The organism is Guptibacillus spartinae (assembly GCF_028610625.1).
GTDB classification, from domain to species: Bacteria; Bacillota; Bacilli; order Bacillales; family Guptibacillaceae; genus Guptibacillus; species Guptibacillus spartinae.
The window spans coordinates 1-57,671 of sequence record NZ_JAQQWU010000017.1; the positions used below are offsets into that span (position 1 = coordinate 1).

General features: G+C 40.7%; 58 protein-coding genes and 4 tRNA genes (1 of these 62 running past the window's edge). 52 read left to right on the forward strand and 10 right to left on the reverse strand.

Features of this window, described 5'->3' with window-relative positions:
* From PQ511_RS20620 to PQ511_RS20660, 9 genes are all read left to right on the forward strand, one after another.
* Positions 1 to 90 (forward strand): IS3 family transposase (locus tag PQ511_RS20620; protein ID WP_273851146.1); only part of this gene is annotated, 90 nt, incomplete at its 5' end.
* Positions 91 to 385: 295 nt separating this feature from the next.
* Entirely contained in the window at positions 386 to 1,762 is a 1,377-nt protein-coding gene (gene mnmE / locus PQ511_RS20625; RefSeq protein ID WP_273853866.1) for a tRNA uridine-5-carboxymethylaminomethyl(34) synthesis GTPase MnmE, read from the forward strand.
* A gap of 24 nt (positions 1,763 to 1,786) precedes the next feature.
* Complete coding sequence (gene mnmG, locus PQ511_RS20630) at positions 1,787 to 3,670, forward strand: tRNA uridine-5-carboxymethylaminomethyl(34) synthesis enzyme MnmG (RefSeq protein ID WP_273853867.1); 1,884 nt, start codon at positions 1,787 to 1,789, stop codon at positions 3,668 to 3,670.
* 18 nt (positions 3,671 to 3,688) lie between these two features.
* Positions 3,689 to 4,402: a 16S rRNA (guanine(527)-N(7))-methyltransferase RsmG gene (gene rsmG, locus PQ511_RS20635; protein WP_159786973.1), complete on the forward strand. Its 714-nt coding sequence runs from the start codon at positions 3,689 to 3,691 to the stop codon at positions 4,400 to 4,402.
* A 117-nt stretch (positions 4,403 to 4,519) separates the two neighbouring features.
* Positions 4,520 to 5,359, forward strand: coding sequence for a nucleoid occlusion protein (gene noc / locus PQ511_RS20640; protein ID WP_273853868.1), 840 nt, complete (start codon positions 4,520 to 4,522; stop codon positions 5,357 to 5,359).
* Positions 5,360 to 5,498: 139 nt separating this feature from the next.
* On the forward strand, positions 5,499 to 6,260 hold the full coding sequence (locus PQ511_RS20645) for a ParA family protein (RefSeq protein ID WP_273853869.1): 762 nt from the start codon (positions 5,499 to 5,501) through the stop codon (positions 6,258 to 6,260).
* Entirely contained in the window at positions 6,253 to 7,098 is an 846-nt protein-coding gene (locus PQ511_RS20650) for a ParB/RepB/Spo0J family partition protein (protein WP_273853870.1), read from the forward strand. Before PQ511_RS20645 ends, PQ511_RS20650 begins: the two co-directional genes overlap by 8 nt.
* A gap of 54 nt (positions 7,099 to 7,152) precedes the next feature.
* Positions 7,153 to 8,298: an aminotransferase class V-fold PLP-dependent enzyme gene (locus PQ511_RS20655; RefSeq protein ID WP_273853871.1), complete on the forward strand. Its 1,146-nt coding sequence runs from the start codon at positions 7,153 to 7,155 to the stop codon at positions 8,296 to 8,298.
* A 13-nt stretch (positions 8,299 to 8,311) separates the two neighbouring features.
* On the forward strand, positions 8,312 to 9,025 hold the full coding sequence (locus PQ511_RS20660; RefSeq protein ID WP_273853872.1) for a DUF554 domain-containing protein: 714 nt from the start codon (positions 8,312 to 8,314) through the stop codon (positions 9,023 to 9,025).
* A gap of 55 nt (positions 9,026 to 9,080) precedes the next feature.
* Here the strand turns inward: PQ511_RS20660 and yyaC are convergent, their stop codons facing one another.
* Positions 9,081 to 9,710, reverse strand: a complete 630-nt coding sequence (gene yyaC / locus PQ511_RS20665; RefSeq protein WP_273853873.1) for a spore protease YyaC — start codon at positions 9,708 to 9,710, stop codon at positions 9,081 to 9,083.
* 125 nt (positions 9,711 to 9,835) lie between these two features.
* Between yyaC and PQ511_RS20670 the strand changes: the two genes are divergently transcribed.
* From PQ511_RS20670 to yiaA, 28 genes are all read left to right on the forward strand, one after another.
* Positions 9,836 to 10,858 carry a YkvI family membrane protein gene (locus PQ511_RS20670; RefSeq protein ID WP_273853874.1) on the forward strand — a complete coding sequence of 341 codons (1,023 nt, stop codon included), beginning with the start codon at positions 9,836 to 9,838 and terminating at the stop codon, positions 10,856 to 10,858.
* A gap of 25 nt (positions 10,859 to 10,883) precedes the next feature.
* On the forward strand, positions 10,884 to 11,768 hold the full coding sequence (locus PQ511_RS20675; RefSeq protein WP_273853875.1) for a mechanosensitive ion channel family protein: 885 nt from the start codon (positions 10,884 to 10,886) through the stop codon (positions 11,766 to 11,768).
* A 12-nt stretch (positions 11,769 to 11,780) separates the two neighbouring features.
* A complete protein-coding gene (locus tag PQ511_RS20680) occupies positions 11,781 to 11,978 on the forward strand; it encodes a DUF951 domain-containing protein (protein WP_273853876.1) in 198 nt (65 codons plus the stop codon).
* Between the two features lie 188 nt (positions 11,979 to 12,166).
* Positions 12,167 to 13,267, forward strand: coding sequence for a redox-regulated ATPase YchF (gene ychF / locus PQ511_RS20685; protein WP_224591210.1), 1,101 nt, complete (start codon positions 12,167 to 12,169; stop codon positions 13,265 to 13,267).
* Positions 13,268 to 13,397: 130 nt separating this feature from the next.
* The gene (gene rpsF / locus PQ511_RS20690; protein WP_224591209.1) at positions 13,398 to 13,694 is read left to right on the forward strand and encodes a 30S ribosomal protein S6; all 297 of its coding nucleotides are present in this window, start codon (positions 13,398 to 13,400) and stop codon (positions 13,692 to 13,694) included.
* Positions 13,695 to 13,720: 26 nt separating this feature from the next.
* Complete coding sequence (gene ssb / locus PQ511_RS20695) at positions 13,721 to 14,224, forward strand: single-stranded DNA-binding protein (RefSeq protein WP_226615948.1); 504 nt, start codon at positions 13,721 to 13,723, stop codon at positions 14,222 to 14,224.
* A 63-nt stretch (positions 14,225 to 14,287) separates the two neighbouring features.
* Positions 14,288 to 14,524 carry a 30S ribosomal protein S18 gene (rpsR, locus tag PQ511_RS20700; RefSeq protein ID WP_098445608.1) on the forward strand — a complete coding sequence of 79 codons (237 nt, stop codon included), beginning with the start codon at positions 14,288 to 14,290 and terminating at the stop codon, positions 14,522 to 14,524.
* A gap of 149 nt (positions 14,525 to 14,673) precedes the next feature.
* The gene (locus PQ511_RS20705) at positions 14,674 to 14,970 is read left to right on the forward strand and encodes an HPr family phosphocarrier protein (RefSeq protein WP_273853877.1); all 297 of its coding nucleotides are present in this window, start codon (positions 14,674 to 14,676) and stop codon (positions 14,968 to 14,970) included.
* A gap of 882 nt (positions 14,971 to 15,852) precedes the next feature.
* On the forward strand, positions 15,853 to 16,779 hold the full coding sequence (locus PQ511_RS20710) for a YybS family protein (RefSeq protein ID WP_273853878.1): 927 nt from the start codon (positions 15,853 to 15,855) through the stop codon (positions 16,777 to 16,779).
* Between the two features lie 15 nt (positions 16,780 to 16,794).
* On the forward strand, positions 16,795 to 18,771 hold the full coding sequence (locus PQ511_RS20715; protein ID WP_273853879.1) for a DHH family phosphoesterase: 1,977 nt from the start codon (positions 16,795 to 16,797) through the stop codon (positions 18,769 to 18,771).
* Positions 18,768 to 19,211, forward strand: coding sequence for a 50S ribosomal protein L9 (gene rplI / locus PQ511_RS20720; protein ID WP_226654139.1), 444 nt, complete (start codon positions 18,768 to 18,770; stop codon positions 19,209 to 19,211). The genes PQ511_RS20715 and rplI overlap by 4 nt, the downstream gene beginning before the upstream one ends.
* A gap of 48 nt (positions 19,212 to 19,259) precedes the next feature.
* Positions 19,260 to 20,621, forward strand: coding sequence for a replicative DNA helicase (dnaB, locus tag PQ511_RS20725; protein WP_273853880.1), 1,362 nt, complete (start codon positions 19,260 to 19,262; stop codon positions 20,619 to 20,621).
* 289 nt (positions 20,622 to 20,910) lie between these two features.
* On the forward strand, positions 20,911 to 22,197 hold the full coding sequence (locus PQ511_RS20730; RefSeq protein WP_224591199.1) for an adenylosuccinate synthase: 1,287 nt from the start codon (positions 20,911 to 20,913) through the stop codon (positions 22,195 to 22,197).
* A gap of 129 nt (positions 22,198 to 22,326) precedes the next feature.
* Positions 22,327 to 22,764, forward strand: coding sequence for a PilZ domain-containing protein (locus PQ511_RS20735; protein WP_273853881.1), 438 nt, complete (start codon positions 22,327 to 22,329; stop codon positions 22,762 to 22,764).
* Between the two features lie 118 nt (positions 22,765 to 22,882).
* Positions 22,883 to 22,958, forward strand: a tRNA-Lys gene (locus PQ511_RS20740).
* 177 nt (positions 22,959 to 23,135) lie between these two features.
* Positions 23,136 to 23,212 (forward strand) — tRNA-Met (locus tag PQ511_RS20745).
* Between the two features lie 41 nt (positions 23,213 to 23,253).
* A tRNA-Asp gene (locus PQ511_RS20750) sits at positions 23,254 to 23,329 on the forward strand.
* Positions 23,330 to 23,367: 38 nt separating this feature from the next.
* Positions 23,368 to 23,443: transfer RNA gene (locus tag PQ511_RS20755), tRNA-Phe, on the forward strand.
* 279 nt (positions 23,444 to 23,722) lie between these two features.
* The gene (locus PQ511_RS20760; RefSeq protein WP_273853882.1) at positions 23,723 to 25,123 is read left to right on the forward strand and encodes a peptidoglycan DD-metalloendopeptidase family protein; all 1,401 of its coding nucleotides are present in this window, start codon (positions 23,723 to 23,725) and stop codon (positions 25,121 to 25,123) included.
* Between the two features lie 220 nt (positions 25,124 to 25,343).
* On the forward strand, positions 25,344 to 26,051 hold the full coding sequence (gene yycF / locus PQ511_RS20765; RefSeq protein WP_098445599.1) for a response regulator YycF: 708 nt from the start codon (positions 25,344 to 25,346) through the stop codon (positions 26,049 to 26,051).
* A gap of 7 nt (positions 26,052 to 26,058) precedes the next feature.
* On the forward strand, positions 26,059 to 27,861 hold the full coding sequence (gene walK / locus PQ511_RS20770) for a cell wall metabolism sensor histidine kinase WalK (RefSeq protein ID WP_273853883.1): 1,803 nt from the start codon (positions 26,059 to 26,061) through the stop codon (positions 27,859 to 27,861).
* Between the two features lie 2 nt (positions 27,862 to 27,863).
* Positions 27,864 to 29,231, forward strand: a complete 1,368-nt coding sequence (locus tag PQ511_RS20775; RefSeq protein WP_273853916.1) for a YycH family regulatory protein — start codon at positions 27,864 to 27,866, stop codon at positions 29,229 to 29,231.
* A 4-nt stretch (positions 29,232 to 29,235) separates the two neighbouring features.
* Positions 29,236 to 30,126 carry a two-component system regulatory protein YycI gene (locus PQ511_RS20780; RefSeq protein WP_273853884.1) on the forward strand — a complete coding sequence of 297 codons (891 nt, stop codon included), beginning with the start codon at positions 29,236 to 29,238 and terminating at the stop codon, positions 30,124 to 30,126.
* Positions 30,127 to 30,140: 14 nt separating this feature from the next.
* Complete coding sequence (locus PQ511_RS20785) at positions 30,141 to 30,935, forward strand: MBL fold metallo-hydrolase (protein WP_273853885.1); 795 nt, start codon at positions 30,141 to 30,143, stop codon at positions 30,933 to 30,935.
* A 75-nt stretch (positions 30,936 to 31,010) separates the two neighbouring features.
* Positions 31,011 to 32,222: a S1C family serine protease gene (locus PQ511_RS20790; RefSeq protein ID WP_273853886.1), complete on the forward strand. Its 1,212-nt coding sequence runs from the start codon at positions 31,011 to 31,013 to the stop codon at positions 32,220 to 32,222.
* Positions 32,223 to 32,297: 75 nt separating this feature from the next.
* The gene (locus PQ511_RS20795; protein ID WP_273853887.1) at positions 32,298 to 32,462 is read left to right on the forward strand and encodes a CxxH/CxxC protein; all 165 of its coding nucleotides are present in this window, start codon (positions 32,298 to 32,300) and stop codon (positions 32,460 to 32,462) included.
* Positions 32,463 to 32,571: 109 nt separating this feature from the next.
* A complete protein-coding gene (gene rlmH / locus PQ511_RS20800) occupies positions 32,572 to 33,051 on the forward strand; it encodes a 23S rRNA (pseudouridine(1915)-N(3))-methyltransferase RlmH (RefSeq protein WP_273853888.1) in 480 nt (159 codons plus the stop codon).
* Between the two features lie 243 nt (positions 33,052 to 33,294).
* Positions 33,295 to 33,762, forward strand: coding sequence for an inner membrane protein YiaA (gene yiaA / locus PQ511_RS20805; RefSeq protein ID WP_273853889.1), 468 nt, complete (start codon positions 33,295 to 33,297; stop codon positions 33,760 to 33,762).
* Positions 33,763 to 33,950: 188 nt separating this feature from the next.
* Here yiaA and PQ511_RS20810 read toward each other — a convergent pair whose 3' ends face one another.
* Positions 33,951 to 34,946 (reverse strand): tRNA dihydrouridine synthase, encoded by a 996-nt coding sequence (locus PQ511_RS20810; RefSeq protein WP_273853890.1) that lies wholly within the window; start codon positions 34,944 to 34,946, stop codon positions 33,951 to 33,953.
* A 390-nt stretch (positions 34,947 to 35,336) separates the two neighbouring features.
* Here PQ511_RS20810 and mqo point away from each other — a divergent pair, with 390 nt between their 5' ends.
* The 4 genes from mqo to PQ511_RS20830 all read left to right on the forward strand — a co-directional run bounded on the left by mqo (position 35,337) and on the right by PQ511_RS20830 (position 39,390).
* Positions 35,337 to 36,860, forward strand: a complete 1,524-nt coding sequence (mqo, locus tag PQ511_RS20815) for a malate dehydrogenase (quinone) (RefSeq protein WP_273853917.1) — start codon at positions 35,337 to 35,339, stop codon at positions 36,858 to 36,860.
* Between the two features lie 124 nt (positions 36,861 to 36,984).
* Entirely contained in the window at positions 36,985 to 37,254 is a 270-nt protein-coding gene (locus PQ511_RS20820; RefSeq protein WP_273853891.1) for a DUF4190 domain-containing protein, read from the forward strand.
* Positions 37,255 to 37,629: 375 nt separating this feature from the next.
* Positions 37,630 to 38,817 (forward strand): ParM/StbA family protein, encoded by a 1,188-nt coding sequence (locus tag PQ511_RS20825; protein WP_273853892.1) that lies wholly within the window; start codon positions 37,630 to 37,632, stop codon positions 38,815 to 38,817.
* Positions 38,818 to 38,829: 12 nt separating this feature from the next.
* A complete protein-coding gene (locus PQ511_RS20830) occupies positions 38,830 to 39,390 on the forward strand; it encodes a hypothetical protein (protein ID WP_273853893.1) in 561 nt (186 codons plus the stop codon).
* Between the two features lie 37 nt (positions 39,391 to 39,427).
* On the opposite strand, the gene nagE is transcribed toward PQ511_RS20830, so the two are convergent.
* Complete coding sequence (gene nagE, locus PQ511_RS20835) at positions 39,428 to 41,290, reverse strand: N-acetylglucosamine-specific PTS transporter subunit IIBC (protein WP_273853894.1); 1,863 nt, start codon at positions 41,288 to 41,290, stop codon at positions 39,428 to 39,430.
* A gap of 176 nt (positions 41,291 to 41,466) precedes the next feature.
* On the opposite strand from nagE, the gene nagA reads away from it, so the two are divergent.
* Genes nagA through PQ511_RS20855 form a run of 4 tightly spaced genes read left to right on the forward strand, consistent with a single transcriptional unit; the run spans position 41,467 to position 44,898 of the window.
* Complete coding sequence (nagA, locus tag PQ511_RS20840; protein ID WP_420541744.1) at positions 41,467 to 42,669, forward strand: N-acetylglucosamine-6-phosphate deacetylase; 1,203 nt, start codon at positions 41,467 to 41,469, stop codon at positions 42,667 to 42,669.
* Complete coding sequence (nagB, locus tag PQ511_RS20845) at positions 42,666 to 43,400, forward strand: glucosamine-6-phosphate deaminase (RefSeq protein WP_273853896.1); 735 nt, start codon at positions 42,666 to 42,668, stop codon at positions 43,398 to 43,400. The genes nagA and nagB overlap by 4 nt, the downstream gene beginning before the upstream one ends.
* Positions 43,401 to 43,415: 15 nt before the next feature.
* Positions 43,416 to 44,138 carry a GntR family transcriptional regulator gene (locus PQ511_RS20850; RefSeq protein WP_273853897.1) on the forward strand — a complete coding sequence of 241 codons (723 nt, stop codon included), beginning with the start codon at positions 43,416 to 43,418 and terminating at the stop codon, positions 44,136 to 44,138.
* 13 nt (positions 44,139 to 44,151) lie between these two features.
* Positions 44,152 to 44,898 carry an SIS domain-containing protein gene (locus PQ511_RS20855; RefSeq protein WP_273853898.1) on the forward strand — a complete coding sequence of 249 codons (747 nt, stop codon included), beginning with the start codon at positions 44,152 to 44,154 and terminating at the stop codon, positions 44,896 to 44,898.
* 125 nt (positions 44,899 to 45,023) lie between these two features.
* On the opposite strand, the gene liaG is transcribed toward PQ511_RS20855, so the two are convergent.
* Positions 45,024 to 45,875 carry a LiaG family protein gene (liaG, locus tag PQ511_RS20860; RefSeq protein ID WP_273853899.1) on the reverse strand — a complete coding sequence of 284 codons (852 nt, stop codon included), beginning with the start codon at positions 45,873 to 45,875 and terminating at the stop codon, positions 45,024 to 45,026.
* A 127-nt stretch (positions 45,876 to 46,002) separates the two neighbouring features.
* On the opposite strand from liaG, the gene PQ511_RS20865 reads away from it, so the two are divergent.
* Positions 46,003 to 46,233: an excisionase family DNA-binding protein gene (locus PQ511_RS20865; RefSeq protein ID WP_273853900.1), complete on the forward strand. Its 231-nt coding sequence runs from the start codon at positions 46,003 to 46,005 to the stop codon at positions 46,231 to 46,233.
* Positions 46,234 to 46,270: 37 nt separating this feature from the next.
* Here the strand turns inward: PQ511_RS20865 and PQ511_RS20870 are convergent, their stop codons facing one another.
* The gene (locus tag PQ511_RS20870; protein ID WP_273853901.1) at positions 46,271 to 46,639 is read right to left on the reverse strand and encodes a VOC family protein; all 369 of its coding nucleotides are present in this window, start codon (positions 46,637 to 46,639) and stop codon (positions 46,271 to 46,273) included.
* A 131-nt stretch (positions 46,640 to 46,770) separates the two neighbouring features.
* Here PQ511_RS20870 and PQ511_RS23830 point away from each other — a divergent pair, with 131 nt between their 5' ends.
* Positions 46,771 to 46,860 carry a hypothetical protein gene (locus tag PQ511_RS23830; RefSeq protein WP_489753155.1) on the forward strand — a complete coding sequence of 30 codons (90 nt, stop codon included), beginning with the start codon at positions 46,771 to 46,773 and terminating at the stop codon, positions 46,858 to 46,860.
* A gap of 44 nt (positions 46,861 to 46,904) precedes the next feature.
* Here the strand turns inward: PQ511_RS23830 and PQ511_RS20875 are convergent, their stop codons facing one another.
* A complete protein-coding gene (locus tag PQ511_RS20875; protein ID WP_273853902.1) occupies positions 46,905 to 48,353 on the reverse strand; it encodes a phospholipase D family protein in 1,449 nt (482 codons plus the stop codon).
* Positions 48,354 to 48,516: 163 nt separating this feature from the next.
* Between PQ511_RS20875 and PQ511_RS20880 the strand changes: the two genes are divergently transcribed.
* The 3 genes from PQ511_RS20880 to PQ511_RS20890 all read left to right on the forward strand — a co-directional run bounded on the left by PQ511_RS20880 (position 48,517) and on the right by PQ511_RS20890 (position 52,531).
* Positions 48,517 to 50,019 carry an RQC-minor-2 family DNA-binding protein gene (locus tag PQ511_RS20880; RefSeq protein WP_273853903.1) on the forward strand — a complete coding sequence of 501 codons (1,503 nt, stop codon included), beginning with the start codon at positions 48,517 to 48,519 and terminating at the stop codon, positions 50,017 to 50,019.
* A gap of 95 nt (positions 50,020 to 50,114) precedes the next feature.
* Positions 50,115 to 50,909: an ABC transporter ATP-binding protein gene (locus PQ511_RS20885; RefSeq protein WP_273853904.1), complete on the forward strand. Its 795-nt coding sequence runs from the start codon at positions 50,115 to 50,117 to the stop codon at positions 50,907 to 50,909.
* The gene (locus tag PQ511_RS20890; protein WP_273853905.1) at positions 50,906 to 52,531 is read left to right on the forward strand and encodes a hypothetical protein; all 1,626 of its coding nucleotides are present in this window, start codon (positions 50,906 to 50,908) and stop codon (positions 52,529 to 52,531) included. The genes PQ511_RS20885 and PQ511_RS20890 overlap by 4 nt, the downstream gene beginning before the upstream one ends.
* Positions 52,532 to 52,609: 78 nt before the next feature.
* Here the strand turns inward: PQ511_RS20890 and PQ511_RS20895 are convergent, their stop codons facing one another.
* Both PQ511_RS20895 and PQ511_RS20900 read right to left on the reverse strand, forming a co-directional pair.
* Entirely contained in the window at positions 52,610 to 53,953 is a 1,344-nt protein-coding gene (locus tag PQ511_RS20895) for an MFS transporter (RefSeq protein WP_273853906.1), read from the reverse strand.
* A 77-nt stretch (positions 53,954 to 54,030) separates the two neighbouring features.
* On the reverse strand, positions 54,031 to 54,159 hold the full coding sequence (locus tag PQ511_RS20900) for a hypothetical protein (RefSeq protein WP_273853907.1): 129 nt from the start codon (positions 54,157 to 54,159) through the stop codon (positions 54,031 to 54,033).
* Positions 54,160 to 54,297: 138 nt separating this feature from the next.
* Between PQ511_RS20900 and PQ511_RS20905 the strand changes: the two genes are divergently transcribed.
* Positions 54,298 to 55,494 carry a class I SAM-dependent rRNA methyltransferase gene (locus tag PQ511_RS20905; RefSeq protein ID WP_273853908.1) on the forward strand — a complete coding sequence of 399 codons (1,197 nt, stop codon included), beginning with the start codon at positions 54,298 to 54,300 and terminating at the stop codon, positions 55,492 to 55,494.
* 60 nt (positions 55,495 to 55,554) lie between these two features.
* Positions 55,555 to 56,172: an NAD(P)-dependent oxidoreductase gene (locus PQ511_RS20910; RefSeq protein WP_273853909.1), complete on the forward strand. Its 618-nt coding sequence runs from the start codon at positions 55,555 to 55,557 to the stop codon at positions 56,170 to 56,172.
* 37 nt (positions 56,173 to 56,209) lie between these two features.
* Here PQ511_RS20910 and PQ511_RS20915 read toward each other — a convergent pair whose 3' ends face one another.
* Positions 56,210 to 57,424 carry an iron-containing alcohol dehydrogenase gene (locus PQ511_RS20915; RefSeq protein WP_273853910.1) on the reverse strand — a complete coding sequence of 405 codons (1,215 nt, stop codon included), beginning with the start codon at positions 57,422 to 57,424 and terminating at the stop codon, positions 56,210 to 56,212.
* An 18-nt stretch (positions 57,425 to 57,442) separates the two neighbouring features.
* On the reverse strand, positions 57,443 to 57,671 hold the end of the coding sequence (locus PQ511_RS20920; RefSeq protein WP_273853911.1) for an aldehyde dehydrogenase family protein. The gene runs 1,298 nt beyond the window's last position; only the last 229 of its 1,527 coding nucleotides appear in the window; its start codon lies off the right edge, out of view; the stop codon is at positions 57,443 to 57,445.

Sequence of the window (57,671 nt, forward strand, 5' to 3'; positions counted from 1 at the left end):
ATGATGTATTACAATCTCTATAGATGTCAGTGGAACTTAAAAAAGATGACCCCTGTTCAATACAGGAATCATCTTCTTAATATTGCCTAGTCTTTTTTAAACTGTCCTTTACACAGGGTACATATTACTTAGCCCGGAGGTTTTTTTGAGGAAAGATGTGTTTTGCTCAATTTCTTGTTTAGTGGATCTTATAGTAGATGGCGTTAAAAGCATCCTTATTTCTTTTTTGGGGAAAATCGGTTACACTAAAAGGTATTGTGGATTAGTCTGTCACTTTTAAGCTGATAGTTATCCACTGTGGATAATTGGTTAAACTAATAGTACTTCTTAATAGATAAAAACGTTAAATCACAAAGTTAAGGTGTGGATAGAGAGGTGAAGGTAAGTGGAATATGAAACAATTGCTGCGATATCGACTCCAATGGGTGAAGGAGCGATTGCGATTGTCCGACTTAGCGGAGAAGAAGCCATTAAAATAGCGGATCGGTTATACAAAGGAAAGCAGCCGCTTGAATCAGTTGATACGCATACCATTCACTATGGACATTTGATTGATCCAGATACGGAACAAGTTGCTGAGGAAGTAATGGTTTCGGTTATGCGGGGACCGCGTACTTTTACGAAGGAAGATATTGTCGAAATCAATTGTCATGGGGGACTCGTTTCTGTAAATCGAGTCCTTGAATTAGTATTGCGTAGTGGAGCGCGTCTTGCAGAACCAGGTGAGTTCACGAAGAGAGCCTTTTTAAATGGGCGTATTGATTTATCGCAAGCAGAAGCGGTAATTGATTTAATTCGAGCAAAAACAGATCGTGCAATGAACGTTGCTTTAAATCAGATGGAAGGTCGCTTGTCGACACTAATTGCTACCTTAAGACAGCAATTGCTTGAAACAGTTGCACATGTTGAGGTGAATATTGACTATCCTGAATATGACGCAGAGGAAATGACAAAGGATCTGTTAACAACTCAGTTAAAAGAAGTAGAAAAAGAGATTGAAGGTATTCTTGTTACGGCAAGACAGGGGAAGATACTGCGTGAAGGTCTCTCAACGGTTATTGTTGGGCGCCCGAATGTTGGGAAATCTTCTTTATTAAACAGTCTAGTTCATGAGAACAAAGCGATCGTAACGGATGTGCCTGGAACAACACGGGACGTCATTGAAGAGTATGTTAATGTAAGAGGCGTACCGTTACGACTAGTCGACACAGCAGGTATTCGAGAAACAGAAGATCTCGTCGAACGAATTGGTGTTGAGCGTTCACGCGAGCGTTTAAAACAAGCTGATCTTATTCTACTAGTTCTGAATTATAACGATGAGCTTACACATGAAGATGAGAAGCTTTTTGAAGCTGTTAAAGGGATGGACGTTATTGTCATCATTAATAAAACGGATCTTGATGAAAAACTTGACTTAGACAGAGTGAAAGAGTTAGCGGAAGAACATCCCATGATTACAACTTCGCTAAAAAATGAACAGGGTGTTGATGAGCTTGAACAATCAATCTCTGAACTATTTTTTGCAGGAGAAGTGGAGTCACAGGATTTAACATATGTATCAAACTCTCGTCATATTGCTTTACTGGAGCAGTCTCGAAGAACGCTTGAAGACGCGTTAGGAGCCGTGGAGGCAGGCATGCCAGTGGATATGGTGCAGATCGATATTACACGGACTTGGGAGATTCTTGGAGAAATTATTGGTGATACGGTTTCTGATAGTTTGATCGATCAGTTATTTTCACAGTTTTGTCTTGGGAAATAAGAAGATTAAAGGAGGAATACGGCAATGGGTTACAAAGCCGATTCTTATGATGTTATTGTTGTTGGCGCAGGTCATGCAGGTGTTGAAGCAGGACTTGCTTCTGCGAGAATGGGTGCCAAAACACTCATGCTTACACTTAACCTAGATTCTGTTGCATTTATGCCATGTAATCCAAGTGTAGGAGGCCCTGCAAAAGGGATTGTTGTGCGGGAAATTGATGCACTTGGCGGAGAAATGGGACGTAATATTGATAAAACGCATATTCAAATGCGTATGTTAAACACAGGTAAAGGACCTGCTGTACGCGCATTGCGTGCACAGGCTGATAAAGTGCTCTATCAAAGTGAAATGAAGCGAACAATTGAAGAACAAGACAACCTGACGCTTTTGCAAGGAATGGTTGAGAAGTTAATTGTTGAAGATGGTGTCTGCAAAGGCGTCATTACAAAAACAGGTGCAGAGTATGAAGCGAAGTCAGTGGTGTTAACAACGGGTACATTCATGCGTGGACGTGTCATTATTGGTGATCTTTCGTATGAAAGTGGACCAAATAACATGCAGCCGTCTGTAAACTTGTCTCACCATTTGGAAGAGTTAGGTTTTGAGATGGTTCGCTTTAAGACAGGTACCCCACCGCGCGTTAATAATAAATCAATTGACTATAGCAAAACGGAAATTCAGCCCGGAGATGAAAAACCGCGTGCGTTTTCTTATGAAACGACGGAATTTATTACTGACCAGCTACCTTGTTGGTTAACGTATACAGGAGAAGAGACGCATAAGCTGATCAATGATAACCTTCATCGTTCTCCAATGTATTCAGGTATGATTGAAGGCACAGGACCACGTTACTGTCCATCGATTGAAGATAAGATTGTTCGCTTTAATGATAAACCCCGACACCAGATTTTTCTTGAACCAGAAGGACGCAACACAAAGGAAGTATATGTGCAGGGTCTATCAACAAGCCTTCCGGAGGACTTGCAGCAGAAAATTCTTAAAACCGTACCAGGACTTGAAAATGTCGAGATGATGCGTGCAGGCTATGCGATTGAATATGATGTTGTTGTACCAACGCAATTGTGGCCATCACTTGAAACGAAGACAGTTAAGAACCTCTTTACTGCAGGACAGTTAAATGGGACTTCAGGGTATGAAGAAGCTGCAGGACAAGGAATTATGTCTGGAATTAACGCTGCAAGGAATGCACAGGGGCGTGAAGCAGTGATTTTGGATCGCTCACAAGGCTACATTGGCGTTATGATTGATGATCTTGTAACAAAAGGTACGAACGAACCGTATCGTTTGTTAACCTCTCGTGCAGAATACCGTCTTCTTCTGCGTCATGATAATGCGGATTTAAGATTGACAGAGTTAGGTTATGAGATCGGCATGATCCCACAAGAACGTTACGATCGTTTCATGGCTAAGAAAGAAATGATTGAAAAAGAAATGAAGCGTCTAGAGAAAGTTGTCATTAAGCCGAGCGAACAAGTAAATGCAGTGCTTCCAGAGAAAAGTACGGAATTAAAAGAAGCCATGCATGCAGCCAATCTTTTGAAGCGTCCCGAAGTAACGTATCAAGAAATTCATCAACTTGCTCCAGCCGATCATGATATTCCTGAGGATGTTGCAGAACAAGTAGAAATCCAAGTGAAATACAGTGGTTACATTAACAAAAGCCTGCAACAGGTTGAGCGCATGAAGAAGATGGACGAGAAGAAAATTCCTGATGGTATTGATTATTATGCGATTGGTGGGCTTGCGACTGAAGCGAAGCAAAAACTTGATGAGGTTCGTCCTCTATCAATTGGTCAAGCTTCCCGCGTTTCAGGGGTTAATCCAGCCGATGTATCGATCTTACTTGTGTATATCGAACAAGGTAAAATCGCTAAAATTGCAAAATAACGTACAAATGGAGGGGCTATGAACGAGCAACAGTTTCAGGAGTTGTTAGAGGAGAAAGGGATTACTCTTTCTTCTAAACAACTTCAACAATTTCAAACCTACTATGAGATTCTTGTTGAATGGAATGAGAAAATGAATCTTACGGCAATTACCGATAAGGAAGAAGTGTACGAAAAGCACTTTTTCGATTCTATCATGGCCGCATTTTCTTTTGACTTTTCTTCTGACTACCATATTTGTGATGTGGGAGCGGGAGCGGGCTTTCCAAGTTTACCTATTAAAATTTGTTTTCCTCATTTAAACATCACGATTGTCGATTCACTTAACAAACGAATTGGTTTCCTGGAGCATCTTTCTTCTAAACTTCAGTTGGAGAATGTCTCTTTTTATCATGATCGTGCAGAATTATTCGGTAAAAACAAAGATCATCGCGAAAAGTATGATGTTGTTACGGCAAGAGCTGTTGCGCGTCTGTCTGTTCTTGGTGAATTATGTTTACCGCTTGTTAAAACCAACGGCTACTTTGTGGCGTTAAAAGGTCCAAATGTTGAAGATGAGCTGGATACAGGAAAGCAAGCAATTAAGCTTCTTGGTGGAGAAGTCGTTAAGCGAGATACGCTAACATTACCAGCAGAAAAAAGTGAGCGAAATATCGTAACGATAAAAAAAATCAAAACGACTCCTAAAAAATATCCAAGAAAGCCAGGCACGCCAAATAAAAATCCTTTATAATGAAGATGGACTGCATATGAACGGTTAAGTGTTTCACATGGAACGCTGCTCCAATGGAAGGAATTTGTTTTTAGGCAGCGAATCAGTTAAGGAGTCGATTAAAGGTGGTGTTAGGCGATGAAGCATACGTTTTCACGTCTTTTCGGTTTGAACGATGAAAAAAGCGAGACGATGGAAGTAGAACAAGAGGAAGTAAAGCAACTTCTTGTTGAGGATATTATTCCGAACCGCTTCCAGCCTCGAACAATTTTTATAGATGAGAGAATTGCTGAATTATCTCAGACGATAAAGACTCATGGAGTTATTCAGCCGATCGTGGTTAGAGAACGTGAAGGCAAGTATGAAATTATTGCCGGGGAAAGACGCTGGAGAGCAGTCAAGAAGCTTGGTTGGGAGCGAATTCCTGCAATCGTGAAGGAATTTAACGATTCTCAAACAGCCTCAATAGCGCTTATTGAAAATTTACAGCGTGAAGAATTAACGGCTGTTGAAGAAGCAATGGCATATGCTCAGTTAATCGAGCTACATGATTTAACTCAGGAGAGTCTTGCTCAAAGACTTGGAAAAGGGCAGTCAACCATAGCAAACAAGCTAAGGCTTTTAAAATTGCCAGAACCTATTCAGCAAGCTCTTTTACAGAAGAAAATTACGGAGAGACACGCTCGTGCTTTAATTCCACTTAAGAATCCTGAGAATCAAGTGAAGGTTCTGAATGAAGTTCTGGAGCGCCAGTGGAATGTAAAGCAGACAGAAGAACGCGTAGTTCGCATGTTAGAAGGCACTGTCCAAAAACCGAAGCCGAGAAAGAAATCGGTTAGTAAAGATATGAGATTGGCGGTAAATACAATACGCCAATCGCTTGATATGGTGACAGAGACTGGTTTAATGATTGATACAGATGAAGAAGACCACGATGAATACTATCAATTTACCATTCGTATACCGAAAAAGAAGTAAACTCATCCACTTGGATGAGTTTTTTATTACAGCAATGTTATCCCAAGTACAGGGAACGACCATTGAAAAAAGAATCCAGATAATTGGAAACGTGATAAACTAAAGAGAGTATTGTGGCGAATGAGAGTGGGGTGGCAAGTTGGCAAATATTGTGGCGATCGCAAATCAAAAAGGTGGAGTTGGAAAGACGACGACTTCAGTTAATATGAGTGCATGTCTTGCTTATCTAGGAAAGAAAGTGTTACTTGTGGACATCGATCCTCAAGGCAATGCAACAAGCGGCGTTGGCATCGAAAAAGGCGATATTGAAACGTGTGTTTATAATGTTCTTGTTGATGACGTGGAAGCGGGAGAAGTAATACAGGAAACGATTGTCGAGAATTTGCATGTGATTCCTTCCACAATTCAGCTTGCAGGTGCAGAAATTGAGCTAGTTCCAACCATTTCCCGGGAAGTAAGATTGAAGCGGGCTCTCCATAAAGTTGAAAAAAAGTATGATTATATTATAATAGATTGTCCTCCATCATTAGGGTTATTAACAATAAACGCTTTAACTGCGGCGAATGCAGTGCTTATCCCGGTGCAGTGTGAGTATTATGCACTTGAAGGGCTGAGTCAGCTACTGAACACAGTTCGACTTGTCCAAAAGCATTTAAATACAGAATTAAAAATCGAAGGTGTTCTTTTAACGATGCTTGATGCCAGAACAAATCTCGGGATTCAGGTGATTGAAGAGGTTAAGAAGTATTTTCAAGAAAAAGTGTATCGAGTGATTATTCCTAGGAATGTACGGTTGAGTGAAGCGCCAAGTCATGGCAAGCCAGTCATTGTATATGATCCAAAATCTCGAGGAGCTGAAACTTATTTAGAACTTGCAAAGGAAGTGTTAGACAATGGCTAATCGTGGTTTGGGTAAGGGGATTAACGCCTTTTTCCCTTCCCAAAAAGAGGACGAGGTAGTGAAAGAAATACCAATTAGTGAACTTCGTCCTAATCCTTATCAACCGAGGAAGAAGTTTAGCAATGAAGCCATTGAAGAATTGCGCGCTTCGATTGAAACTTTCGGTGTTCTTCAGCCATTAATTGTTCGACAGAGTATTAAAGGGTATGAAATTGTTGTTGGGGAGCGAAGATATCGCGCTTCAAAAGAAGCAGGTCTTACAACAATTCCTGCTGTTGTAAAAAAGTTAACGGATCGAAAAATGATGGAAATTGCATTAATTGAAAACCTGCAACGCGAAAATCTAAATCCAATTGAAGAGGCACTAGCTTATCAAAAATTGATGAAGGAAACGGATGTCACCCAAGAAGAGTTAGCTCAGCGTCTTGGAAAAAGCAGGCCACATCTGGCGAATTTTTTACGTTTGTTGCAATTACCATCAGAAGTGCAGGATTATATTTCTGAAGGTAAGCTTTCAATGGGCCACGGTCGTGCGATACTTTCATTAAAGAAAAAAGAAGCCCGAAAAACGCTAGCCGATCGAGCATTGAAAGAGAAGTTAAACGTTCGGCAGCTTGAAAAGTTAATTACACAGTTAAATCAAAACGTTTCACGTGAAACAAAGAAAAATGAAAAATCAGATCCATTCTTGAAAGAAAAAGAAAGTTCTCTTCGTGAGAAGTTTGGAACCTCTGTTTCAATTAAACGATCAAAGAAAAAAGGGAAGATTGAAATTGAATTTTTCTCAGAGGATGATCTTAATCGTATTTTAGATGTATTAGAAGAAAAGAGGGATTAAGAGCATGAGCTTCGTTCATGCTCTTATTTTAACGAAACGTGATGGGGTGATAAGGTGATATATTTTGATCAAGCGGCAACATCGTTTCCAAAACCGCCGGAAGTTGTCCAGGCAATGACAGAGGTGATGACAGAGTATGCGGCAAACCCAGGTCGTAGCGGACACGCTTTATCTCGCCGTGCGAATGACGTGATTATTCAAGCACGTGAACAGCTAGCGGACTTTTTCGGATTCGACTATCCTGAACGGGTTTGCTTTGCCGCTAATGCCACTGCGGCACTAAATCAAGCGATCAAAGGTTTTCGTTTTGAGGAAGGAGATCATGTTCTAACCACTTCGTATGAACATAACTCTGTACGTCGGCCACTCGAATACATGAAAAAAGTTGCTGGAATTGAAGTTGATTACTTTAACGTAGGGGAAGCAGAAGGTTTTGATAGAGAAACATTTCGCAATGCGATTCGACCAAATACAAAAATGATTATCGTTTCACACGGATCCAATTTAACTGGCAACATTGTCCCTATTGACATGATCGGGGAGATGGCAAAAGAAAAAGAAATCACATTTTTAGTTGATGCATCTCAAACTGCTGGTATACTGCCTATCCACATGAGGGAAATGGGGATCGATTTGTTAGCCTTCCCTGGACATAAAGGATTACTAGGACCTCAAGGGACAGGTGTGCTTATTGTTGGCGAAGGAATGGAGCTAACTCCTCTATACCATGGCGGTACTGGAAGCAGCTCAGAATTAATTGATCAGCCGGACCAACTACCAGAACGCCTTGAGAGCGGTACATTAAATACGCCTGGTATTGCAGGGTTGTTAGCTGGTTTAGGCGCTGTAAAAAAGATGGGTCTGCTTGAAATAAGAAAGCATGAACAGAAGTTAACTGAGATGTTACTAAAGGGTTTGGATCAAATTGAGTATGTTTATGTTTATGGACCGACCGAGCGACTTGGCGTCATTCCTTTTACAATAGAGGGAATTGATCCCCAAGAAATCGCGATTATTCTCGATCAGCATTATCAAATAGCAGTAAGAGCAGGATTGCATTGTACGCCGCTTGGTCACGAAACAATTGGGACGAGCAGTACGGGAGCGGTTCGTATAAGTGTAGGGCCTTATAATACAGAAGATGAAGTTCATAAAGTGATCGAAGCAATAGGAGAAATTGTTGAGGGGTACTTCGGCTGAGGAGATGTAGGGAATGGTGTTTTTAGGTACAATTGTAAATGGAATAGCCATTGTTATTGGTACTTTAATTGGAACATTTAGCAGACGAATTCCAGACAAAACGAAAACGACGATCATGCAAGGGCTCGCTCTCGTTATTACCGTGATTGGTCTTCAAATGGCGATGAAAAGTGAACAATTTCTTATCGTCATTGGTAGCCTTGTTCTTGGTGGTATGCTTGGAGAATACTGGGATCTCGAAGGAAAACTTGCAACCTTAGGTAAGTGGATTGAGAAGAAAACGGGTGCTTCTTCAGAAGGAAGTGTTGCCCAGGCTTTTGTAACCGCTACTCTTGTTTACGTTGTTGGTGCAATGGCAATTCTTGGTGCACTCGATAGTGGTCTTCGAAATGATCACGCCATTTTATTTACGAAATCGCTGATTGATGGTTTTACAGCGATTATGTTTACAGCTACGCTTGGATATGGAGTGTTATTTTCAGCAATTCCGGTTATGTTATACCAGGGGTTGATTGCTTTATTTGCTTCTCAAATTAACCAACTTGTCCCTCAAGTGCTCCTGGATGCGTTTATTGCAGAAGTAACATCAGCAGGAGGTATTATGATTATGGCAATTGGCCTGAATTTGCTTGGGATCATCCATATTCGAGTAGCTAATTTCCTACCTGCATTATTGATTGCAGCTATTCTTGTTTCTGCTATGACTCTTTCTCCCGCTATTTTTTAATGTCAAAAAGCTCATGTGATGGCTATTTAGCCAGAACATGAGCTTTTATTTGTTGCTAGGGAAGTTGAACCAGATCATCCCCCCAATTGGATGCTTTCTTTTTTTCTAACGGAAGGTTTCTTCCATATGCTTCAATTGACTCGTGAAGACTGACAGCCATCACATCTGCCATTTTCATGACAAGATTTAATCGTGTGTTTTGTAGAACAAAGTATTCCATGAACCCACTTACATTCACAATACCTGTTAAATGAATGTTTCCTACTTCGGGAAGTTCCTTTTTAACCCCAGCTCCCGGCTTAACTGGACCTTCTCCCGCCGTTATAATCCCAACTGAATGAAGACGTCCGAGACAAGCATCAATTCCAATGATAAACGGGCGAGCATGAGCTTGAGCAATTGATTCCATAACCTCATTTAAATTGACCGCATGAACAGGTGATTCAAGCGTACCGTAAACTGTTGCTTTTGGTTTTAGCTGTTCTAATTTAGTTCCTACGAGTGGACCGAGTGCGTCTCCTGTTGAACGATCTGTTCCAATACAAACAATAACGATTGAATCCGTTCTTCGTGCCGGCAAAAGTGTGGAAAGCCTCTCACTAAGCGTTTTTATAGCCAGAGTATCCTCATGATGGATTCGATACGCAGCAGGCTTTTTTTGAAAAAACTTGTCTCGAAGATTCATAGGATTCTCTCCTTTGTAATAGTAGTAACAGTATACGGAAATCTGACGTGATCTATACATACAAGATGGTTTTTGCGATGTATTTCACTTCAAACGTATAACGAGTAGGCCAGGGAGGGAATGCCATGTTAAGCGGTGGATTGAAATGGCTGTTTCTTATATTAGGAACAATGATCGGCGCTGGTTATGCTTCAGGACGAGAATTGTGGCAGTTTTTTGGGCATGAAAGTGTACTGGCTATTATGTTGTTTACGCTGATGTTCTCTATTTGTTGCTTTGTGATTATGAAAATTAGTTATGAAACGAAATCAACGCACTATATTCCGATTTTGGAGCGACTTGTTGGGAAAAGACTTACCGGTATTTATGATTTATTAATCATCCTGTATTTATTTACGACAACGATTGTGATGTTGGCAGGTGGTGGTGCCACAATGGAAGTGGTTCATCTGCCGTATTGGTCTGGGATTGGCATTCTCGCCTTACTTGTTGTTATCTTGTTTTTTTGGGATATAAATGGCATGTTATCCATGAATGCCTTTATTCTCCCTCTCCTTATTATTTTACTACTTTCTGTGCTGACGTTGTTTATCTATGCAAATCCTTCAGCAATCCTTTTTAATTGGACAAAACAGTCAAATTGGCCAGCTGCATTTACGTTTACAGCTCTTAATATTCTCCCTCTCGTTGCGGTTCTTTCAGCCGTTGGTCACCAAATTAAGCATCGAGGAGAGATTTGGATTGCGAGTGTTGGAAGTGGGGTTATTCTTGGGGGGGTTTCGTTTCTCTATAATCAATCGTTAATACAAGTTGCTCATGACTTACTTCTCTATGAAATTCCACTATTTGCGATACTGAAAAGTTATCCTTATTACATGATTTTAATTATGTCTGTATTGTTATGGTTAGCGATTTATACAACAGCGGTTAGCGGTGTTTTTGGCCTTACTTCAAGATTCCGAGATTTACTTGGACTTCCTCTATGGCTTGTTGCATTCCTGATCGTGTTGATGATGATTCCATTTACGTCGTTTGGTTTTTCGACGCTGGTTGCTTTTTTATACCCTCTGTATGGTGTGCTCAATCTTTATATTTTGGCTTCTATCTTGATTTTCCCAGTTCTAAAACGGTATGATTTGTTATCATAACACTAAAAACTGGGAGGGATGATGCTTGGATTGGTTCGAGCCATTGTGGAATTCTGCATACGATTATTTAGCCAATCGTGATCTTTGGGGGAATGTAGTAAAAAGAGGATTTACGATCCTTGCCATCATTATCGGAACATGGATTTTTCTTCGGATCGCTAAATCAGCTCTAGCCCAAATTTTTGCAATCCGTCTGAAAAGTCCACTTCGGTTATCTGAACGGAGAGAAGCCACGCTCATCCGTTTAATTGAAAATATTTTAACCTACGTCACCTACTTTATTGCACTGGTGATGATTTTAAGTGAATTTGAGGTGGATGTACGAACGCTAATTGCTGGAGCTGGTGTCGTTGGTTTAGCTGTTGGTTTTGGAGCTCAAAACCTCGTTCGGGATGTGATAACAGGATTCTTTATTATTTTTGAAAAACAGTTTTCTGTTGGCGATTATGTACGGATCTCAGGAGTGGAAGGCTTTGTTGAAGAAATTGGTCTACGCGTGACAAAGATTAAAAGCTGGACAGGAGAACTTCATATTTTACCGAATGGTAATATAAATCAAGTGACGAATTATTCAATTCATAATAGTATTGCGGTTGTAGATGTGAGTATTGCGTATGAAGAGCAAATTCAAGAAGCTGAAGAAGTGATTGTTGAATTATTGGACGAGCTTTACGAGAAATTCGATGCGATGATCGTAAAGCCGGAATATTTAGGTGTACAGAATCTTGGCGCCTCAGAAGTCGTTCTTCGAATCATTTCTGAAGTACAACCAATGGAGCATTGGGTCATTGGACGGGAAATTCGTAAAGCAGTCAAACAAAGGCTTGATGAAAGTGGTATTGAAATACCGTTCCCACGTGTTGTCATGTATCAGCGTGACGAGCAGGGTGAAGTGAAAGAAAAAGCATAAGGGGGGATCCTTTTGTCCGTTAAAGAATTCGGCCTAAACGATGTTGTTGAAATGAAGAAAGCTCATCCATGTGGGGAAAATCGTTGGAAAGTGATTCGAATGGGAGCAGATATTCGAATCAAGTGTCTTGGATGCAATCATAGTGTGATGCTTCCTCGAAAAGAGTTCTCCAAAAAGTTAAAGAAAGTACTTGAGCATGCAGAATCTTGACCGTCCATTTCGGGCGGTCATTTTACTTGAAGCGAAATGGTGGGCGCTTGTTTTTTTACGTTGTCATCTCTATAATTGATAGGGTATGTCGTTTGATTACTAGTATGCTGAAAAAAGTCTAGAAATGGCTTATATAGCCGTCTTTTTATAATAATCGCCTTGTAAGGCAATTTAAAGGAGTGACCGAGATGGCATTAACCACCGGTATTGTAGGACTTCCAAATGTTGGGAAGTCAACGTTATTTAATGCAATTACACAGGCAGGAGCAGAGTCTGCAAACTACCCTTTCTGTACAATTGATCCGAACGTCGGAATTGTAGAAGTTCCAGATGAGCGTCTTCAAAAGCTAACAGAACTTGTAAATCCAAAGAAAACCGTACCAACAGCTTTTGAATTTACGGATATCGCTGGGATTGTTAAAGGTGCAAGTAAAGGAGAAGGTCTAGGAAACAAGTTTCTTTCTCACATTCGTCAAGTTGATGCAATCTCTCAAGTTGTTCGCTGTTTTGATGATGAAAATATTACACACGTTTCTGGTAAGGTAGATCCTATCTCTGATATTGAAACAATTAATCTTGAGCTTGTTCTTGCCGACCTTGAATCTGTTGATAAGCGCATTGCTCGCGTTCAAAAAATGGCAAAGCAAAAAGATAAAGAAGCATTGGCGGAGTTTAATGTTCTGACGAAGCTTAAGGAAGCATTTGAAGAAGAGCAGCCTGCTAGAAGCGTAGAGTTAACGGAAGAAGAAGAGAAAATTGTTTATGGCTATCACCTCTTAACGAAAAAACCTGTTCTTTACGTAGCTAACGTGGATGAGGATGATTTACTTGATCCTTCAGATAACGAATACGTTGCTAAAGTGCGGGAGTATGCTGCAAAAGAAGGCGCTGAAGTCATCGTCGTTTGTGCAAAGATTGAATCTGAACTTGCTGAGCTTGATGGGGAAGAAAAAGATGCATTTCTTGAAGACATTGGCATCTCTGAGCCAGGCTTGAATAAGTTAATTCGTGCTTCCTATGATCTTCTTGGACTAGCTACCTACTTCACAGCTGGTGAGCAAGAAGTTCGTGCGTGGACCTTCCGTCTTGGTATGAAAGCACCTCAAGCAGCTGGGATTATTCATACCGACTTTGAACGTGGCTTTATTCGTGCTGAAATTGTCGCTTATGATGACCTTGTGGCAGCAGGTACAATGGCGGCTGCAAAGGAAAAAGGTAAAGTGCGTCTTGAAGGTAAAGAGTACATCGTGAAAGACGGAGATGTTATTCACTTCCGTTTTAACGTATAAGATTGAAATCAAACTTGCTAAGAGAGAATTAATTTGGTATAATCTAAAGCTGTGAGTAATTATCTTTGTATACTTACTCCTTGCTCTTAATTCCAGTTAAGAGCCGTTAGACCAAAAGGAGGTGAACGGAATGCGTAACTACGAAATTATGTACATTATCCGTCCAAACATTGAAGAGGATGCACAGAAAGCTCTTGTTGAGCGTTTTAACAACATCCTTACTGACAATGGTGCGGAAATTAATGAGACAAAAGAAATGGGTAAGAAGCGTCTTGCTTATGAAATCGAGAATTTCAACAGCGGGATCTACATGCTTCTTAACATTAACAGTAACACTGAAGCGATTGATGAATTCAGCCGTTTGATGAAAATCAACGACGATGTTCTTCGTTTCATGACGATCAACCTAGAAGAAGCTAAAAAGTAATTGTTTTATAAATAGGAGGGGTTCTGATGCTGAATCGCGTCGTATTAGTTGGACGTTTAACAAAAGACCCTGAATTGCGTTATACCCCTAGTGGCGTAGCGGTTGCGAACTTCACACTTGCTGTGAATCGCCCGTTTACGAATCAGCAGGGAGACCGCGAAGCTGATTTTATCAACATTGTTGTATGGCGCAGACAGGCAGAAAATGCAGCCAATTTCTTGAAAAAAGGCAGCCTTGCTGGTGTAGATGGACGAGTTCAGACTCGCTCTTATGATAATAGCCAGGGACAGCGTGTGTTTGTGACAGAAGTGATGGCTGAAAGCGTCCAATTTCTCGAGCCTAAAGGTTCTAACCAAGGCGGTGGCGGAAGCGGCAACTACGGTGGCGGCAACCAAAACAGAGAAACCGGCGGTTACGGGAATCAGAACCAAAATCGTGATAACAACCGTGATCACTCCAATTTTGGAGATGACCCGTTTGCGAGCGATGGCAAGCCGATCGACATTTCAGATGATGACTTGCCGTTCTAATACTCTCTGTTTCGAGCGGTGAAAGCAGAGAACGAATTTTAAATGCAAAGGAGGTAACTACCCATGGCAAGACCAGGTGGACGCAGAGGTCGTCGTAAAAAGGTTTGTTTCTTCACAGTAAACAAAATCACTTACATCGACTATAAAGATGTAGATCTTCTTAAACGCTTCGTATCTGAGCGTGGAAAAATTCTTCCACGTCGTGTAACAGGTACTAGCGCTAAATACCAACGTCAATTGACTCGTGCAGTTAAACGTGCTCGTCAAATGGCTTTACTACCATACGTACTTGGTGAGTAAGTAAGAAAAGCAGTAGGATGATGTCCTACTGCTTTTTTCTATACAACGTTATTCTAAGAGATTAATGTGATTTTAGAATAAGTGGTTTACACTCCTATAGGATGAGGGAATAGAACTTTTACAAGAATCCCGTAAGGAGGACCACAATAATGAATGTTGAAACTTCAACAATAACGCTTTCTGCACAGCTTAATATGAATTCTCTTATGGCATTTGTAAAGAAAGCAAAAACGTTTCATAGTCACATATCGCTCTATCGGAATGGTCATAGCATTAACGGAAAGAATTTAACCAGCGTCATTACGTTTAATCTTACCGTAAAAGAAAATGATACAATTCTCGTCATTGCGGACGGTGAAGATGCGCAGGAAGCATCTATGCAATTAGTAGAGTGGCTTCAAAATGAAATGATTAGTGAAAAAGAAGAGATGCTCTCTCTTATGTAATACATAAAAGGCTGTTACTAATACAGCCTTTTCTTATTGCTTACTATTCAAATTAATGAAACATTTGCTGAAACGGGCAGAAATTCTTACAATGGAGTAAGGAGATTTCGACCCGTTTTTTGTATTTCCACTAAACAGGTTGGTAAACTACAAGGATCTACTGTGTTTATAGGATATTAGATGACTAAAAGAAACAAAGACCGTGTTCAAATAAAAAGGTTCCAGTGCTTGTCGAGCCTAACCGGTCACTTCCGCTTTACACGATCCAGCTGCAGTGGGCAGGTCCTCGAGTCGCTTCACCCTTTCATCCGAACACAAAGACCGTGTTCAAATGAAAGGGCTCCAGCGCTTGTCGGACCTAAGCGCCCACTTCCGCTTTACATTGATCCAGCTGCGCGGGCCAAATCCTCCGGTTGTTTCGCCCAATCGAATGAGACAAAAAGCGTCTCAATCTCATGGGCTCCAACACCCTGCGGATTTAAACGGGCCCGCTCCGCTTTACACTGATCCAGCTGCAGTGGGCAGACCCTCTGTCACTTCACCTTGCAACTCGAACACAAAGACCGTGCTCAAGTTGCAAGGCTCCAGTGCCTGACGGGTCTAAGCGCCCACTTCCGCTTTACACGATCCAGCTGCAGTGGGCAGGTCCTCGAGTCGCTTCATCCTTTCATCCAAACACAAAGACCGTGTTTAAATGAAAGGGCTCCAGCGCTTGTCGGACCTAAGCGCCCACTTCCGCTTTACATTGATCCAGCTGCGCGGGCCAAATCCTCCGGTTGTTTCGCCCAATCGAATGAGACAAAAAGCGTCTCAATCTCATGGGCTCCAACACCCTGCGGATTTAAACAGGCCCGCTCCGCTTTACTGAAAAGGAGAAGACTATTGAAGAATCAGACTGTTAGGCAGTTAGTTGAAGGGGCTGCGCTTGCAGCCGTGTTTGCTGTTTTGTTTGTGATTACAATTTATGTACCGCTCTTAGGTTCATTAACGATTTGGGCTCTTCCTATTCCGTTTATACTGATGGTTATTCGTAATGGACTGAAGAGTGGATTCGTGATGTGGGCGGTTACACTTGTTTTAGGCGTTTTAACGGCAGGTCTTCCTTCTCTTGCACTTACCTTTACGGTAGGGCTTGGAGGATTAACTGCAGGGTATTTGTACTCAATTCGCAAGTCGGCGCTTGCTGTTCTTGTTGGGAGCGGCTTGGCGTACATCATTGGCCTTTTAGTGGCTTTTGTATCAAGCATACTCGTGATTGGTCAAAACCCAGCCGATCTTCTCGTTGAAATGATGAACCAATCTTTTCAACAAGCAGAATCAATCTATCAATCGTTAGGTCAGGACACAAGCCAGTTTAATCAACTTAAAGAACAAATTAGTTTACTGCGCTATTTAATCCCAACAGGTCTTGTGCTGATGGGTGTTGTGATTGCCCTTATTTCACAGCTTCTTTCAGGTCCAATCTTAAAGAGAGTCGGCAAATTTCAACCCCCTGTCTTCCCGCCAATTCGAGAATGGACATTTCCGAAGAGTTTTTTATGGTATTATTTAGTTGTTACTATTGTTATGATGGTAGGATTAGAAGAAGGATCGGCTGTCTTCGTAGCAGCCATTAATGTGTACGCAATACTCAATGCTTTGATATTTGTTCAGGGCCTTGCAGTTATTTACTTTTTTAGTCATCAAAAAGGCTGGCCAATCGTCGTGCCAATTCTGTTAACGTTTCTTGGCTTCGCGCTAACATCATTTGTTGTTATTCTTGGAATCATTGATCTTGGTTTCGAATTGCGAAGGAGAATGAAATCATAGGTAGGAGCTGAAAGTATGCCAAAGTTTTTAACGAAACGGTGGCATGGTTATCATGTGGTAGCCTTGTTCGTCATTTCCATCCTGTTTATCGGCATCATCACCTATTACAACTGGATATTAGGGATTGGAAGCGTAGTGGTCATGACGCTTCTTGTTTATACAGCAATTCGAGCTGAGTCTTTATTTCAAGCTGCTCTCAGAGATTATGTTTCGACTCTATCCCATCGGGTGAAGAAAGTTGGAGACGAGGCTCTAATGGAGATGCCGTTTGGGATCTTGCTGTATGATGAGGAATATCATATCGAATGGACAAATCCTTATTTGCCTATCATGATGGAGAAAGAGCAATTGATTGGACTTTCTTTAAATGATATTTCCGAACAAATTATTCCCTTTCTAAAATCAGAGGCGAATGAAGAAATCTTAACGATTCAAGATCGAAAGTACAAAACGTATTTTAAGCAAGAAGAAAGACTGCTTTATTTCTTTGATGTAAGTGAAAAGGTAGAAATTCAGCGTCTTTATAATGAAGAAAAAACCGTTGTTGGAATTGTCTATCTTGATAATTATGAAGAAGTCACCCAGGGACTTGGTGATCAGGTGCGTAGTAATCTAAACAGCTCTGTTACATCGATTCTAAATAACTGGGCAGATGAGCAGGGAATTTTCTTAAAGCGTAGTTCATCTGAAAAATTCTTCGCTGTTTTAAACCAGAAGATTCTTCAGGACTTAGAAAAAAACAAATTTTCAATTCTTGATGAAGTGCGTGAAGCGACTTCTAAAGAAAATATTTCAATCACTTTAAGCATTGGGATTGGAAGTGGGCATAGTACGCTAACCGAACTTGGGCAATTAGCGCAATCAAGTCTGGATTTAGCGCTTGGTCGCGGTGGTGATCAGGTGGCCATTAAACAGACAACAGGAAAAGTGAAATTTTATGGCGGAAAGACGAACCCTATTGAAAAACGAACAAGGGTAAGAGCTCGAGTCATTTCCCATGCTTTACGAGAGCTTGTCCTTGATAGTGATCAAGTGATTATTATGGGGCATAAAAATCCTGATATGGATTCCATTGGGGCATCCATTGGTATTCTTAAGGTAGCCCAGGCAAATGGAAAAGAAGGATCAATCGTTTTTGATCAAAATCAACGTACAAGCGGTGTCTCAAGATTAATGGAAGAGATTGAAGGGAATGAACAGCTTTGGGCTCGTTTTATTGATCCTGAAGATGCGCTTGAGAACTGTACGCCAAATACGCTGTTAGTTGTGGTAGATACACATAAACCTTCCCTTGTGATGGAGGAGCGACTATTACAAAAGCTTGATCACGTCGTTGTTATTGATCACCATAGACGTGGAGAAGAGTTTATAGAAGATCCTGTTCTTGTCTATATGGAGCCTTATGCTTCGTCCACAGCTGAGCTTGTGACAGAACTATTTGAATATCAACCTAAACGGCTCAAAATGGACATTATGGAAGCCACAGCTCTTTTGGCTGGTATTATTGTGGATACGAAAAGCTTCACTCTTAGAACAGGTTCTAGAACGTTTGATGCTGCGTCTTATTTGAGGGCGCATGGTGCTGATACTGTCCTCGTTCAAGAATTTCTACGAGAAGACATTGCTCAATATATTAGAAGAGCCAAAATTATAGAGAAATCCCATATTTACCGAAGTGGAATCGCCATTGCGCTTGGTGAAAAAGACCAGACTTATGATCAGGTATTGATTGCGCAAGCTGCAGATACACTTCTATCGATGAGCGGTGTGATTGCTTCTTTCGTTATTTCGAAACGAAATGATGGTAAAATTAGCATCAGTGCCAGGTCGCTTGGAGAAGTCAATGTCCAGATTATTATGGAAGGCTTGAATGGCGGCGGGCATTTAACAAATGCAGCGACACAAATTGACTCAGGATCAATTGAAGAAGCTGAGGAAATGCTGAAGGAAACAATTGATAACTATTTGGAAGGGAGCGAAGATGAATCATGAAAGTGATTTTCTTAGAAGATGTAAAAGGTAAAGGCAAAAAAGGTGAAGTGAAAAATGTAGCGGACGGATATGCTCGTAATCACTTGCTAAAGAATAATCTTGCTCTAGAAGCAAATAATGCAAATATGAAAACATTGAAGGCCAAACAGCGTAGCGACGATAAGAAAGCTCAGGAAGAGCTTGACGAAGCGAAAGCGTTGAAGGAGAAGATTGAAAGCCTTGAAGTGGAATTAGAAACAAAATCTGGTGAAGGTGGCCGTTTGTTTGGTTCCATCACAAGTAAAAATATTGCTGAAGAACTGAAAAAGCACAACATCAAAGTTGATAAACGCAAAATTGAACTAGATGAACCAATCCGTTCCCTCGGTTACACAAATGTACCCGTTAAATTGCACCATGATGTAACAGCAACTGTTAAAGTACATGTGGTCGAGCAATAGTAGGTGATGACGGGTGGAAAATAGCGAACTGCTCAGGGGGAAAACAACATGAGTGATTTATTTGCTGATCGTACGCCACCTCAAAATATAGAAGCTGAACAAGCGGTAATCGGTGCTGTTTTCCTTGAAATCGATGCTCTTACAACAGCAACAGAGGTACTGCAACCAGAAGATTTTTACCGAGCTGCACACCAAAAGATATTCTCTGTGATGATCGATCTCTCTGAAAAAGGAGAACCAGTCGATCTCGTCACGGTTACATCTGAGCTTCAAGATCTAAAGATTCTTGAGGAAATTGGCGGAGTATCTTATTTAAGTGATCTAGCTAATTCTGTACCTACCGCAGCAAACGTTGAGTACTATTCCAAAATTGTAGAAGAAAAATCGATCTTAAGAAGACTGATTCGCGCGGCTACGGATATCGCCTCTGATGGATATGCCAAAGAGAATGAGATTGAAAATCTTCTTTCAGAAGCCGAAAAGTCAATTATGGAGGTTTCCCAGCGTAAGAATACTGGAGCCTTTATATCGATTAAAGATGTTCTCGTAACAGCTTATGATAATATCGAAACACTTCAAAACAGTACAGGTGACATTACCGGAATTCCTACAGGATTTTCTGAACTTGATCGTATGACGGCAGGTTTCCAGCGAAATGATTTAATCATTGTAGCGGCTCGTCCTTCAGTAGGTAAGACAGCATTTGCGCTTAATATTGCTCAAAACGTTGCAACGAAAACGGATGAGAATGTCGCTATCTTTAGTCTTGAGATGGGAGCAGAGCAGCTTGTCATGCGTATGCTTTGTGCGGAAGGTAACATCGATGCTCAACGTCTTCGTACTGGTGGACTAACAGGTGACGACTGGCAAAAGCTTACGATGGCGATGGGAAGCTTATCGAATGCCGGTATTTATATCGATGATACACCTGGTATTCGAGTAGGTGATATCCGGGCTAAGTGTAGGCGTTTGAAGCAAGAAAAAGGGCTTGGTATGATTCTAATTGACTATATGCAGCTGATTCGTGGAAATGGATCTGGAGAGAACAGACAACAGGAAGTTTCCGAAATATCAAGATCTCTAAAGGGGATTGCGCGTGAACTTGAAGTCCCTCTCATTTCTCTATCTCAGCTCTCACGTGGAGTTGAATCGAGACAGGATAAAAGACCGATGATGTCTGATATTCGTGAATCCGGAAGTATCGAGCAAGATGCGGATATTGTTGCGTTTCTCTATCGTGATGATTATTACGATAAGGAATCCGAGAATAAAAATATCATTGAAATTATTATTGCGAAGCAGCGAAATGGTCCTGTTGGGACAGTCGAGCTTGCGTTTGTAAAAGAATATAATAAATTCGTTAACCTGGAGAGGCGTCATGAAGAAGGTGACATGCCGCCAGGCGCTTAAAAAGCCTCGTTTTTCGAGGCTTTTTTCTTTGGTTACAATGAGGACCACCATAGCTGAGTGACAGGGCGTAAAATTTATTATGAAAACCAATTATGCGCATAATAAGAGAGCGTTATTGATTTTCATAAATGTTTTCGTAAAATTAAATAACGAACATATTTAGTTTTATATATATAATTGTTCGGGTTTGTTGACTTATGAAGAGCTAATTGGTACACTTAGCCTGGGTTTTTTAAAAAAGTAGTATGCTTCTGACAAATAATTCAAGGAAGCATCTGGAGGTGCTCAAATGCCATCAGTAGTTGTGGTAGGTACACAGTGGGGCGATGAAGGTAAAGGAAAGATCACGGATTACCTTTCTGAAAATGCAGAAGTTGTCGCTCGTTATCAGGGTGGAAACAATGCAGGACATACCATTGTATTTAATGATACAAAGTACAAACTTCACTTGATTCCATCAGGGATTTTTTATGATGATAAAATTTGTGTTATTGGAAATGGAATGGTAGTCGATCCAAAAGCCGTTCTCGAAGAACTCTCATACTTACATGAACGTAATATTAATACAGATAACCTGCGTATAAGCAATCGTGCGCATGTCATTCTTCCTTATCACTTAAAGCTTGATGTTGTTGAAGAAGAATACAAAGGTGCTAATAAAATTGGTACGACGAAAAAAGGAATCGGACCAGCTTATATGGATAAAGCAGCACGTGTCGGTATCCGTATCTGCGATCTACTTGACCGTGAAGTTTTTGAAGAGAAATTAGAACGAAACCTTACTGATAAAAACCGCCTTCTAGAAAAAATGTATGAAGTAGAAGGTTTCAAAAAAGAAGATATTCTTGAGGAGTACTACGAGTATGGGCAACAGATCGCTAAATACGTCGTGGATACTTCCGTTGTGCTGAATGATGCCATCGATGAAGGCCGTCGCGTCCTTTTTGAAGGTGCTCAAGGGGTTATGCTTGATATTGACCAGGGAACGTACCCGTTTGTTACATCTTCAAATCCAATTGCTGGTGGCGTTACAATAGGGTCTGGAGTAGGACCGAGTAAAATTAATCATGTTGTAGGCGTTTCAAAAGCTTATACAACAAGAGTTGGAGATGGTCCATTTCCTACCGAACTTCATGACGAAGTAGGCGATCAAATTCGTGAAGTAGGGAATGAATACGGAACAACGACAGGCCGTCCTCGTCGTGTTGGCTGGTTCGATAGCGTCGTTGTCCGTCATGCACGTCGCGTGAGCGGTATAACAGATCTTTCTTTGAACTCCATTGACGTATTGACTGGAATTGAAACACTTAAGATCTGTACAGCTTATAAATACAAAGGTGAAATCATTGAAGAATTTCCTGCTAGCCTTAAAGTACTGGCTGAATGCGAGCCGGTTTATGAAGAAATGCCTGGTTGGACGGAAGATATTACAGGCGTGAACAATTTAGGTGAGCTCCCTCCTAATGCTCGTCACTACATTGAACGAGTTTCCCAACTGACAGGGATTCCATTGTCGATCTTCTCAGTAGGACCAGATCGCAATCAAACTAATATGATACGTGGCGTGTTTGCTTAATGTACAGAGCTGGCAGTATACAACTGTCAGCTTTTTTTACAGGTTTAGAAGTTGGAAAATTCTGCAGAAAAACACTTTTTATGATAAACTTGAATTATCAAAATCGGTAAAATTTGATGAGGTGTGCATATGAGTCGTAATAAAAGGCAGGTTTTTCGACAGCAATTAGACGTTCCTTTTGCTGCAAGAATGAGAGTGATTGAAAAAGAATCACCTGTCGATCCAGAATTCAATCATAAAATTTATATCCATGATATTGGACTTGAAGGTATTGGGTTCTCAGTAGATCTAGAAGTTCCCATGCATACAAATATGGAGTTTTCGATTAAGTTAAACGATGAACCTTTTCGCATCACTGGAGAAGTCGTATGGGGAAAACCGAACGATCCTAACGATCCAAATACAAGAGCAAGTCAGTTTTTTGGCGTGAAGTTTCAACTTAATACGGAGAAGGAATCTTCTCTTATCTTTCAAGAAGTGAATCGTTTTGCTATTAAACGTCATCGTCGAAAACAAGAAATTCGTGAAATGATGAAAGAGCGACTAAATAAACAGGCAAAGGGGTAAAGTAAGATGGAATCAACTTACTCCATGGCTGTTTTTTTATTTTCTTTTTAAGATTGCTTGCTTTTTATGAATTCCAATGATATGATAAATCTTGTCGTCGTTACACGATACTTATGACGAGCCATTAGCTCAGTTGGTAGAGCATCTGACTTTTAATCAGAGGGTCGAAGGTTCGAGTCCTTCATGGCTCACCATTTTCTTTTTACATAGTGAAGAGGAAACAGTATTATCGCGGGGTGGAGCAACGAGCGTTACATCTAAGAATCAACATCGAGTTGTTTCGACGGATACGCATCGAAGCATAACCTTGTAGAGGAAGAAACAGTGCACAGCATTATGTAGCAGGTGCAGCATATTTACACTCATATCGTCGCGGGGTGGAGCAGTTCGGTAGCTCGTTGGGCTCATAACCCAAAGGTCGCAGGTTCAAATCCTGCCCCCGCAACCAATTTATTCCTTGCGGAAGTGAGCAAGATCAACTTATTACCTGGTCTCGTGGTGTAGCGGTTAACATGCCTGCCTGTCACGCAGGAGATCGCGGGTTCGATTCCCGTCGAGACCGCCATTTAATCTATTAAATGGATCATGAACATAATTTAGTATGGCTCTGTAGCTCAGTCGGTAGAGCAGTGGACTGAAAATCCACGTGTCGGCGGTTCGATTCCGTCCGGAGCCACCATGATTTTTCAATTAACAACGTACATATATCGCATATCTCTCTTTGAGGGATATGCGTTTTTTTTGTTTCGAAACTTCTTACTGTCGTAAACCCTTTGTCGACTTAGGTGGAAACCTATGAAGAAGCTTCCAGAATGTTACCATGACTTGCCACGATCGTGACGAAAAGACTACATTTTTATTACAAGTTAAGTACTTGTACCCATGAGACTTCCTAATTATGATAAAGTGCGAAACGTGAGTAAAAAAGATAGTTTCAGCTATTGCAGGAGGAAGTCGCATGAAAAGAATGAATGTACGTCGTTTCTTACAGCTTTCCATTATTGTTACAAGCTTCAGTTCGCTTCTTTGGATTGAACCCGTTGGAGCGTCTGTTCATAATTTAATGAAACCAGTTTATCATGTTTATATAGATGGAGAAAATATTGGCACGGTTGATAGTCGAGCGGTTTTAGATCAAAATATTGAAGAACTTAAGACACAAAAAAGTAGTGAAGGTATTAAGCTATCTGTTGAGAATGATGTGGAAGTCGTAACAGAACGACTTTTCAAGCCAACTTATGATAATAAAGAAGCTCTTGATCAATTAGATGAGGAGATCACGTTTATTGGTGAGGGTTATTCTCTTTCCTTTGACGGGGAGCGGGTTGGAGACTTTGCGAGCAAAAACGAAGCGTTAGATGCTCTTTGGACCTATGCGAAACCTTTTCTATCAGATGAAAAAGTAAAGGAAATCAAGAAGTCTGTTAAAAGCGCTGAAGATTCTGGTGAAGCATTCCACCCTATTGAAGCAGTTGACCTCTCTATTCCTTATAAAATTGATAAAGTAGAAGTACATCCAAAGGATATTGTATCTGAGCAAAAAGCAGTTTCGCTATTGGATAATGGTTATGAAAAAGAGACGGATTATGAAGTGAAAAAAGGTCAATCGCTTAAAGAAATTGCTGAAAAATTTAAGATGAAGGAACAAGAACTTAAAAAATTAAATCATCTTTCAAACGATGAAGAAATTAAGAAAGGTGATGAACTAAAGGTTCTACAGCAAGAAGGTTTTGTAGATGTTTTAGAAACGATTGAAGTAGAAGAAACGGAGAAAATTGATTATGAAGTGATTGAGAAGAAGACTAGCAAACTTCTCAAAGGTAAAGAGAAACTAAAGCAAGATGGAGAACAAGGAAGGAAGCTTGTTACTTATTCTAAACAATATGAAAATGGTAAGGTGGTTGAGAAAGATATTGTGAAAGAGGACGTAACGAAAGAACCTGTCGATCAAGAAGTATGGATTGGAACAAAGAAAGTTTCTTCTAAAGGAACGGGGACGTTTGGCTGGCCAGCTGTCGGAGGAACAATTACTAGTAAACAGGGAGAGCGATGGGGGTCTTACCATAAAGGTATTGATATTGCTGGTGTGAAAGATAAAACCATTCGAACGGCTGATAATGGTAAAGTAACAGCCGCAGGTAAAAGAAGTGGGTATGGCAACCAAATCACTGTTAGTCATAATAACGGAATGAAAACTACCTATTCTCATCTAGCCTCCATTTCTGTATCTGTAGGAGACACGGTTCAAAAAGGTGAAAAGATTGGTGTTATGGGGACAACTGGTGATTCAACTGGAATCCATCTTCACTTTGAAGTATATAAAAATGGTAAGTTAGAGAATCCAATGGATTATCTCTAAAAATGAACCTTCAGTGAGAGCTGGAGGTTTCTTTTTGATCTTCTGTCCAAGAGTTTGGAACGTCATACGAATGGGATTGCGTTTCTCTTCAAGAAGTTAAGGGAAGAGCTGTAGGGAAGATCGTAATAAAACCTACATAATATGATAAAATAGATGAAAGTATGCATGTTTCATATCAACGGTAAATTGATATTGTCATATCAAAGAAGGAGCGTTCATAATGGACAAGAAAATTCTTGTTGTAGATGATGAAAAACCAATTGCGGATATTTTGCAATTTAATTTAGAGAAGGAAGGCTTTACAGTTGTTTGCGCTTACGATGGCGATGAAGCCATTGCAAAAGTAGAGGAAGAGAATCCAGATATGATTCTTTTAGATATCATGTTACCTCAGCGCGACGGCATGGAGGTTTGCCGCGAAGTTCGGAAAAAATACGAAATGCCTATAATTATGTTAACGGCAAAGGATTCCGAAATTGATAAGGTGCTAGGGCTTGAACTTGGTGCAGATGATTATGTGACAAAACCCTTTAGCACAAGAGAACTAATTGCACGTGTGAAGGCTAATTTGCGTCGTCGTCAGCAGGAGCCAGAGAAAGAGTCGTCACCGAACTCCCTTATAAAAGTCGGTGCGCTAACCATTCACCCAGATGCTTATCTTGTGACAAAGCGTGAAGAATCGATTGAATTGACACACCGAGAGTTTGAATTGTTGCACTATTTATCGAAGCATATCGGCCAGGTGATGACGCGTGAGCATTTACTACAAACAGTGTGGGGCTATGATTATTTCGGTGATGTTCGAACGGTAGATGTAACCGTACGTCGATTACGAGAAAAAGTAGAAGATAATCCAAGCCACCCGACGTGGATTATTACAAGACGTGGCGTGGGGTACTATATGCGTGAACCGGAACAGGAGCAGTAAACTTTAGATGGGAAAGGTCGGTTTTTTTAAGTCCATCCATTTTAAGTTTGCAATCGTTTATGTTCTTCTCATTCTAGTGGCAATTCAGTTTATTTCGGTTTACTTTAATGACAAACTAGAAGATCAATTCCAACAGAACTATATGAGTTCAATTCGGGATCGTGCTGAGCTCCTAGCTGATAATGTGTCTGATCAAGTGAATAGTAAGAGTGATGAAGAAGAAAATACAGTTACTAGCTTGATCAGAAATTTTAGACAAAACGAGATTCGTCAAATACTCGTTGTTAATTCATTAGGCCAGGTTGTCGGGACGCTTAATGATGATGGTCTTGAAGGTACGCGCGCAACCAATGATTATGTGAATAGCGCTTTAAACGGTGTATCTAAGGAGAATATCCTGATCGATAGTGAAGGAGAGCGCTTCTTCGCTTATAGTTATCCTATTAAGGGAGAAAAAAATTCAACAGTTGGTGCTGTCTATATTCAAGCAAACATGAATCAAGTTTTTGAACAAGCAGATGAAGTCAATAGCTTATTAGCGCAATCCGCTCTTATTGCCCTTGTGTTAACCGGGCTACTAGGCATCATCATTTCTCGAACAATTACAAGGCCAATTTCGGATATGCGCAGACAAGCGCTTGTCATGGCCCGCGGAGATTTCACGCGAAAAGTAAAGGTATATGGTGAGGATGAAATTGGCCAGCTTGCCCTTGCGTTTAATGATTTAACACGTAGGTTGCAGGAAGCGAACGCGATTACTGAAGGAGAGCGTCGTAAGCTTACATCGGTTCTTGCTTATATGACAGATGGCGTTATTGCTACCGATCGAGAAGGTATGATTATATTAATGAACGATCGAGCAGAGGAAATGATGAGTGTTTCACGTGAAACGGTGCTCGGAACATCGCTGAACAAAATTCTTCAGTTTTCAGAAGAAAAAACGTGGGATGATGTTTACAATGGCCCTGATTCCATGATTCTAGATTTAAGTGATGATCATCAGACGTTTATTATACGCGTTAACTTTTCCATTATCCATAAAGAGGATGGTCCTATTAACGGTTTAATCGCTGTTCTCCATGATATTACTGAACAAGAGCAGCTCGAGCAGGAGCGCCGTGAATTTGTTGTGAATGTGTCGCACGAGCTACGTACGCCACTAACAACAATGAGAAGTTATCTCGAAGCGCTTCAAGATGGGGCATTGCAGGATCCGGAGATTGCTCCTCGCTTCTTAAGTGTGACGCAAAATGAGACAGAACGAATGATTCGACTAGTAAACGATCTTCTTCAATTATCTAAAATGGATAAGAAAGAATATCGCCTAGAGTTTACAGAGGTCAATTTTGTAGAGATGTTTGATCATGTACTTGATCGGTTTGAAATGTCGAAGCGAGATAACATTGAGATTAGTAGACAGCTCCCTCGTGTAGCGATTTATACGCAAGTGGATAAAGACAAAATGACGCAGGTGCTCGATAATATTATTTCGAATGCCATTAAATACTCCCCAGATGGCGGTACAATTACCGCCCGGTGCTGGACGATTGGTAAAAAGATACGGATCAGTATCAGTGATGAAGGTGTAGGCATTCCGAAAAATAATCTTTCAAAGATTTTTGATCGATTTTATCGTGTCGATAAAGCCCGCTCCAGACAGCTCGGGGGAACGGGTCTTGGTTTAGCTATTGCCAAGGAAATGATCCATGCCCACCATGGTGATATTTGGGCAGAGAGTAAGTGGGGACAAGGAACAACGATCTACTTTACTCTCCCTTATAAACGAATAAGGGAGGTCGAGGACAAGTGAGAATGACGAAGAAGCAGTTTGAGAATTTTAAGACAGTCTTGTTGAACGTTCTTGTGTTAACGAGTTTATTTCTCACCTGGCAAATTTGGACGTTTGAACCTGAATATGAAAAAGAAGCAGCACCTACTGAAGCGAGTCCAGTGGGCATACAGGATGTAAATATCAGTGATGTGGTGAAACCAAATCAGCTTGTTTACCATATTGATAATCAGCATTTTACTTCTTTCAATTTCAATACGATTAACGATTTTTATACCAACTTTATTTCAGGTGTGAAAATCAAATCCTTCACAGTTGAGAATGATATGGAGGATTTAGAAGGAGTAGGGAATAGTGTTGAACTTATTTTCCCTACCTTACTTTCAAATGATGTATTGAAGAAATTAGTGAGTATATCAAAAGACGATATTCCCCTTTCAACATTTGATCGGATTATCATTCCTTCCATTGCTTCTGGTAAAAATAATGAGATCGTTTTTCTCAACACATCGAGTCAGGTTGGCATGCGTGCTACGATTGAGGCATCGAGTGAAATGAAAGAATGGTATGCAAACGTCTTTTCCTCTTTTGATATAGCTAGTAATGATGCGAAAGAAATGGAGATGGCTCGTGCAAAAGAACTTCAAGTATCTAAGAAATCACCGATTTTTTATTTGCCGATTCAAGGTCAAACGATTGCTTCATTCGGTGGGAGTACAGATGAATTAGCCAATGAAGTCGATTTTAAAGAAGCGCTTTTTCCTGAACAAGATACGGTTGAAAAAAACTCTTTTAACAACATTTCAGATCTTTATACGGATGGAAGTCGTGATTTAACGTTTAACTATGATAATGAATATATGATCTTTAAGAATCCGCCATCTACGACAAGCCAATTTGTCGCAAACGAATCACCTATATTAGATGCGTATGGGTTTATTAACAAGCATTTTGGCTTTCGGATCACTGATTTAAACGATGATAAATATATTCTAAGTGAATGGGTCAGATCTTCTAAGAACAACACGGACCAAATCTCTTTCCGTCTTTATACAGAAGGTTACCCTGTGTATAGCTCTTCTACAGAAGATTTAGATGAAATAAATGTGACGTTAGAAAATAATGATGTTAGCACGTACAAACGGATGTTGAAAATCATCCAGTATACGAAACAAATGAGTGAACGTCAGCTACCAGGTTATGATGACGTTCTGGCCTTACTAGAAGAAGGAAGCTTTAAAACAAGTGAGATACAAAACATGACAATTGGTTATACAATTGATCGTTCAGCAAATCAGACATATGATTTTTCGCTGATTCCCCAATGGTTTGTTAAATTGAATGGTACCTGGACGCCGTTGCAATCTATTAGCAATGAACAGGGAGGGTAAGAAGTTGGATTGGAATAGAACGAAAACGATATTAATCTTAACCTTCCTAGTCTTTAATATCTTTCTGGCAAGTGATCTATTTAAAAAGCAAACGGAATTAAGTGAAATCGAACAACAAAAACAGGTAACGATTGAAGACCAGCTGAAAAATTTAAACGTCACATACGAAAAAAACCTTCCTGTTCAATCTGAGAAAATGTCTTTTATAAGCGGAGACGTTCATAAATTTACTGAGAAAGAAGAAAAAACTTTAGAAGAAGGTACAAGCCAGGATATTACGCTTGATGAAGAAAAGTTAGTTTCTACACTAAAAAAACCTTTTCCAATAAGTGATCCAAAAGTAGGTTCTGCTTACTCGATTTTTCTCGAAACATATGTTTACGAAGGCGGGAAATATCAATATTACGGGCCTGCCGAGAATAACCCTAATATCGTTTATTTTGTGGAAACGTTTGAGGATCGACCTATATATAGTCAAGAATCAGGCATGTTGATTGTAACTCTTGAGGACGATAAGGTTGTTTCCTATACGCAAACTTATTTAAGTCTGCAGAAAATCGGCAAAGAACGTAAAATTGATCCTGCTTCTGAAACGATTGGATTACTATTAAACCAACAAGATATCGGTTTGAATGATAAAGTCGAAGATATGTCGATTGGTTACTATACAACTGTTGAAAATGAAGATGAGCGGGATACGTTCGTCTTTGTTCCAACGTGGCACGTTGTCGTTTCAAACAAAAAGACGGATGATCCAGTTGATAATTATTATGTAAATGCCATTGAAAAAACGGTGTTTAGCGAGCCAGAAGAAAACACGGAAAATGGACAGGATGAGAAGGATACCGATCAGCCTGACCCTTCAAAGCCGGAGTCGGTAACAAGCGATAAGTAGGAGAGGAATGTTCTATGTCTCTTGAATTTAGTGTGCTTGCGAGTGGAAGCACGGGGAATGCCATTTATGTTGGTACAGAGAAGCACAAGCTTCTAGTCGATGCCGGATTAAGTGGAAAAAAACTTGAAGAATTGTTCGCAAAAGCCCATCTCGATCCAAAGGATCTGGATGGGTTGCTTGTGACGCACGAGCATAGCGATCACATTAAAGGTCTTGGAATATTTGCAAGACGGTACAAGCTCCCAATCTATGCCAATGCCAAAACGTGGGAAGCGATGACAGGGTTAATTGGCGAAATACCTGTTGAACAGAAATTTCAATTTGATATGGATACGGTAAAAACGTTTGACGACCTTGATGTGGAGTCTTTTGGTGTCTCACACGATGCGGCAGAACCGATGTTTTATGCCTTCCATCATGAAGGAAAAAAGCTCAGTATCGCAACGGATCTTGGTTATGTAAGTGATCGAATTAAAGGAACAATTCGCAATTCAGATATGCTCGTATTTGAGTCCAATCATGATATTAATATGCTAATGATGGGGCGGTATCCATGGAACGTCAAGCGACGCATTCTAGGAGATATGGGGCATGTGTCTAATGAAGATGCCGGTGCAGCCCTTTCTGACATCATTGGTGATCAGACAAAGCGTATTTATTTAGCCCATTTAAGTAAAGATAATAACATGAAAGACCTTGCAAGACTTTCTGTCCAACAAACCCTTGAACAAAATGGATTTGCAGTTGGGGAACAACTATCCTTATATGATACTGATCCTGCATCCCCCACTTTAGTAACAAAACTATAAAGTTTCGCAGAGGGTTTATAGAAAAGAAATGTCTTGAACGGTCTCCTTTTTTAATTGAAAGGATGGGTGAACACTTTGGGCTATTATGATGGTGAAGAAAACAATCAACCAAAACGGCAGAAAGGAAATCGAGGCGGCGCCTTTATGGCAGGATTATTTGGTGCGGTCCTCGGTGCCCTGCTTATTCTATTTACTGTTCCTGCTCTATCAGATGTAGGCGTTCTGCCTGATATTGAACCTCATCAAGAGGAAGAAGCGGATTCTCAGGCACAACAGCAATCGATTACGAAGGATATTAGTATCGATGTGACAAATGACATTACATCAGCTGTTGCGAATGTAGGAGAGGCCGTAGTAGGAGTCATTAATTTGCAGAAAACAGATTTTTGGGCTGAAGATTATGGAGAAGCCGGAGCGGGCTCAGGCGTGATTTACAAAAAAGAGGGCAAAGATGCTTTCGTTGTAACGAATAATCATGTAGTCGAAGGTGCAGGACAGCTAGAAGTGAGTTTAAACGCTGAAAAACGCGTTTCAGCAGAGCTCGTAGGCACTGACCCTCTAATGGACCTTGCAGTGCTTAAAATCCCTTCTGAGGCCGTTAAAATGGTTGCTGAGTTTGGAGACTCCGATAAGTTAAAACCAGGTGAGCCAGCGATTGCAATTGGTAACCCGTTAGGTTTCTTAGAAGGAACGGTTACCCAAGGGATCATAAGCAATCCAGAGCGCTCTTTTCCGGTCGATACCGATCAGAATGGCACGATTGATTGGAATGCTGACGTAATTCAAACAGATGCCTCCATTAATCCTGGAAATAGCGGCGGTGCATTAATTAACATTTCGGGTCAACTTGTCGGAATTAATTCCATGAAGATTGCTCAATCAAGCGTAGAAGGTATCGGCTTCTCTATTCCGATTAACATTGCAGAACCAATTATTAACGACCTTGAATCATATGGTGAAGTGAGAAGACCTCAAATTGGAATTGGAACAAAATCATTATCTGAAATTCCAACTTACCATTGGAGTGAATCGCTTAAGCTACCTGCAAAGATCGATTATGGTGTTGTCGTGATGAGCGTCTTCCCTACATCGTCTGGAGAGATTGCGGGTCTTAAAGAATTAGATGTGATTACTGCAATGGATGGGAAAAAGATTAAGAATTCCATTGATCTTCGTAAGTTTCTTTACACTAAGAAAGAAATTGGCGATCGTGTGAAATTAACTATATACCGTGAAGGGACAAAGCAAGAGGTTGAAGTAACACTTGCTGAGCAGCAACATTCGTAAACCAGCGCAGGGGAGGAGACTCTCCTGTTTGCTTTTGAAGAAATAATGGAGAACAAACATGAAAGGAACGGTAGGATGAAAATCTTTTGTTGTGACGAACACGTTGAATTGGCTTTGGATGTCGCTGTTGATGAAACAGGGCAGTTTCCGGTTTTAGAAAGAGTCGAAAAAGCTTCAGAAAAGTTGTCCACAGAATGTGAGTATTGTAAAAATAACGCAACATATATGGTGTCGAACTAATATTCGGTCACGATATGTGGATGAAAAATGTGTATATGTGGATAAAATCTGTGGATAACCTGTTTATTTTCTGTGGACTTACAAAAACATACACAGGTGGGGATAAGTTTTGAATATCAGTATCGTAACGGTCGGGAAGTTGAAAGAGAAATATTTGAAACAGGGAATTGAAGAATACACAAAACGCTTAGGACCTTACGCCAAAATAGACGTCATTGAAGTGCCGGATGAAAAAGCACCAGAAAATTTAAGTGAAACGGAAATGACGCAGGTTAAGAAAGCGGAAGGTGAGCGCATTTTATCTAAAATTTCTGCTGATGCGCATGTTATTGCGCTTGCGATTAACGGAAAAATGAAAACATCTGAGCAACTCGCCCATGATCTTGATCAATTGGCGACGTACGGAAAAAGTAAAATGGCCTTTGTAATCGGGGGATCACTTGGTTTAAGTGACGAGGTTCTTCAACGAGCTAACGATACGCTTTCTTTTTCTAAAATGACGTTTCCTCATCAGTTAATGAGGCTGATTTTAGTGGAGCAGGTGTATCGTGCGTTTAAGATTAATCGAGGGGAACCGTATCATAAATAGAGCTAATTCATTTGGAAAAAACGTAAGACTAGCAAACTAATAGGAAACTATTACTTAGGGCGCGGATCATGGATGATCCGTGCCCTTTTCAATGGGACTGTTTGAGCGTGTCAATCTTACTCCGTTGTTTTTCATTATTCTTTTACTATTATTAAAGACAATTTGTGGGAAATTGCTATAATGAATCTTATAGGGAATATGTAATAACTTACATTTTGTATGACAGGAAAGGGGGACTAGCGAATGTCCGAAATGAACGAAAATCCGATAATGAGCGAAAAGGAATCAAAGATTAAGGTGGAGAGAAAAGAAGGAGAACCGACAGGCGCTTTTAAAGGGGCTAGTTGGGCTGCTTTACTGATTGGGGTAGCTGCGTATCTCATTGGCTTATTTAACGCCTCTATGGAGCTCAATGAGAAGGGATATTACTTTGCTGTATTGGTATTTGGACTTTATGCAGCTGTATCTCTGCAAAAAGCGGTTCGCGATAAGGAAGAGGATATCCCTGTTTCGGGCATCTACTATGGGCTCAGTTGGTTTGCTGTGATTGTAGCGATCGCTTTAATGGGCATCGGGCTTTATAATGCCGGAAGCATTATTCTAAGCGAAAAAGGATTTTACGGTATGTCGTTTGTTCTTAGTCTATTTGCAGCCATTACAATTCAGAAAAACATTCGCGATACCCAGGTGGCGAGAGATCGAGATAAATAAACGATGAAATTCACCTGTTTTTCGACTTTCGAAATGAAGTTCCACACAAAAGTGGTTTGAAATGATAAAGGCATTGGTAAAGTTAGTTGGTTACCAGTGTCTTTTTTTCACTCTCATAGGATAAAAAAAGAGAGAAAGCACGATTGGCTTTTCTCTCTAAAAATGAAATTTGTTATTTCGACAATGACTTAAGAAACCGTAAACCCATTCTGTTTCAACGCCTCTTTCTCCATAAACTCATCAATGAGGGCGCGTACTTCGTCAGTCGAGTCAGTACTCATCAGTTGATTTCGTAAATCACTTGCGCCTCTGAACCCTTTGACATAAATCTTAAAAAAGCGGCGAAGTGTTACGAACTGACGTGTTTCTAGTTCCGACGAATATTTATCATGTAGATCAAGCTGTAAACGAAGAAGGTCAAGCAATTCTTCACTCGTATGCTCTTTCTTCTCAGTTTCAAATGCAAATGGGTTGTGGAAAATGCCGCGGCCAATCATGACGCCATCCACACCATACTTCTCAACAAGCTCAAGACCCTTCTGTCGGTCAGGAATATCTCCGTTGATCGTTAGAAGTGTATCAGGAGCAACCTCATCACGAAGTTTTTTAATCTCCGGTATTAGTTCCCAATGAGCGTCAACATTGCTCATTTCCTTTTTTGTACGGAGATGGATGGAAAGGTTCGCAATATCCTGTTCCAGAAGGTGCTTCAGCCAGTGGCGCCATTCTTCAACTTCCGTGTAACCAAGACGCGTTTTGACACTAACAGGCAACCCTCCAGCTTTTGCTGCTTGGATGATATCTGCTGCGACATCAGGGCGACGAATCAGTCCACATCCCTTTCCTTTTGGAGCGACATTAGGAGCAGGACAGCCCATATTGATATCTATGCCTCGATAGCCCATCTTTGCCATACCGATGCTCATTTCTTTGAAGTATTCCGGCTTATCTCCCCAAATATGGGCTACGATTGGCTGCTCATCTTCTGTGAACGTCAAACGTCCGCGCAAGCTGTCTTTTCCTTTTGGATGACAGTAGCTTTCCGTATTCGCAAACTCTGTAAAATATACATCAGGACTCGCTGCAGCACTCACTACATGACGAAAAACGACATCCGTTACGGCTTCCATTGGAGCTAGAACAAAGAACGGTCGTGGCAGCTCATTCCAAAAATTATCTTTCATATCTATCTGAACCCTTTCCTTAAGGGAAGCTTATTCCCAAAATTAAAAAGTAAACTGTTTTTTAATCTATGATTTTATGAAATTCAACCAGTATATACTTTAATCGTATTGCACGAAAAGTGCAAGGGAACGAGTCAGCATATGTTGTGAATCATTCCAGTTAAAACCATTTCATGTATTAGTATACCCTTGTCTATAGTGGAAAAAGACTTAGTACTATTATAATACGGCGTGAAAATTAGTAAAAACGCATTAGATTCAACGATATTTTTTCTACAATTATAAATATTGCCTATGATAAGGTATAATTAGGGAAGAACCTGTTGTGTATCTAAGTGTCGCCTTGCTTTTTTGTAAGTTGAGCATGAGCGCGTATTCTTTTTATTACAAATAAATGAGACAAGGAAGGGTATCATGAGCAAGAATCAAAGTAAAGATGTTATCTTAATTGGTGCTGGAGTCATGAGTGCAACTTTGGGATCTTTATTAAAAGAATTAGCACCTGAATGGAATGTAAAAGTGTTTGAGAAACTTGGAAGTGCAGGAGAAGAAAGCTCGAACGAATGGAATAATGCAGGGACAGGCCATTCTGCTCTATGTGAACTAAACTATACGTCTGAAAAAGCAGACGGCTCAATCGATATTAGCAAGGCGGTTAAAATTAACGAACAATTCCAGCTTTCTAAACAATTCTGGTCTTATTTCGTTAACAAAGGACTCATTAAAAAGCCACAGGACTTTATTCGTCCGATTCCTCATATGAGTCTTGTATTTGGAGAAGACAATGTGAAGTTCCTTAAAAAACGATTGGAAGCGTTATCAGGAAATCCATTATTCCATGGTATGGAACTTTCTGAGGATCCTGAAAAGCTTAAGGAATGGATTCCACTTATTATGGAAGGCCGTACATCTGATGAATCGATTGCTGCCACTAAAATTGACACAGGTACAGACGTTAATTTCGGTGCGTTAACTCGTCTTATGTTTGAACACTTAGAAAATGAAGACGTAGACGTGCAGTATGAGCATAGCGTAGAGGATATTAAGCGTACGAAAGAAGGCACTTGGGAAGTAAAAGTAAAAGATATGGCTAACGATAATCTAGAATATCATACGGCAGATTTTGTGTTTATTGGAGGAGGCGGCGGTAGTCTTCCATTACTCCAAAAAACCGGTATTCCCGAATCAAAACAAATTGGGGGCTTCCCAGTAAGCGGTCTCTTTATGGTTTGCAACAACCCTGACGTGATCGAACAGCATCACGGAAAGGTATACGGTAAAGCAAAAGTGGGGGCACCGCCAATGTCCGTCCCTCACCTTGATACAAGGTATATTAATAACAAAAAGAGCTTACTCTTTGGACCATTTGCAGGGTTTTCTCCGAAATTTCTTAAAACCGGTTCAAATATGGATCTCATTAGTTCTGTAAAGCCGAATAATGTATTAACGATGATGGCTGCTGGTGTGAAGGAAATGGGATTAACCAAATACTTGGTCCAACAAGTGATGTTATCAGAGGATAAGCGCATGGAAGAACTGCGTGAATTTATTCCGACTGCTCAAAAGGAAGACTGGGACATTGTCGTGGCCGGTCAGCGAGTACAGGTTATTAAGGATACGGAAGAGCAGGGGAAAGGAACGCTTCAATTTGGTACGGAAGTCGTTACCTCATCTGACGGCTCCATTGCTGCTTTACTTGGGGCTTCTCCGGGAGCCTCCACTGCTGTACACGTTATGCTTGAGGTATTTGATCGATGCTTCCCAGAGTACCTAGAAGAATGGGAACCAAAGATAAAAGAAATGATTCCATCTCATGGATATGCACTTGAGAAGAATCCTGAGCTATTTAAAGAAATCGATCATAAAATTTCCCAAACTTTAGGTCTTCAAGAAGGAGAGCCTGTGTACAGCTAGTCTAGATCAATATGATAAAACAGGTAGCGGTAAAGTACCGCTACCTGTTTTATTTTGGAATAATTTGAGCCCCCTTTTAATACATTCAGTTAGAGTAAAACCAGAATGTAGAGGGGGATTTCAATTGGAAGGAAATATGAACACAGCTCCTCATCCTGAGACTGAGAAAAGCAATGGGCTTGGCGTAGCTTCAATGGTTTTAGGAATAATCGGTCTCGTCCTTTTTTGGATTCCGATCCTTCCTTATCCATTTGCCATTTTAGCTATTATATTTGGAGCAATTGGTAGAAAAAACACGTCTAAGAAAGGATTTGCGATATCTGGACTTGTCACTGGCATTGTTTCCCTAATTTTGAACACATGGGTCTGGATAAGTATCGCCTTTTTTATATAGGCCATTTCGATTAACAAGACTGTTTTTAAGCAGTCTTGTTTTTTGTGCAGAGGAGAAGGAAGGAATATTAAAAGATTAGTAGAGAAGGATAAAATTAATGTATACAAATAATGTGTACATGATTACAAATTTGTTTACTTGTAATCATTATTCGTATTCATGTATACAAATGCGTACACTTGTTGATTTATAGGGATGTGTACAAATAAGTACACTAGTATACAATAAATGTTTACTTGTATACGTAATTGTGTACAAGTAAACGAAAATGTAAACTAGATAGAATGACTCATTGACTTCATTTGAAAATTTCTATAAATTTTAAAGTAATAGTAGAAATACTAGATTTTAAATATGAAAGGATGGATTATTTTTATGAGTAATTCAAGAATTGCAGCAGTCGATGTAGGTAACGACTCACTAAAAGGAATCTATGGAAAAATCGAATCTGACCTATACATACCAAACGTCATTGCAAGAGATATAGAAGACCGACCTGTAATTGGAATTGAAGAGCTAGACACGAAAGATCCGCTTGATGGTATTCATATTCGCGTTCACTCCCCTGCTCTTAAAGATAACAATGCCATCTACCGAGTTGGTAATCTAGCAACAAAGAGTGACAATCCGACTGAATTAGACCCAGGAAGTGCAAAGTCAGAGGAAGACCAAACGCTAGTTATGCTGTTTGCTTCTCTCGCTTTGGATGCAGTTAACCCAAAGAACTCAGCGAATTTCAAAAACCAAAACGGTGTGATCGATGCTAATTACACGCTTGGAACAGGTCTTCCACTTCGTGAAGTAAAAGAAGGAAAAGATGTTGGTTATCGTTCAAGGCTTCTTGGTTCTGTTCACCAGGTAGAATTTCTTGTAACACCGAAATATCAGGGTAAGAAAGTTAACATTAAATTTGATGAAGTAAAAGTTTATCCTGAAGGATTTGCTGCTTACATTAACCTTGTAATGGACAGCGATCTAAATATCATTAATAAAGACTTGATCGACAAGCGCATCTTAATACAAGACATCGGTGGTCTTTCTACCGATATCGCGGTTATTAAAAACCGAAACGTTGATGATGATAAGGCACAGGGCTTTAACCTAGGGGTTGCTGAGTCACTTGAAGCGATTCGTGAAGAAATTCGCTCAAAGCACGGCGTGGAACTGGATAGCCGCCGTGATGTAGTTGATATTATTACGAAGAAGAACGATCGTAATCACATTATGGTGCGCGGAAGTCGTACAAGTGTTCATGATATTACAGATCGTATTCTTTTGGAACTTGCGAAGAAACAATATCGTCACCTTCGTAACGTTTGGCAGAAGAACTCTCAATCTGAAATCTGCTACTTTGTTGGTGGCGGTTCAATTGTTTTGAAAGATTACTTAAAAACGTTAAATAATAACCTTGATGGGTACAACATTGACTTCTTTGAAGATGAGAAAGAAAGCATCTGGATGATGTCTAATGCTTATTACAAGCTGATCTCTGACTTTACTCGTAAAAATAGTAAACCTCAGCACCAGGAAAAGAAAGAAGAAAAGCACAAGGTCAAAAACTAGTAGGGTGATTTGATGAAAAAGGCGGGGATGACGGGGATACAGAGAGGACAGGCGATCACCTTTCGCCTTCCCTCTGATACACCTGATCATATTCTAAAGCAGCTACAGAAGTTAAAAGAAGAAGAGAGACGAAACTTCTCTAGCCGAATTGCAGAATATGTTCTTGATGGCGTCACACAAACGATTAGACGCGATAATGATGCGATTACTGTGCCTTTGCCTAAGGGATTGAGCAAAGCTCAAAGAGATTGGTTAAAGCATGAGCATTCAGAAGCGCTTTTGGGGAATATCGTTTACCAAATTTTATCAGATCCTGTGCGCGCTACATCTCTTCTAGCATCCTTTAACAGTAATTCAATCGACATCGATCAGGCGCTCTATTTGCAGGAAGAGAGAGTCGGACAGACAGAAGTAGTGGAACCTGTTGAAGCTTTACCAACGATGTCTGATGATGACTTGATGAATTTTGATTGGGAGCAGGCGAAACAAGAGCAAAGCTCAGCAGTTGAAGAAGAGGAAGAAGAAAGCGTAGATGATTTGCTTGGTGGATTTCTTGATAAAATGAATAAATAAGTGAAAGGCAGCGGAGATCCGCTGCCTTTTTTTGTGATTAATCTATGGAAATGATCCCGCTATCTCCTTGAGGGATATTTCCCGACTTTTTAACTTTTAATGTTTGCAAATTGGTGAAGATCACAGGGGTGGCAAGAGATGGAACCCCACGTCTAACGCTACTTAAATCGACTGTTAACAAGTGATCACCTTTCTTTATTGTCTCGCCTTCTTTCACGTGGGTCGTAAACCCTTCACCTTTTAATGTAACCGTATCAATGCCAACATGAATTAAAATTTCAACGCCGCTATCTGATTTAATACCGATTGCATGCTTTGTCGGAAATACGCTCATCACTTCACCGTTAACCGGGGATACAAATTGACCATCTTCTGGAAGGATGGCAAAACCATCTCCCATCATCCCCTTAGAAAACACCTCATCAGGCACTTCTTTTAGGGGAATGATTTTTCCTTTAACAGGCATAATAAATGCTTGATCATCGAGTGTTTTTGTAAGATTTATCGATGTTTTTAAGCGATCTGTAGAAGGATTTGAACGCGTGCCACGCATCGCATCGGCTACAAATTCAACATCTGTTCCAACAATGATCTGTAGGTTACGATTATTTACTTTCACAACGCCCCGTGCACCATAGCGTTTCAATTCAGCCTCATCCACTTTGGACATATCATTCATCTGTAAACGCAGTCTCGTAGTACAGTTATCAATCGAAGAAATGTTATCAATCCCGCCTATGCTTCGAATAAAGTGACCAGCCATCACATCATATTTATCACCCTCTGAATGAGAAGGCGTTTGTACGTTCATATCTTCATCTTCTCGTCCAGGTGTTTTCAAATTAAGTTTTTTGATTAAGAAGTAGAAAATAACAAAATATAAAACCCCGTAAATTAAACCGATAACAAGAAGTAATCCCGCTTTTTGTGCCAGTCCATAATTCAGGAAAAAGTCAATGGCGCCAGCAGAGAAGCCAAAGCCATGGTGAATGTCCAGCACGTAAGCGAGAACCATGGAACTAGCTGTTAAAAGAGCATGAATTCCATATAATAAAGGAGATAAGAACATAAAGGCAAATTCAATTGGCTCCGTAATTCCTGTTAAAAAAGAAGCAAATGCAATCCCAATTAACATCCCGCTAACTTCAGCTCTTCTCTCTTTTTTCGCGGCAGCGATCATAGCAAAGCATGCTGCAGGGAGACCGAACATCATAATCGGGAAGAAGCCAGCCATGAAAATTCCGGCAGAAGGATCTTCGGCAAAGAATCGATTAAGATCTCCTGTTGCACCGTTATACTCTCCGAAGACGAACCATAGAAAACTATTTAAAACGTGGTGTAGGCCGAACGGAATAAGAAGTCTATTTAAGAACCCGAATACGCCGACTCCCAGTGCGCCTGCCCCGATAATCCATTCGCCGAGAGCGTTGATTGCATCTTGAATGGGCGGCCATACAAAACCGAAAATACCGGCTAACAAGATCATAGCCGTAGCTGTTACAATTGGAACAAAGCGCCTTCCACCAAAAAATCCAAGCCATGTTGGCAGTTTGATATCGTGGAAGCGATTGTAAAGTAATCCGGCCACGACACCGGAGAGGATTCCTCCTAAAATCGCCATGTTTATATTTTTGTCAATCGCTAATGTCCCCTGTGTAAGTACCAGATAGCCGATCGCGCCTGCTAAACCAGCAGCCCCATTACTATCTTTTGAAAATCCGATCGCAACCCCAATAGCAAAAATAAGGGCTAGATTATCAAATATCGCTTTTCCTGCTGCAGCTACAAAGGGTAAGTCAAAGAAATCAGGATGTCCTAACCTTAACAGTAAGGCGGCAGCCGGTAGTACGGCGATAGGCAGCATTAACGACTTACCGATACGCTGTAAAGCTCCGAGCATAAACGTTCAACCCCTTTCATTATTTGAAAACGTTTTATTATCCTGTTCATCATAACAGCACAAAATATAGTTGTCTATACCAATAAAGGGATTTTAAAGAGATCCGTCCCTTTTACTGGTATAGACAACTGTACTAAATAGTGATACCATTCTATTAATAGAACGATGAGGAGTGTTTGGTTGTGACTGAGACAAGTTTCGTTATCGATCAAGTAACAGTGTTTAGCGAACGAGAAACAATAGAGAACGGGTACCTTAAAGTGAAGAACGGCATCATTACTGAAATTGGGTCGGCAAAGCAACGTAAAGAAATTGATGGTGAAAAAGTTTATACGTTTCCTGAAAAAGTCTCTCTCCTTCCAGGTATGATTGATGTTCATATACACGGGGTAAACGGAGCAGATACGATGGATGCAACAACAGAAGCGCTTGATACGATGACGAAAGCACTTCCTCACGAAGGCACAACAAGCTTTCTTGCGACTACCATTACTCAGGAAGCCAAAGCGATTGAACGTGCTCTACAGAACGCTGGGGAGTATATAGAGAAAAAGCAAAAGGCCGGTCATGCTGAAGTGCTTGGCATACATTTAGAAGGACCGTTTCTAAACAGTGAACGAGCCGGGGCACAACCACTGCATGCGATGCAGCGTCCTAATCACCTTGTGTTTGAATCGTGGAATAAACTTGCTAATGAAAAGATTAAGCTTGTGACACTTGCTCCTGAAAAAGATGGCGGTATGGAGCTTGTTCATTATTTAGCAAAAAGAGGGATTATTGCTTCAATTGGTCATTCTGATGCAACTTATGAGCAGGTGATGGAAGCAGTATCCAATGGTGCAACTCATATTACACACCTCTATAATGGCATGCGAGGTCTGCATCATCGAGAGCCCGGTGTGGCAGGAGCTGCATTATTACTCGATCAATTAAAAACAGAAGTCATTGCCGATGGTTTTCATGTTCGACCAGAGATGATTCAATTAGCTTATCAGCAAAAAACGGCATCAGGGATGATTTTAATCACGGATGCCATGCGTGCAAAATGCCTTAAAAATGGCCGTTATGACTTAGGCGGGCAAGAGGTTCAAGTGAAAGATGGCAAAGCTCTTTTGAAGAATGGGACTTTGGCGGGAAGTGTGTTGAAGATGAAAGACGCGCTTAGGAATATTCAATTTTATACGAAGTGTTCCCTTGAAAGCGCCGTTAAAATGGCTTCTGAAAATCCTGCCAAACAGCTTGGGGTTTTTGATCGAAAGGGTAGTCTTGCCGTTGGAAAAGATGCAGACCTATTCTTACGATCTGAAGAGGGAGAAGTAGTGATGACATTTTGTAAGGGGCACATGGCATATTCGAATGAAGGGGGGCTGGGAGAATGAGAATTATCCAAGCAAATGATTATGATCATTTGAGCGAATTAGCCGCGAATTATCTCATTGATAAGATTCAAACAAATCCGGCAATTGTGCTCGGCCTTGCCACCGGGGGAACACCTCTTGGGACATATAAACGACTGATCAAGGACCATGAATTATACGGAACCACATATAAAAACGTCACCACGTATAATCTGGATGAATATGTAGGTTTTTTACCAGAAAATCCGAATAGTTATCATGCTTTTATGTATGACAATTTATTCGAAAAAGTAGATATTTCTACTGAAAATGTTCATCTCCCTAATGGAAGTGCTGTTGATCTCGTAGAAGAATGTAAAGACTATGAAGCACGTATTGAGGGAGCAGGGGGGATCGATGTTCAGCTTCTAGGTATGGGAAGCAATGGTCACATTGGATTCAATGAGCCGGGCACATCATTTCAATCAACGACGCAAATTGTTGAGCTGGCACCGTCTACCAGAGAAGCCAACGCACGTTTTTTTGGTGATATTCGCGAAGTCCCAAATCAAGCCATTACAATGGGGATTGCCACTATTATGAAGAGCAAAGAAATCTTGTTACTCGTATCAGGAGAATCAAAAAACGAAGCGATGAGAAAATTGGTGGAAGGCGAAGTTGATGAATCCTTTCCTGCATCGGTATTAAACAACCATTCACATGTTACAATTATTGCGGATAAAAAAGCGTTGTCTGGCGTAACCTTGCGCTGAAAGGAGTTTGTTCCGATGATTGATAAAACGTCACCATTACCGATTTACTATCAGTTAGTCGAGTGGATAAAAGGGTTAATTGAACGTGGTGAATTAAAACCAGGAGATTCATTACCGTCAGAGAGAGAGTATGCAGAGCGATTTAGTATTAGTCGGATGACAGTGAGGCAGGCCATTACAGAGCTTGTGAACGGTGGGTACCTTTATCGCCAAAAAGGCGTTGGGACATTCGTAGCTGAGAAAAAAATTGAGCAGCAACTAATGGGGTTAACAAGCTTTACTGAAGATATGAAATCACGTGGCATGGAGCCAAGCAGCAAACTGGTGGGGTTCGAAATTGTTCCTGCTCCTTCGTATATTTCGCATCAGCTAAACATAATGGAGCATGCCCCTGTATACGAAATTAAGCGTATTAGATTAGCGGATGGCATTCCAATGGCGCTTGAAAAGACGTATCTATCTGCGAATTTAGTGAAAGGGCTGACCGAAGAAACGGTCCAACATTCGTTGTATCATTACATTGAAAATCAGCTCTCGATCAAGATTGAAGAGGCGACTCAGGTGCTGGAGTCGTCTGTAGCGACGCAGCAAGAAGCAGAATACCTCAACATTCAAAAAGGTGCACCGATCTTACTTATTCAGCGAAATACGAGACTTGCAGATGACACACCGCTTGAAGTGGTGAAGTCTTCATATCGAGCCGATCGCTATAAATTTATGATTACACTTAAGCGTTAAGGGAGGGGACCGCTTGTTTAATGAATATTTTCATAAAATTAAAACAGCTCTTCAATTGATTGAAGAGGAAGAAACACAATCGATTGAACGAGCAGCTAGCGCTGTTGCGACGACGATTGAAAATGGGAAAATCGTTCATGTCTTTGGCTGTGGCCACTCTCATATGATGGCAGAAGAAGTTTTCTATCGGGCAGGAGGTCTCGTCCCCATTCGTCCAATTTTTATCGAAGACCTCATGCTACACAGGGGTGGCGTACGTTCTTCTGCTCTAGAAAGAACCAATGGTCTAGCTGCAGATTTTATGAGTAGTCAAGACATTCAACAAGGTGACGTGGTCATCGTTGTCTCGACGTCTGGTCGCAACCCCGTTCCGATTGACGTTGCCCTTCTTAGCAAAGAAAAAGGGGCTTTTGTAGTTGGATTGACATCGCGAAATGCTGCAATTGGACAAGCATCCAGGCATCATACAGGAAATTACTTGTATGAAACGGTGGATCTTGCAATAAATCACCACGTGGCGCCAGGAGATGCAGCGATGCAGGATCCAGAGAGCCAACTTTCTTTTGGTTCAACATCTACTGTTCTTGGAATGGCCATTATGAACGGCATTACAGTAGCGGCCATTCAGAAGCTTATTGATCGTGGAATTCATCCTCCTGTATTTAAAAGTGGAAATGTAGATGGTTCAGACGAGTGGAATCAAGCATTGATTGCGAAATATAAGTCGCGCATTCCCCTTCTTGAAAGTGATCATAGCTAAAAAGCTCCCCACTATGGAGAGCTTTTTTTCATGAAGTTGACTTCATTTTTTCATTATCTGTAGGGGGCTGTTGTTACTGATCAAATCATTCCCCCGGCAATAATTCGTTGAGGAAGGACGTTAGACTAATAAACACGAGCATTTCCGCTTGAAAGAGAAATTTTCACCTGATATTTTCCATTCCCATGGACACCAGAAATTTTTTTGTTACTAACAGTTTGATCTTTTAGGTTAAAGCTTGTTGAGATATCACCACTGCTTGCTTCTGTATCAAGCGTGAAATTAGCATTGTCTGGGAGATCTAACTCAACGTCGCCTGAGCTAAGATCAAACGAGACGTCACCCTTTAATTGTGCCATTTGAACATTCATTTCACCTGATGACATTTCTCCATCAAGTGGACCAGAATAATTCGTTAAAATCACATCCCCAGAGCTAATATCAAAGCGACCATCCTTTGTTGTAAGCTGATCAATTGTTAGTCTTCCGGAAGAACCATCATGTTCAAAGCTTTTCGTTTGCAGGTTAGAAAGTTCAACATCGCCAGAACTCATCTGGATTTGAACATCATTTAGGACGAAAGGACTTCCTGCATCTAATGCAAGATTTCCTGATCCAACTTCAAGTTTAAGGTTTTGTTTAAAATCTTCTGGTAAAAAGACGGTAACATCAGAATCATTGGTGAAATTTAGAAATTGATACCATTTTTTCTTCACTTCTACTTCGATCGTATCTCCTTTTTGTCGTAAGGAGAGCTCTCCATTTCCTGTTAGCACCGCTTTGACATCATGACGTGCCTCGGGAACGACTTTCATATCACTGCTGTGCGTCATAATGTTTATTTCCTCTATGCGCTCCGTTACTTTTATTTGATTCTCGTCACTTCTTCCAGTAAATAAAGATGTGTTCTCATACAGGATTAAACAAACGGCACCAACGGCTAATAATCCAACAATCACAAAAAATCCACTTCTCATTTCGTACACCCCCGCGTATTGACTTTCTATATGGTAATCTTATACTAACTGATTGAAGTAAAACAGAAACCAGAGCAGTAACATGAAATAAGACTAAAGACGTAAACGATGATATGGAGGCAAGCGTATGTACCTCACAGTGAAAGAGACGGCAGAATATTTATCGCTACCTGAATCTTATATTGAAACGCTCATTCGCGAAAAGCGCGTTCGAACGATTTTTGATGGTGAGCAGTATTTGTTGTATAAAGAGCAGTTTAATACTCATTTCGAACAGCTTGAGAAACTGAAGCAAAGACTAGAAGAGGAAGCCAATGAGCCGATTCCAGAAGATGCAGATGTAAAAGATGAAGATTAGTGACAGTAAAGAAAGGATGCCAGTTGGCATCCTTTCTTTACTTCGTCGAAACTTCGCTCATAATGGCATGCGTGTTCTGCTCACTATCCTCGAAGAAAGCCATCCAAGTTTCGCGATGATCCAGTTTTGCGACCAAATGAGGCTTAGTACTAAAGAGAACACCATCTTTTTTTAATCGCTCAAAACTTTTTTCAATGTGTTTGACTTCAAAATAGACAATCGAGCTAGCATGAGCGAATTTTTCTTTTTCCGGAATGCTAAGAAGAAGTCGTAGTCCGTTACAATCAAAAAAGGCCATTTGATCAGTTTCAAATAATAACTGTAGCTCCAGAATTTCTTTGTAAAACTGGACAGCTCGTTCCATTTTTTTGACGGGAATGGCAATTTGACTCACCTGTTTGATCATAAAAGGGTTACTCCTCCTAGTTAGAAAGCTTCTTTTCTATTTCTACTAATCAGTATGCGATTCCTTTAATTTTTCGTTTATGGAATTGGAAAACGGGAATAGCCTTAAGTAACAGAGGAGGGGTTCTTTTAATGAGAAACCTGATTAAGAAAGCGATCAAATACGGTCCCATTATTTATCCGATTGTGAAAAAAATGCGTAATAAACGAAGAACTAGATAACAAGGATAACCCCCTGTGCTCAAGCACAGGGGGTTTGATTATAGTTAATACGTTGTCACTTGGAATAATTTCTGAAGAATGTACAAGACATATTTATAAGAGGAAAGGGAGTTTTGATATTTCTCGTAATCCACTGTGTATGTCCCATCTTCATTCGTCCATATTCGTTCAAAATAACGATCAACGTTTTGGATGACTTCCTGATCATTTGGAGCTTGTAGTTGGATGTTTGTTTCCATATTATAATCATCCATGTTACGAGAGGTATAGTTGCCTGATCCACCAACAATCGTGCTTTTTTCTTTCCCTTTGATATAGAGAAGTTTGGTATGAAACTGCTCTTTGTTTGTATCATACCAGCGGATCGTTAGGTGCTGGTTTCCTTGTTTCGTAAGTTCAGCCGTAATAGGTAAATTAGGCAACCCCATTTTTTGTTGACCGAAAGCATTTTGATTCGGGTCAAGAATCAACCTTACGTCGACTTTTCGTTCTGTTGCGTCAACGATGGCATCAATAATATCTCGATCGGCAAGGTAGAACATTCCGATGTAGATGAGATCACCTTCTTTGGCGTCATCCATCGCAGTTACAACGCTATCTTGTATTTTACTTTCAGTTATAATTTGTGCCTTAATTTCTTTGGAAGCACTTGCATCAGAGATCGGTTCATCCGGGAATTTTGATACATCTCCTCCGGAATAGCGAGCGACAGCTTTCTCCGACTTAATAAGATCATTAATAATAGAGCCTTTCACCTTGAACGCAATATTGGAGTGAAATCCACTCGCATCGTGAGGATTGGCAGACATGATGACTGTAGCATCTTCTGTTGTAACGGTTTTTCGATGATTCGCCTTTACATTTAACAGTTCAAGGTAAGAGCGAGCCGTCACTTTTGGTGCAGTAGGAGCCATTGGATTTGGAAGCCATCCTTTTCCGTCCTGTCCGAACCAGGAAAAGGCCATTCTCCATAATCCTGAATAAAACAAGCTAGGATCACGAAGTCGATCCAAATCTGTCAAAATGACTTCCGCCCCCATGTCTTCAATTTTCTTAATTTGTTTTGCTTCATGGGAACCATATGTGGTATTTACTTCATCGCTTATTAGGATCACATTTAGGTCAGGTTTCTTTTTCATCGTTTCAACTACTGCTTTTGACAGTTTTTCACTGATTTTTGGATAGTCTCGCTTACCATCTGTATAGCCATTAAATAAAAAAAGATCTAATATGAGAAATTCATCCGCTTCTTTAATCGTTTGATTCACTTCTTCAAAAATGCTCTGGTCATAGACCTCTTTATTCTCCTTATCGTACGTTAAATCATAGAGAAATTCGATTTCATCCCCGCTTAATTCATGAACATCACCAGCATATGAAACACCTTCTGGTAAAGGTTTAAAACGGTTATAAGTTATAACAGATACGTAAATGAGAATGAAGATACTGAATAAAATCCAACGTTTTTTTCGATACCATGGCCGCTTTTTCATAAGTCTTGCTCCCTAAATTCGATTTTCTGTTTATATACCCTATGTTGTACAAAACTATCCCATCTAGTAAAGTGTTTCTCCTGAGTTAAATTGTTGTTCGGATGATGTCCTTAGGCTTATACTGATGGATAATCTCTGGATGACAGAAAGAAGGTTTTTCTTGATGACAATGGAACAACATACGTATCATTTTGACACCTATCCGCTGTTTGCCTTTGTACCAATGGGAAAGAAAAACAAACGAATTCGATCCGTCGGACAAAAAGTACAAAAAGGGTTACTACATCGCCTTCATGAACATGTGAAACGAAAAGTCGCCACTTTGACGAAGGAAGAGCTTATGAAATTACAAGCATTTCTTGATGATACAGAGGCTGTATTGCCAATCCCCTTAAATAAAGAAGATGAATTATACCCATACTTTCTAAAACCAGATCAATTAATCTGGCAAGCTTTTTCACCAATGCATGGTATTCCAATTTACGGATCTTCAACCTATAGCCAATCGTATTTAACGCTTTCAACAGAGGAGCTTGATCATCATCTTGATCGAGTAATTCGCGATTATCTTTTTTGTGCAAATTTAGCTTTAAGGGAGCGACACGAGTGGGAAGAACGAATTTTTGAAGGTTTTCAACGCCACCCGTTTGTTCAATTAGCAAAAGAAAAGAAAGAAGTCGTTCAAGCGGTGGAGAAGATGAATCATTCTCCATTGATTTCGCTGTTGAATTCTCCTGAAGATCTTTCTTTTTGGCGCCACCGTGTAGAGATTGTGATGAGACCGTATCGAGCTATTCCCGATGCGTGGTTATGGGGAAGTGGCTGCTCCCATGAAAAAGAAATGATTTTTCACTCATCAACCTGGGAAATTGAATATTTTTGTGAAACGTGTGGATTTGTCGTTTACTATGATATCACCAAAGACCATGTGCGACTGAAAGAAGTAATGGATATGGAGCGAGCCAAGAAACGTATTGCCACCATTGAACGCCAATTTAACGAAATGGTAGAGAAAACCCCGCGTATAGTAGAGAAAATAGAAGAAATAGCGCATGCGCAGTTGTCCTTTAAACCGTATGAAGGACTATATGATGAGGTGCTTGGTATCAAAAGCCGAATGGAAGCAGAAGAAGCGCCACCAACAGTGACTTTGTATGAAAGGTTAAGATTGATAAGTCTTCCTCAAGTGAGAGAAGGTTCTCCGCTACTATGGTTATCGAAGGTTTCAACCGATACAATTGAACCGTTCAAGCCACGAGCCATTTTACCCAGTGTAAACGAAGATTCGCTTACAAATGTAAGAGAATTTTTAGAGCATCTTAGATCGTTAAGTAATCGTCGTCCTAACGACGAGGACGAATTTGTTGCAATCAAGGGAAATAGCCTAACCTACAAAGAAGTGGAGGAGTTACTTGAGTTCATTTCGAGACATGAAAATGAACCTCTCCACGTACTGATAAAAGTATTTACAGGAAAAGCAACAAACGCCATTAGAACTCAAGGATTACATCAAGAAGAGCCCTTTGGTTTGTTAAATGATTGGGAAGAAAAGCATGTAGTGAAAGCGATCAAATCGATCGAGAAGGATGGCTTGCTGAGTAAGCTTTCAAAAGGTTATACACTGACGGAAAAGGCGAATGTACTTTTAGAAAACGGCGATGCGTAGAGCATCGTCTTTTTCTTTGTAGAAATGATGTCAATGAAACCTTTTTCTGTAAGTTTCGTAAAAACAAGTAGAAGTATACAGACGGAGGGGATTTTATGAACCACGGACCAAGCAAGGTACTTTCTCTAAAAGGGTTAACAAAATGGTATGGGGAGAAGCTCGTCCTCGATCATATCGATCTTGACGTCTATGAAGGGCAAATTATTGGATACATAGGACCAAACGGAGCAGGGAAAAGCACCACTGTTAAGATCATGCTTGGGTTAGAAACGTCTTATTCAGGTGAGGTAGAAATATTCGATCAGAACATTAAGAAAAGCGGTGTAGCATACAAGAAAAGAATTGGTTATGTACCGGAAGCAGCCGATCTTTATGATAGTTTAACGGCAAGAGAATATTTAACCTTTACAGGAGAGCTTTACGGGTTAACGGCGGACGCGGCAGATTATAAAGCGCGTTTACTTATGAGCGTTTTTGAGCTTGAAGAAGTATATGACGCTCGCATTTCCTCTTACTCAAAAGGAATGAAACAAAAGGTATTATTGATTTCGAGCTTGCTTCATAATCCTGATATTCTATTTCTAGATGAACCGATTAACGGCCTTGATGCGAACAGTGTAATGGTATTTAAAGAAATCCTTGCACAGCTTGCAGCTCAAGGGAAAACGATTTTTTACTCCTCGCATATTATGGAGGTTGTTCAGAAGATAAGCAGTCGCATTCTTCTTTTAAATGATGGGAAAATCGTCGCGGATGGGAGTTTTGAACAGCTACGTGAAAAAAACAAAGAAGGTTCTTTGGAGGAAATTTTTAATCAACTAACAGGGTTTAATGAGCATCAACATCTTGCGGAGGATTTTGTACAAATTGTGCAGCGTGAGCAGCTATGAAAAATTATCAGACGTTAAAAATTCTTGATCTGTTTCGTAAGTTGTTTGAAGGTTTTGAGATTGATTATCCCACAATGAGGCGAATGATACAGGTTAAGCTTACGATGGATGGTAGGCGGCCAACGACTATTATGAGTCAGAATATGGGCGGGGAGAAAAAGAAAGATGCTAATCAGTTTCTTAAATCACTCTGGTTCTATGCGTTCATTGGGTTAACCTTAATTCCTATTTTGTTTATAGGCGATAATTTCATGTTCAAAATGAGCCTGATTTTTGGCGTGTTAATGTTTTTAATCATGACCGCGATGATCTCAGATTTCTCATCCGTGCTATTGGATGTGCGTGATCAGACCGTTATAGGAACAAGGCCAGTTGATTCTCGAACGATCAGTGCAGCAAGAGCGATTCACGTTACGATCTATTTGCTGTTCCTAACTGCAGCCATTGTCGTTGTGCCTTTAATTGTTGGGGTGGTTCAGTTTGGGGTTATATTTGGCCTCCTATTTGTTGTCACAGTCTTGTTTAGCGATTTGTTCATTGTAGCCATCACAGCCCTACTTTATTATGTGATCTTGAAATTCTTTGGTGGGGAACGCTTGCGGGATATTATTAACTACGTGCAAATAGGGCTTTCCTTTACAATTGTCGTAGGTTATCAAGTACTTGCCCGTGCCTTTGAATTTCAAGGAATAGAAGCAAGCTTTGAGCCTGCCTGGTGGAATATCTTCCTGCCACCGGTTTGGTTTGGTGCCCCGTTTGCTGTTATTCTAAATGGCGCTAGTGGTGTGTATGACTATCTTTTTATTGCGTTAGCTCTACTGATCCCTATTCTCGCTTTATGGATTTATCTATCGCTATTACCAACCTTTGAAAAGAATTTATTAAAGTTGATGGATCAGTCAGGACCTTCGAAAAAGAAAACTAAAAAAGGGATAAGTCGTCTTGCCACGCTTTTAACAACAAGTAAGGAAGAGCACGCTTTCTATCAATTTGCGGAGAGAATGTTAAAGAATGAGCGAGACTTGAAGCTTAAAATTTATCCGTCCTTAGGATTTGCCATCATCTTTCCATTCGTTTTTCTCTACAATGGGTATTCGGCAGGGCAATCCTTTGAAAGCATTACATCAGGGCGGATGTATTTAACGATTTATGCAAGCATGATGATGATTCCAGGCATCGTGATTATGCTTCAATACTCTAGCAAAAGTAAAGGATCATGGATTTATCACGTGACGCCAATTAAACATTATGGAGTCATTATCAAAGGTACATTAAAAGCCTTTCTGACTCGTCTCTTTGCCCCGGTCTTTATTGTCATTAGTATTCTTTATGGTCTTTTATTTGGCATCCGGATCATTCCTGACCTGTTGATCGTTCTCTTGATCGCTATCATTTATAGTGTGATTTGCTTTCGAATTCTGAAAGGTACGCTTCCTTTCTCACAGCCTTTTGAATCTGCTGGACAAAGTGATGGGTGGAAAACAATTCCGTTTGCATTATTAATCCCTGTATTTGGAGGGATTCATTTTGCACTCACTTATCTTCCATTCGGCACATGGGCCTATCTCTTCATTCTATTACTAATTGTTCCACTTACATGGCAAAAGGGGCTTCAACGGTGACAGGCACCCGCGCTTTTTGTCGAATGAAAACCCGCCCTCATGATGAATAGGGCGGGTTTTCATATGGTTAGGATCACTCTATTGGGTACTTTGGTTATCCTTCACGTTTCTTGCATAGATCACCATAATAACTGCAGATAAAGCCATTAAGACGAACAAAAAGGCATACGTTAGCTGAAAGGATTGGGTGTTGTAGGTTAAACCGTTTACCTCGAGTAATATTCCTCCGGCTACTGAACCTGAGGCACTGCCGACGAATTGAGTGAGTTGTTTCATCCCAATTCCAGTTGCAATTTCTTCAGAAGGAAGAATACGTGAAACTTCATTTGTCGTACTTGATGAAAGACTTGAGAAGCCAAAGCTTGTGAACATATAGCCAATCATAATCATGTACTCATTAAGGGGAGAAAGGAAATAGAACAGCACGGTTGATAGCAGAAGCAGGCCGTGAGCAAGGTAAATGACCTTCATATTTCCGTAGCGATCGAGCAGTCTGCCAACATAAATAGCGGCGACAGCCGAGAGCATGGCGCCAGGGAAAATAATATACCCAACAACAGAAGGACCTTTCTCATAAACGTTCTGAAGCATGAGCGGCATTAGTAATAAGATAGCAAAATGCGTTGTAAATCCAAGGTAGCTCATATACAGAAGCTTTCGGTAACCTTTATTCTTAAAAAGAGAAGGCTGAATAAATGGAGCGTCGGTTCTTGTAATCCGAAGCCACAGCAGTCCGGCCACAATAACCCCGATCGGTAGGAAGAACCAATTAAATGTTGAGATATAGAGCAGAAAGCTTGTAACCGCAGCTCCAGTTAATAACCCTCCAGTTAGATCAAAGCTGCCCTTTCGAACCTCTTCTTCGGGTAGACGGCGAAAGAGAATCGGAATAAGCAAAACAACAAATAATGTGACGGTGAAAAGATAGTTCCAGTTAAGATACTCTGTCACTACACCGCCTACAACCGGACCAAGACCGAAACCCAGTGATGAGGCAGAAGCAATCATCGCCATGGCTCTTCCTCGCCTTGCAAAGGGAATGAATCGTCCTGCGAATACCATGGATAGCCCTGGAATTGCCGCTGCCCCTGTTGCTTGTAACAGACGTGCAGCAAGTAGTAAGGGAAATGTTGTCGCAAAGAACCCAAGGATCGATCCTACTCCAAATATGACAATCCCTGCAATTAAGAGACGTCTGATTGGCAGGTAATCCGATAGGCGCGTGTACGTAATCGTAAAAATCGCCAGAATAATCGAGTAACCTGAAACGATCCAGGCGCCATCTGCTGGGGATAGGTTAAATTCAATTAATACGTTAGGTAGCGCAACATTAAACATAGTTGTATTCATGACAACAAGCCAGACGGCCACACTTAAAAGAAGAATGGTCCTGAAATAGCTTGAAGTTGTTTTTTCGTTCATTAAAACCCTCCTGATGCGTTAGTAAAGCACCAGCTTATTGTAAACGATAAAGACACAGTGCGTCTCATTTCAAGGTTTCAGTTTTGCTCATTCTGTTTCTTTATCATTCTTTTTGCCAAAAGTTCCTTGGCTTGATTGTAGGTAAGACCAGAGTTTGCGTTAAGACGTCTTACCGTTTCAATATCCGTTCCTGATTTGGTTTTCATGATGGCTCACCACCTTTCCTTCTTATTGTCTGAACTGATCGGGTCATTTATCCGATAAGAATCCTGGTTAATAGATGGGAAAGAATACGTGATATAATGCAAACAGAATAAAAAAACACGAAAAGTTAGGATGACACGATGAGGAACGAACGAAGCGTGCAGGTGCAAGCAAAGCATCAGAAGAAATTTCTAAAAGGGTATCCACTCATTTTTAAAGAAGCCATTGTGAATGTAGAAAGCTTAAAAGAAGAAGGGGTCATTCTGAGGCTTGAAGATGAGAAAGGGCAATTTATTGCAAAAGGCTATTATGGAAGGCAAAACAAGGGCTACGGCTGGGTCCTTTCACAAAAAGAGGACGAAGCAATTGATCTAGATTTTTTTGTTAGGAAAATTCAAACCGCGCTTCAACAAAGAGTGTCCTTTTTTAACGATCCATCGACCACGGCTTTTCGCATTGTCAATGGGGAAGGAGACGGTCTAGGAGGAGTAACCATCGATTATTATGATGGATACTATCTGATTAACTGGTATAGTGCAGGGGTTTATTCATTTAAGCAAGCTGTCATTGGTGCATTAAAGCAGCTCGTTGATTTTAAAGGAATTTATGAGAAAAAGCGATTTGATGCGAAAGGGCAGTATGTAGAAGATGATGATTTTGTAGCTGGAGAGCGTGGCGAATTTCCGCTGATCGTAAAAGAAAATGGCGTGAACTTTGCAGTGTATTTAAACGAGGGTGCAATGGTAGGCGTTTTTCTTGATCAGCGTCCGGTTCGTAAATTAATTCGTGATAAATATGCGAAGGGAAAAACGGTGTTAAATACGTTCTCTTATACGGGCGCTTTCTCCGTGTTTGCGGTCGAAGGTGGAGCAGTTCACACGACAAGCGTTGATCTTGCCAATCGAAGCTTAAATAAAACAATCGAACAATTTAGTGTGAATGGAATTGATTATGAAGAACAGAACATCCTTGTGATGGATGTCTTCAAATACTTTAAATACGCTGTGAAGAAGGATTTATCGTTCGATATGGTGATTCTAGATCCGCCTAGCTTCGCACGTTCTAAGAAACATACGTTTAGCGCTGCAAAAGATTACAAAGATCTATTAAAAGATGCTATTTCCATTACAGAAGACAATGGTGTTATCGTTGCTTCTACCAACTATAGCGGCTATGATATGAAGAAATTCAAAGGATTCGTTGATCAAGCTTTCAAAGAAATGAATGGAAGCTATCAGCTGCTTGAAGAATTTGCGCTTCCAGAAGATTTTCGAACGATAAAAGAGTTTCCGGAAGGAAATTACCTGAAAGTCGTTTTTATCAAAAAAGTGAGGTAGTTTCACTCGCCCTATAATAAGGGAATAAAAGAGATACAACGAATGAGAAGGGGAGAAACAATGAAGCTACTCGTTTTCGGAGCTACTGGTGGTACTGGAAATGCATTTGTCAGACAAGCGATTGCGGCAGGTCATACCGTTACAGCATTTGTTCGAACGCCTTCAAAGCTTGAAACATCTCACAAAAACTTATCAGTTGAAATTGGTGACGCTATGCAGGCTGCGGATGTAAAGCAAGCAATGTCGTCCGAAGTGGACGCAGTTGTTTCATGCCTTGGCGCAAGTGGACTTGGCAAAACAACAGAACTTTCAACGATGACAACTAACATTCTAGATGCGATGAGTCTTCATGGAGTTAATCGCATTGTGTATATGGCTTCTGCGGGAATCTATAAAGAAATTCCGGGTGTAACAGGTTTCGTTGCAGGAAAACTGTTACAGAACGTTTTAGCTGATCACCGCAGAGCAGCTGACCTTCTTTTAGCAAGTGAAATGGAATGGACAATTGCTCGTCCGATGGGCTTGACGAACGATAATCGTACTGGGGAATATCGGAAAGCTCGCAAAGGGGTACCCAAAGGGGGGCGCCGTATTTCAAGAGAAGACGTAGCTGACTTCATGCTTCAAACGGTGAGCAATCACCTTTATCTTCGAGAATCCATTGGGCTTGCTTACTAGAAAAGCACCGTGAAGAGTATCTTCACGGTGCTTTTCCTTATACAGAAACTTTTTGAGCGTGAATGACTCGTTCTCCAACCGCTTTGATTAATTCTGGGGGCAGAGGATAATGAAGAGCGGCTGGATCCATTTTAACAGCTGTAACAGTAGCATCGAGTGCTTCAGGGGAAATCGAATAATCCTTAAAATTTGCAGGGAGTCCAATGTCCTGCTGCATATCTTGAATTTTGGAGATAACTTCGTTCAACAAAGTCGATTTTTCCTTGCCTGTTGTTTCTAAATGAAGGGCTTCAGCAAGTTCCTTAATTTTTGGCAGATAAAGCTCTGGAAGAAAAGCCATCACGACCGGTAGAAAAACTGCATTGGCGAGACCGTGTGGAATACGGAATAGTGCGCCATAAGCATGAGCAAAATTGTGAACAGGTATGGCATTGAGTGCGAAGCTAAATGCGGTAATTCCCATCATGCTTGCCTGTAGCATTTCCATGCGCGCATGAAGGTTTTCTCCGTGTTTCACGGCAGTGGGAAGGTGCGTTTCAATAAGACGAATTGACTGAAGGGCATACGCATCGGTTAAGGCCGTAGCTGATGGCGATGCCAGTGCTTCAATCGCATGAGTTAAAGCATCGAATCCAGTAAATGCCGTGATTGTAGCTGGCAATCCGGTAGTCAATTCCGGGTCTAAGATAGCCATATCAGCATTAATGAATGGATGAATGATATTGGTCTTCATCTTTATTTCTTCGTTGTAAATGACGGCAATAGGCGATACTTCCGATCCAGTTCCTGCGGTCGTTGGGATGGAGATATGGGGAATGGGCATGTAGGTTGCTTCTGGCCATGATAAATAAAGAAGGCCGCCAGGGATTGCTTCCTTAATATCCGTTATTCCGTGATGAAGGGCATACTTAACTCCTTTAACGGTGTCCATTACGCTTCCACCTCCAACAGCGAGGAGTCCATCAGCACCGACTTCACGAACAAATTTAAGTGCTGCGTTCACGTCGTTACTGCCTGCGTCCTGATGGATATCAAGGTAAACGCCTGCAAGTTCAGGGCCTGTCCCGTGCGGTGTTAGCTCAAAGATTTCTTTAATTTTCTCAACAATCCCTGCCTTCTCAAGACCACGATCACTAAAGAGAACCACGCGCTTTGCTTCCAGCCCTTTAAAAAGATCGGGGACGAGTGCGCGAGTACCAGCGCCACTATGAATGGCGGTTCGAAGCATAACCTGTGAATAGGTTAAAGACATACGTTTCGACCTCCTTTGTTAAGATTGATTTGAAAAAAGTAGACTGTACCAGGATCGCTGCTCAACTTCTGGAACCATGGACGTATGAACATGCTTTACCTGAGTATACGCATCAAGGCAATGCTTGCCCATCTCTCGACCAATCCCACTTTGTTTGTATCCTCCAAATGGCGCATCATTTCGAAGCATATGCCAGTCATTAATCCAAACAACACCCGCACGCAGTTTTCGAACGACTTGATAGGCT

Excerpts from the sequence above, each read along its gene's own strand:
- walK (WP_273853883.1), top strand. The coding sequence starts at position 26,059 with ATGGGAAAGGTCGGTTTTTTTAAGTCCATCCATTTTAAGTTTGCAATC.
- dnaB (WP_273853880.1), top strand. The coding sequence starts at position 19,260 with ATGAGTGATTTATTTGCTGATCGTACGCCACCTCAAAATATAGAAGCT.
- PQ511_RS20895 (WP_273853906.1), bottom strand. The coding sequence starts at position 53,953 with ATGAACGAAAAAACAACTTCAAGCTATTTCAGGACCATTCTTCTTTTA.
- PQ511_RS20900 (WP_273853907.1), bottom strand. The coding sequence starts at position 54,159 with ATGAAAACCAAATCAGGAACGGATATTGAAACGGTAAGACGTCTTAAC.
- PQ511_RS20885 (WP_273853904.1), top strand. The coding sequence starts at position 50,115 with ATGAACCACGGACCAAGCAAGGTACTTTCTCTAAAAGGGTTAACAAAA.
- PQ511_RS20830 (WP_273853893.1), top strand. The coding sequence starts at position 38,830 with ATGAAAAAGGCGGGGATGACGGGGATACAGAGAGGACAGGCGATCACC.
- ssb (WP_226615948.1), top strand. The coding sequence starts at position 13,721 with ATGCTGAATCGCGTCGTATTAGTTGGACGTTTAACAAAAGACCCTGAA.
- yiaA (WP_273853889.1), top strand. The coding sequence starts at position 33,295 with ATGTCCGAAATGAACGAAAATCCGATAATGAGCGAAAAGGAATCAAAG.
- PQ511_RS20775 (WP_273853916.1), top strand. The coding sequence starts at position 27,864 with ATGACGAAGAAGCAGTTTGAGAATTTTAAGACAGTCTTGTTGAACGTT.
- PQ511_RS20735 (WP_273853881.1), top strand. The coding sequence starts at position 22,327 with ATGAGTCGTAATAAAAGGCAGGTTTTTCGACAGCAATTAGACGTTCCT.
- PQ511_RS20785 (WP_273853885.1), top strand. The coding sequence starts at position 30,141 with ATGTCTCTTGAATTTAGTGTGCTTGCGAGTGGAAGCACGGGGAATGCC.
- PQ511_RS20875 (WP_273853902.1), bottom strand. The coding sequence starts at position 48,353 with ATGAAAAAGCGGCCATGGTATCGAAAAAAACGTTGGATTTTATTCAGT.
- yyaC (WP_273853873.1), bottom strand. The coding sequence starts at position 9,710 with ATGAATCTTCGAGACAAGTTTTTTCAAAAAAAGCCTGCTGCGTATCGA.
- noc (WP_273853868.1), top strand. The coding sequence starts at position 4,520 with ATGAAGCATACGTTTTCACGTCTTTTCGGTTTGAACGATGAAAAAAGC.
- rsmG (WP_159786973.1), top strand. The coding sequence starts at position 3,689 with ATGAACGAGCAACAGTTTCAGGAGTTGTTAGAGGAGAAAGGGATTACT.
- liaG (WP_273853899.1), bottom strand. The coding sequence starts at position 45,875 with ATGAGAAGTGGATTTTTTGTGATTGTTGGATTATTAGCCGTTGGTGCC.
- PQ511_RS20660 (WP_273853872.1), top strand. The coding sequence starts at position 8,312 with ATGGTGTTTTTAGGTACAATTGTAAATGGAATAGCCATTGTTATTGGT.
- PQ511_RS20905 (WP_273853908.1), top strand. The coding sequence starts at position 54,298 with ATGAGGAACGAACGAAGCGTGCAGGTGCAAGCAAAGCATCAGAAGAAA.
- PQ511_RS20670 (WP_273853874.1), top strand. The coding sequence starts at position 9,836 with ATGTTAAGCGGTGGATTGAAATGGCTGTTTCTTATATTAGGAACAATG.
- PQ511_RS20825 (WP_273853892.1), top strand. The coding sequence starts at position 37,630 with ATGAGTAATTCAAGAATTGCAGCAGTCGATGTAGGTAACGACTCACTA.
- PQ511_RS20715 (WP_273853879.1), top strand. The coding sequence starts at position 16,795 with ATGCCAAAGTTTTTAACGAAACGGTGGCATGGTTATCATGTGGTAGCC.
- PQ511_RS20880 (WP_273853903.1), top strand. The coding sequence starts at position 48,517 with ATGACAATGGAACAACATACGTATCATTTTGACACCTATCCGCTGTTT.
- nagB (WP_273853896.1), top strand. The coding sequence starts at position 42,666 with ATGAGAATTATCCAAGCAAATGATTATGATCATTTGAGCGAATTAGCC.
- PQ511_RS20865 (WP_273853900.1), top strand. The coding sequence starts at position 46,003 with ATGTACCTCACAGTGAAAGAGACGGCAGAATATTTATCGCTACCTGAA.
- yycF (WP_098445599.1), top strand. The coding sequence starts at position 25,344 with ATGGACAAGAAAATTCTTGTTGTAGATGATGAAAAACCAATTGCGGAT.
- nagE (WP_273853894.1), bottom strand. The coding sequence starts at position 41,290 with ATGCTCGGAGCTTTACAGCGTATCGGTAAGTCGTTAATGCTGCCTATC.
- PQ511_RS20795 (WP_273853887.1), top strand. The coding sequence starts at position 32,298 with ATGAAAATCTTTTGTTGTGACGAACACGTTGAATTGGCTTTGGATGTC.
- PQ511_RS20910 (WP_273853909.1), top strand. The coding sequence starts at position 55,555 with ATGAAGCTACTCGTTTTCGGAGCTACTGGTGGTACTGGAAATGCATTT.
- PQ511_RS20850 (WP_273853897.1), top strand. The coding sequence starts at position 43,416 with ATGATTGATAAAACGTCACCATTACCGATTTACTATCAGTTAGTCGAG.
- PQ511_RS20810 (WP_273853890.1), bottom strand. The coding sequence starts at position 34,946 with ATGAAAGATAATTTTTGGAATGAGCTGCCACGACCGTTCTTTGTTCTA.
- PQ511_RS20915 (WP_273853910.1), bottom strand. The coding sequence starts at position 57,424 with ATGTCTTTAACCTATTCACAGGTTATGCTTCGAACCGCCATTCATAGT.
- rplI (WP_226654139.1), top strand. The coding sequence starts at position 18,768 with ATGAAAGTGATTTTCTTAGAAGATGTAAAAGGTAAAGGCAAAAAAGGT.
- rpsF (WP_224591209.1), top strand. The coding sequence starts at position 13,398 with ATGCGTAACTACGAAATTATGTACATTATCCGTCCAAACATTGAAGAG.
- PQ511_RS20870 (WP_273853901.1), bottom strand. The coding sequence starts at position 46,639 with ATGATCAAACAGGTGAGTCAAATTGCCATTCCCGTCAAAAAAATGGAA.
- PQ511_RS20890 (WP_273853905.1), top strand. The coding sequence starts at position 50,906 with ATGAAAAATTATCAGACGTTAAAAATTCTTGATCTGTTTCGTAAGTTG.
- ychF (WP_224591210.1), top strand. The coding sequence starts at position 12,167 with ATGGCATTAACCACCGGTATTGTAGGACTTCCAAATGTTGGGAAGTCA.
- PQ511_RS20705 (WP_273853877.1), top strand. The coding sequence starts at position 14,674 with ATGAATGTTGAAACTTCAACAATAACGCTTTCTGCACAGCTTAATATG.
- PQ511_RS20760 (WP_273853882.1), top strand. The coding sequence starts at position 23,723 with ATGAAAAGAATGAATGTACGTCGTTTCTTACAGCTTTCCATTATTGTT.
- mnmG (WP_273853867.1), top strand. The coding sequence starts at position 1,787 with ATGGGTTACAAAGCCGATTCTTATGATGTTATTGTTGTTGGCGCAGGT.
- rpsR (WP_098445608.1), top strand. The coding sequence starts at position 14,288 with ATGGCAAGACCAGGTGGACGCAGAGGTCGTCGTAAAAAGGTTTGTTTC.
- PQ511_RS23830 (WP_489753155.1), top strand. The coding sequence starts at position 46,771 with ATGAGAAACCTGATTAAGAAAGCGATCAAATACGGTCCCATTATTTAT.
- PQ511_RS20650 (WP_273853870.1), top strand. The coding sequence starts at position 6,253 with ATGGCTAATCGTGGTTTGGGTAAGGGGATTAACGCCTTTTTCCCTTCC.
- PQ511_RS20730 (WP_224591199.1), top strand. The coding sequence starts at position 20,911 with ATGCCATCAGTAGTTGTGGTAGGTACACAGTGGGGCGATGAAGGTAAA.